Here is a 50,121-nt window from a genome sequence, read left to right as displayed (position 1 = left end):
CAGCCGGCGTCCACATGGCGGTCTCCAAGCAGGAAACCGCCCGCAACGCCGCCCAAGGGGTCAGGATCAGCCCGTCAGACGAGTGCCATCACCCCTTCGCAAACGGGGTCTAAGATAGCCCTGCAGGGCCTCGCGCAACCGGGGCGAGCCGCGTGGGTCGCCGTAGCGCAGCCGGGCGCCCTGGCGCATCAGTACGGCGTTTACCGCCTTTCGCCAGGCGAGCCGCGGGAAGTCGGCGGATGACAGGTCGCCATAGCGGAAATCGGCAACGCGCGGCGGGCGGTCAGGCATCGCGGGCAGGTCGAAGCCGGCCAGCACGCGGCCATAGGTCGAGAGGCGGGAGGGCGTGTCGGACATGGCGGGCACGCCGCCTGGAGACACCGCCAGTCCGCTTGCCACCCGTGTGCGCGCGCCCTGGCGGGCTTCCAGATAGCCCTCGGCGATGAGTTGTTCGTAGGCGGCGGTGACCGTGGTGCGGGAAACGCCCCATTCCTCCGCCAGGGCGCGGGTCGAGGGCAGGGATGCGCCGGGTGTCAGCACGCCCTCGGCAATCTGGCGCCTGATCGCCTCGCCGATGCGATGGGTGATGCGAGGTGTAGGCGACATACAGCGAACTGGCCCGGACTTTTTGTTAGAAACTGGATGTTTCACCTGGTCCGGCTGAATGGCAAGGTTGATGCTCCCATGTGGAGAGCGCGCGTGCCCGATCCATCTCAGTTCGCCCTTTTCCTCGCCGCCGCGCTTCTGCTGGCGGTGACGCCAGGTCCCGGCATCTTCTACGTCGCTGCACGAAGCCTCGCCGGCGGGCGCGAGGAGGGGATCGCCTCTTCGCTCGGCACTGGGCTCGGCGGCACCGTGCATGTGCTGGCCGGCGCTCTGGGCGTCTCCGCTATCGTGCTGGCAAGCGCAGAGCTGTTCACGCTGCTCAAGCTGGCCGGTGCGGCCTACCTCGTGTGGCTGGGCCTGTGCGCGATCCTGGCGGCGCGACGGGACGCGCTGGCACCGGAGCCCACGCCCGCGCTTGGCTCGCGGCGCGCCTTTCGCGAAGGGGTGGTTGTGGAAGCGCTGAACCCGAAGACCGCCGCCTTCTTCCTGGCCTTCGTACCGCAGTTCGTGGACCCGACTCAGGGCCAAGTGGCCGTGCAGTTCGCCGTGCTTGGGCTGCTTTCCGTCCTGCTGAACACCTTGGCCGATATCGTGGTGGCCATCGCTGGAGGCAGCATTCGTCAGGGTGCCTCGACGCGGCCGGGGCTGGTGCGGCGTCTGCGCGCGGCGTCAGGCGGGGCGATGATCGCGCTGGGGCTGGGCCTTGTCTTCGTGCGGCGGCCGGCCAGTTGAGGAGCACCCAGATGTCCATTTTTCACGGCCTGTCGGCTTTTCCCCTCACCCCGGCCGATGCGGCGGGTCGCGTGGATACCGGAGCCTTGTCGCGCTTGGTCCAGCGACTGGTGGAGGCTCGGGTGGGTTCTGTCGGCCTGCTCGGCAGCACCGGCACCTACGCCTACCTGTCGCGCACCGAGCGGCGCCGCGCGGTAGAGGCGGCGGCGGAGTGCACGGGCGGCCGCACTCCGCTGGTGGTTGGCGTCGGCGCGCTGCGCACCGATGCGGCGCAGCTCCTGGCGCGCGATGCCGAGGCAGCGGGCGCCGATGGGCTGCTGCTGGCGCCGGTATCCTACACCCCGCTGACCGAGGACGAGGTCTTCGCCCATGTCGCCGCCGTGGCCGGCGCCACGGGGCTGCCGCTGTGCCTCTACAACAACCCAGCGACCACGCATTTCACCATGACGGATGCGCTGGTCGCGCGGCTGGCGGCGCTGCCGCGCGTGGCGGCCGTGAAGAACCCCGCCCCGCCATCGGACGAGGCGGCGCGCCACGCCGCCCTGCGGGCGCTGGTGCCGGCGGATTTCGCTATCGGCTACAGCGGCGACTGGCGCGCGGGCGCGGCGCTGCTGGCGGGCGGGCAGGCCTGGTACAGCGTCATCGGCGGGCTGCTACCGGAACCCAGCCTGGCGCTGACCCATGCCGCGCTGGCCGGGGAGACGGCGCAGGTGGCGGCACTGGAGGCACGCTTCGCCCCGCTCTGGGCGCTGTTCCAGGAATGGAGCAGCCTGCGCGTGACCCATGCCGCCGCGCGGATCCTGGGCCTTTGCGACACGGCGCTGCCGCTGCCGATCCAGCCCCTGCCGCCCAGCCTGCACCCGCGCATCGAGGCGGCGCTGGACGCCCTGGCCTGACCGCGGCGCTGGATGGGTTCAAGGCCCAGCACTCCGGCCACACGTCGCCCAACCAAGGACTATTGCTATGAGCCCCACCCCCGCCTGGACCGGCCTGGTCGAGCACCTGCACATCACCGCCCGCGCCTTCCTGCCCATGCATGCACAGGAGAGCATTGCGCTGGTGGCCGGACGTGGCATCGAGGGCGACCGCTACATGCTGGGCATCGAGCAGGGCTTCTACTCCGAAAAGCCGGAGGAAGGCCGCCAGGTCACCCTATTCGAGGTGGAGGTGCTCGAAGCCATCCAGCGCGACTACGGGGTGGAACTCCTACCCGAGGAGCACCGCCGCAACATCACCACGCGCGGTGTGCCGCTGAACTGGCTGGTGGGCCGCCGCTTCCGCATCGGCCCCTGCCTGGTGGAGGCCACGCGCCTCTCCGTGCCCTGCCGCCACATCGAGGAGATCCTGGACAAGCAGGTCTTCGACCCGATGATCCATCGCTCCGGCCTCAACTGCCGCATCCTTGAAGGCGGGACGGTGCGAGTGGGCGACGCGGTCCGGCCGGAATAGTCCCATGGCGCGCCACATTGCCCTGGTGGTCGAGCAGGCGCTGGAGGACGGCCCCCTTACCCGTCGCCTGGTGCTGCGCGACCCCGATGGTTGGCCCCTGCCGCGCTGGAAACCAGGCGCTCACCTGGACCTGATGGTCCCCGGTATTGGCCCGCGCGCCTACAGCCTGTGCGGCGACCCGGCGGCGACCGATCGGTGGGAGGTGGCGGTCAAGCGCGAAGCTGCCTCGCGCGGGGGGAGCGCCTGGGTGCATGAGGCGCTGCGCCCCGGCGATGCGGTGGCTGCCACCATGCCCCGCTGCACCTTTCCTATCGCAGCGGGGGCCAACCGCCACGTGATGGTGGCTGGCGGCATCGGCGTGACGCCCTTTCTGGCCATGGCGCGAGCGCTGGAGCGGCAGGGTGCGGACTGGGCGCTGCACCTGCTGTGCCGCGGCGCACCACCCTGCGGCGACGTGGTGGCTGCGCTTGGCCCGAGGGCACAGGTGCATGACACTGCGCGCGCGCCACGTCCCGCCTGGAGCACGCTGCTTGGCACACCTGCGCCTGGGCTCCACGCCTATTGCTGCGGGCCGGAGGCGATGCTGGACGGCTTCGCCGCCGCCACCACGCATTGGCCCAAAGGCAGCGTGACGATGGAGCATTTCGTCCCGCCGCCGCTGCCGGCCGCCGAGAGCGCCGTGTCCTACACCCTGCGTCGCGCCGCAACCGGGGAGGAGGCGGTGGTCGAGGCCGGTGGCAGCATGCTCGCCGTGCTGCGGGGGTTGGGGGCGAAGGTGAACGCCTCCTGCGAGGGAGGCATCTGCGGCGCCTGCGAGGTGCGATGGGTGGAGGGGACGCCGATCCATCGCGACCGCGTGCTGTCGCCAGAGCGCCGGAAAACCCACCTGATGGCCTGCGTGGCGCAATGCGCCTCCAGTCATCTGGTGGTCGAAGGGTGACCACCGCCCCCTGGGGCCGCGGCGGCTGGCTTTGCGTGAATGCGCCGGACCGACAGTCGAGATGCTGGCCGTGGCCGCCGCTGTCAGCAATCCGGTCAGCCAAGACCTGGGGGCGCTTGATCGCTTTCGGGATGCCGACCGCGCAAGACAGATGACCGAGATGGGCGCCTTCCAGCCCGATCTGCCTACTTGGGATCTGACGCGGAATAACTGAATCGGATGTGATGGCGGCTCACTGGCTGAGGGCCGGAAGGGACTGACGATGGCTGGCCGCGCTGGCGCAATCGGCAAGGGTGATCGACCTCGACGACATCCGCACACGGTATCAGCAAGCCTGCAAGTTCCTGGATGAGCGCGGGCGACGGCTGTTCGCGGCCAACGAGGCCCTGGCGCTGGGCCACGGTGGGGTGACGGCTGCTTCGGCCGCGACCGGGCTGGCGCGCAGCACCATCCGGCGAGCCATCGTGGAGCTGCAGAGCGGGGCCAATCCAATCGGCCCGCGGGTCAGACGAAAGGGCGGCGGGCGCAAGCGCGCGGTCACCCTGCAACCGGAGCTGCCGGGCGCTCTGGAGACGCTAATCGAGGATGCCATCCGCGGTGGCCCGGAGACGCCGTTGCGCTGGGTGAGCTGCAGCCAACGTCAAATCGTCCAGGCTCTGGACGAGCGTGGCTTTACTGTGAGCCAGAAGCGGGTTGGCCTGTTGCTGCGCGATCTGGGCTACAGCTGCCAAGCCAACCGCAAGACCCGGGAGGGAACGAACCATCCCGACCGCGATGCTCAGTTCGCCCACATCAACACCTTCGTGCAGGCGGCAATGGCGGAAGGCCAGCCAGCCATCTCGGTGGATACCAAAAAGAAGGAGCTGGTCGGCGACTTCAAGAACCCCGGCCGCGAACTGCGTCCCAAGGGCCAACCCGAGCCGGTGCGGGTGCACGACTTCGAGCTTCCGGACCTGGGCAAGGTCGCGCTTTACGGCGTCTACGACCTGGCCGCCAATGCCGGCTGGGTCAACGTCGGGGTGGATGCCGACACGGCGGCCTTTGCGGTCGAGAGCATCCGACGCTGGTGGCAGCAGCTTGGCCGCCGTTGCTTTTTGGAGTGCAGACGCGCAGCAGGGGCTGTGGCCGGTATTCACCGGCGCGCAGCTCCTGCCGCAACTCTTCCAGCCATCGTTCTCGCCCATAGGCGGTGATCTGATCGAACGTCATCCTGTCGAAGCCCGCGGAGCCACCATTGCGGTGGCATGCCCGGTAGGCTTCTTCGAGGACGTCAACCCGGCAGACTTTGTCCTATAAGGTGTAGAAGCGGAAAGCTGGTTCAGCCTTAGCTTTCGCATGCAGCGAGATCTGTAACTTCCGAACCCTTTCGAGCGGAGTTGCTGGGCCTTGGGCCAATCCCCGGGGTCTCGTCACTTTGCTCGCCTGTCGCAGGTCAGGGCCCCTTTCCTCAGCCGGCATTACCCGACCTCATCGGTAGTACGGACCCATCCGCCATCTGCCCTGGCCGGCGCCTTCCCTCGCGGGTTCGCCGTTGTCCAGTCGGCTGCCAGCCGTGGTCGCCAGGACAGACTTCCCTTGTTGCGCACCGATATTCCGCCATGCGTGCTGCCATCTTTACCCCGGTGAAACCGTCTGACGCGTTTCTCGCTCGCTTGTCCGACGACGGCGGCCTCCCCATTCCACTGGTGGGTCGGCTCTCACGGCTGATCTTTTCGAGGCCGCGTCGATGTTCGCTGTTGCTGCGTGCCGGTACTGGCCAGCTGCAAGACCGATGTCGGGCGATGTTGGGTCTATGTCCGTGACGACCTACCATTCGGCGGCACAGCCGCCCCGGCGGCGACGTTCCGCTACTCGCGCGACCGCGGCGGGGTGCATCCGCAGGAGCATCTGGCCGGCTATGCCGGGTTGCTCCAGGCCGATGCCTACAGCGGCTACGGCAAGCTCTACGACGCCGCCTGCCAGCCCGGGCCGATCCTGGAGGCGGCCTGCTGGGTGCATGCGCGACGGCCGTTCTTTGTCCTGGCGGACGTGACGCAGAACGCGCGCCGCGTGGCCGAGGGCAAGAGCGCCGGGGTCATCTCGCCGATCGCACTGGGGGCAGTGCGGCGCATCGACGCACTGTTCGCGATCGAGCGCGGCATTAATGGCCATAGCGCCGAACAGCGGCGTGCCGTGCGCCAAGCCGTCAGCGCACCGCAGGTCGTCGAGTTTGAGGTATGGATGCGCGAGCAGCGTGCCAGGCTGTCCCGCACGCACGACCTGGCGCGCGCGATGGACTACATGCTGAAGCGCTGGCCGGCGTTTACCCGGTTCCTCGACGATGGCCGCGTCTGCCTCTCGAACAATGCCGCCGAACGCGCCCTGCGCGGCATCGCGCTGGGCAGGAAATCATGGCTGTTCGCGGGCTCCGACCGCGGCGGCCAGCGCGCCGCGGCGATGTATTCGCTGATCGTCACCGCCAAGCTGAACGACGTCGACCCGCAAGCCTGGTTGGCCGATGTGCTTGGCCGGATCGCCACGCATCCGGCCAGCAGGGTTGCCGAACTGCTGCCCTGGAACTGGCAGGCCTCGCGGCAGCCGAACAGCAAGGCCACCTGACCCGTGCCTGCCATCTCGGCCGTATTCACCATCAACCACATCGCCGCGCTGCTGGGCGAGGACAAGGAGTGGCTGCATGACCTCTCCATCGGCATGTTCCCCGAGGATGGTCGCCTGTACGTCAACGGCCTCGGCGAGGACGGCGTCACCGCTTTCACCCGGGACGGCATCGACAACTTGAAGCAGATCATCGACGACGAACGCGACGCAGGGCGGGCTCCGCCAAAAGCGGGGTCTGCTCCGTAGCCAGAAAGGGTGCGGGGTTCACCGGATGCTTACGCTTGCTCTGCGCCTGGCGCGCCACGCAGCGCTGCTCGGGCGATTGGCCCTTGATCACTGCCTCGATGGCATAGAGCTCGCCGATCCGCCGCAGGGCTTCCTCGGCGATCGGTGACTTGGTGCTGTCGTAGACCTTGAACAACTCGCGCCGCGCCTGGGCCATGCAGGTCACATGCGTGATCGCTGGCGGCTTGCCGCCCTTCGCCGCGGTCGGCGCGTCGTAACCGGCATAGGCATCGGCGTGCAGCCAGCCGGCATAGCCGCCCAGGTGTTCCCGCGGCCGCTCACCCTTGCGGTCCGGCGAGCGTCCTCTATCGCCGGAGGACCGGCGGCAGGCGGCGGCCCCGACCCACCTGGCGGCGTCGCTGCGGCCAGATCCGGCACGACCTGCAGCGGCATGAAACTCGGCGCCTCGGCCACCAGCCGGCCGCGTCGCTGCGCATACCGCCACTGCCAGAGCAAGCCGCGGCTGACGTCGTGCCGCCGGGCGATCTCGCTGAACTTGACCCCGGGCTCATTCAGCTCGGCCAGGATCTGCAGCTTCTCCTCGTCCCGCCACTGCCGGCGGCGCTCCACACCGGTGATGATCTCCATCGCCCACCCCGCTGCCTGCCCTTACCGGCGCTCGAAAGAACGCTCATAAGATCCAAGGCAGGTCCCGCACAGATCCGGTAGGCGGCCCTCCGCAGATGGGTACCCACATCGCGGCGCACGGCGGGCTTCACCACTTTCGGCGCAGCACGTCCTGCAGCATGGTCTTGTCCAGCGTCAGATCCGCCACCAGCCGCTTGAGCTTGGTGTTCTCTTCCTCGAGCTGCTTCAGCCGCCGGATCTCGACCACACCCACCCCGGCAAACTGCTTCTTCCATCTGTAGAAGGTTCTCTAACTGAGGGCGGGCGCACGGTGATCCTGATCCTCTTCCCTGGTCCGGCGCAAGGTTCTCTACGAAGTCGCCAGTGCGCTTCCGACGCGCGGCGCTTCATAATGGCGTCCAAGGCTTCGGCCTCCCAGCTTGTGGGCTACGCGGTCGCGCTTTGGCGCGCCGCACGTAATACCTCGGACTCGGCCGTCGCCTCCCGCCCGGACCGGGACGGAAGCTCAAAGATCCATTAGCACCCGCCTGCTTCGGAGTTTCCCTCCTCGCCTTTATGGCTGCTGCCGATCAGGCCGTGCGGAACTCGGTGCCGTCCACCCACATGCGGTGGAGGATGACACCGAGCTTGCGCGCGAATGCTACGCTGGCCTTTTTGTGGCCGACCTTGGCCCGCAGCCGCAGGCCCCATTCGCGCAGTGCGCCGCCGCCGCCCGCTCGGGTGATGAGGCTCGACGCCGCCTCGAACAGCAGGGTCCGCAACATGCCATCGCCCCGCCGGGTGATGCGCCCGCTGTAATCGACCTCGCCCGACTGATAGCGCTTCGAGGTCAGGCCGATATAGGCGCCCACGGATCTGGAATGAGCGAACCGGGTGGGGTCGTCGATGGTGGCCAGGAAGGCATAGGCGGTGATCGCGCCAACACCCGGCACGCCCATCAGCCTGCGGCACAGGTCAGAGCCCCGAGCTTCGGTAAGCAGCCGCCGGGTAAGCTCCGCAAGGGACCGTGCGAGGTCTTCTCGTAGGCGCAGCAATGGCCTCAGGGCTAGGGCGAGCGCCTCATTGGCCTCCAGCGCCAGCTCCACCCGGTCGGCCCAGCGACGGGGTCCCTTCGGCAGGCGCACGCCCATGCTCGTCAGCAGACCACGGATGGTGTTGTCGAGGTCCATGCGCTGGCGCAGGACCAGGGCGCGCGCCTTGAGCAGTGCCCGCATGCCCTGTGCCGCCTCGCTCTTGACCCGTACCGCCCGATAAAAGCCAGTTCGCGCCAACTCGGCCAGCATGGCTGCGTCGTTCGCATCGGTCTTATTCGGCATCTGGCTGAGCACAGCATGAGCCTGGCGAGCGTCGACGCAGACAGCCGGCAGGTCACGGGCGATCAGCTGTCGGTACAGCCAGTTCGCCATCCGCTCCGTCTCGAGCACCAACCGGGCGGGTCGACCGAAGCGGGCCAAGGCCGCCGCGATCGCGTCCGGGTCGGTCGCCGTCTTGCCCTGGCCTAGGATCCGCCCGTCGGCGTTTCGAGCACAGTAGGCGGTCTCCTCCATGGAGACATCGAGGCCAACGAAATAGCTCATCTCGCACTCCTCCGACTGACTGGGTGGCAGCCCATCATCGGCCACCAACCCCGGAGTGCGCCCGCCCTCAGTTACGCCATGTCGGCTCGGAGACGCCCATCTTGCGGCAGATCTCCTCCACTGCCGTCCCGCTCTCGGCCTGCCTCAGCGCAAAGGCGATTTGCTCGTCCGTGTACCGCTTCCGCTTCACGGCACCCTCCTCCAAGGGTCAGAGTGCCCGAAAGACTTGCGCTCCACCCGGACCAGTTTCGAGGGTCAGGACCATCGTGATCCGTCGGTAGACATAACGGCCGTGCTCGGTCGCCAGGGCCACGATCACCTCGGTCAGCACCGCTTCGTCAATCCGGACGCGGCACGCGCGGCGCCGCGTCGAGCGGAAATTTTCTGGTTTAAGCGCTACTGGATAAACTATTTGCCGGTGCCTGGCGGATTTTCCATACTTATTCCTCCCTAAATCGCGAATTCCAAAAAATTTCTTGTCTGTGTATGTTTGAGGCGGTGATGGTGATTGGGCCGTCGCACCTATGCGCTGGGTGTGATTCGGCAATTGCCTCACCGCATCGGCCATACAGATGCGTCGCTTAGCCCAATCTGCGCAGGGAGAATGTTTAGGTGAATGAGATCGTCTCAGGCCGGCGACTCGGGCCATTTATCCTCCTCACTGATGGTGAGGGCCTTCGTCATGCTGTCCGGGCAAATGCCATTGTGGCTCTGAGCGATGCGGACGACCAACTGGGCACAACGACGATCCAGTTACCAGGAGGGCGGGCGCTTTTGATCCTTGTGCCCTTTGAGGACGTGTTGGCATGGGTCAGCTGAACGTGCGAGCATGCGGCACCAACAAAGTTAGTCGTGTGTTGGGTTGGTGCACTCTGTTTTGTGGCGAGTGCATGATCAGTGCCGGGCGCCATGTCTGACCTCGGTTATTTTCCGTCGCTGCTTGACGGTGAACTCGTTTACTCCGGGGCTGCACGCTATTCCCGCCTTATCGGGATCGAAGATGCGCGAATTATTCTTCGGTTGGCATTTGGGAAGCGATCCGGAACCATAAATATGATGTTAACTGGTGGCCTGAACAAACTCGCGGCTGCTATTCCGCCGGAATACCGCCTCACGGCACAGGCACTGGCGATTGAGCATACAGTCCTTCCCTATTACTCGCCATTTATTACCACCAAGGGTCACGAAAGTCTCTGGTCCTCGCTGCTCGGGGGCTGGGCCCCAAGCGGATATGTATCAGTGTCGGCAACGCGAATGGCGCTGCCTCGCCACTCACATCTGAATTATTGCCCCGTTTGTGCCCGCGAAGATGGGATGCACGGCGAGGGCGCAGCATGGAGACGTGCGCACCAGTTGCCAGGCGTTTACGTATGCTCTGCGCATGACGTTCCCCTGATACAATCAGACGTTCGCTGCACTGGTCGCACACGCCTTCATACCTGTCCCGAGGACGCCGACGCTGGGTTTCCGCTTCGGTGCCCTTTCACCTCGGTGGCAGCGCGGGCAATCGCGCGAGCGACTAACGAAATTATGGCGGCCAACCAAAGCCCTATCCCATTTCGCGCGCTCTCAGCCGCAGTCAGGGCGGTGCTGACGGAGGCTGGCTGGAGAGGTCGCTCAGGGATCAAGACGACAGAGATGGCCGAAGCATTCGGCAAGTGGCTTATCCCGGCCGATGTAGAATCGGATCTGGGTTGGCTTAGTTTTGTAGGGCGCAACATGTGGTCTGAACTATGGTCTACCGCCCAACATATTCATGCACGGCACCCGGTCCGGTACATCATGCTGCTGGCATTTATTGGCGTGAGTCCTGGGGCATTCTTTGCACAGTGCCGGGATCTGCAGCGACATTCACCGGAAGTCGCACCGAAGGTGACAGTTTTCAGAAATGCTGGTGTCACTACCGAAGTCTACAAAGAGCGGCTTCGTGTGTTCCTGGCCGCCCATGCCGGATCCACTCGGACACAAACTTGGAGGCGCCTGGGTTACGCATGTTGCATCCTGAGGCATCGTGACCCCGAATGGCTCAGTGCGGCACTTCCGATGCCTGTGCGCCGTACCGCCTCGTCGCGACGGCGAGTCGATTGGGTAAATCGGGATTGCGAATACCTTGGACGCGCCCGCACAGCCATCGAAGCCATTCGTAACAAATCCGGCAAACCGAGGCGGCTCTCCGTTTACTCGATTTATGAGGAGATGGGCGTCTCCCGGAAAATGCAAAGATTTCGTGAGAGGCTGCCCCAGACGACATCTTGTATCTCTGGCGCCCTGGAAGGGAACAAGGATTGGTTTCGAAGATTGGGCAGGTGGAAATTCATTAATACGACGGTTAAATCGGGGCGGATGCCGACTCTTGTAGAATGGAAGAATCACTTAATACCTCAATACTCTTTGAAGCCCGATATTCGGCAGATGCTTGACGAGCTGTACGTCGCACTATCGGGTGAATGTGTGGAATTCTTCAGCTCCAGGCGCGCTACGGCTCCGACATCTGAACAGCAGGTATTCAAATGAGACGAGGTCTCACTCGGAGCGCAGTCGCGCGCCGACTTGCCGGAGGCCGGGGTTCAGGGCACGGGGCTTTGTACAAGGCTTTCTTGGGAGTTCGAGACGTGCCGTCCAGGGGCCTTACTACGCTCGTCCCTGGCAGGCTTACGGGCCGTCAGCACATTGTGTTTTCGACGCTCGAGCGCCACTGCCTTCTATTCCTGCAACGCCTTGATGACGTCATCGACATCCGGGAACAGTTTCCACTTCCGCTCGATCGGTCGACCCGTATCGCAGAAAAATTGGGTTTAAAGCACCCCAGATATTCGCGAGGGAGTGAGATGGTTATGACCGTTGACTTTCTAGTGACACGGCGGCGTGGCGATGGCCAGCGTTGGTTTCACGCTATTTCGGTCAAACCCAGCAAGGAACTCGCCATTATCAGGACCCGCGAGAAGCTGGAGATCGAGCGATTAGGCTGCATTTCACTCGGCTGGCGCTGGGCCCTCGTCACTGAGAAGGAACTTCCGCCGACCCTTTGCGGCAACCTCGACTGGCTGGACCAATGGCATAACATCCCAGAGGCGGAGCTCCGTGGTCGAGATGTCAACGCGATCGCGGCCTGCATCCTGGAAGCAATCTGCCAGGAGCCCGGGAATGCGCTTAATGAAGTCTGTGCCAGCGTAGACCGCCTGGTTGGACTCGACGCCGGGACCGGACTCACGGTCTTCGCCCATATGCTCGCCCGAAAACGCTGGACAACGGATCTCCTGTCACCACTCGACGTCAATCGGCCAGCGCCCATTCTGACGGTGGGTTGATGGCGCGCGACGAAAGCCGGCGGCGCGATGGCTTACCCCTTTTTTCGCAACCAGATCATCCGCCGTCTTCGGCCTGATGGCTTAGCACATCATGCGCGGATTCTTTGGTTTCAGCCTGGGCGTGAGCACGTCGCTCTGTTCCGCCTCGATGCGCTAAACGCCTTGCCCGAATGGGAATCTGCAGAGCGACTGTCCGCTGGGGTGGCAGGCGGCGAAATCGAGCCGCTTTCCGATGATCCATATGCGGTGGACGTGCTCCCTGAAAGCACTCTGAACAGCGCCGAGAAGTCGCTGCGCGACACCCGGCTGGCTGTCCTCGCGCCATTTTTCGCAGATCCGCTAGCGGCTCTGGACCCACATGGCAGGGCACGTCTGATCGCTGAAAGTCATGACCTGGCGGGCGCTTCGCGGGCTACCGTGTACCGCTTGCTTCGCCTCTATTGGCGCCACGGCCAAGTCCCGAACGCGCTCGTGCCTGTCTACCGCCATTGCGGGGCGCCAGGCCGCGAGCGGGCCGACAACGACCCAGATCGGAAGAAGGTGGGTAGGCGCCCTCGCGGCTTCCCCGAGTGGCGGGATGAGGGGGTGCGCGTCACCACCACTGTCCGCGACAAACTACAGGACGGATACCGTTACCTGGCTAAGGGAATGAACTGGATCGAAGCGCACCGCGAGGTGCTGCGCTTGCACTTCAGTCACGAAATCCTGGTTGACGGTCGCCCCAAGCGGGTGACGCTACCAGATCACCTCCTGCCAACGCTCAACCAGTTTAAATACTGGATCAGGAAGAAGCACCGACCGAGCGAACTCATCATCGCCGCAAAGGGCGAGACGGCCTACGCCACCGGACACCGGCCGAAGATCAACACCTCGGCCGACATGGCGCATGGGCCAGGAGCGATTTACCAAATCGACTCAACAGTGTGCGATATTTATCTCCGGAGTAGGTATAATCCGGAGTGGCTGGTGGGCCGTCCGATCCTATACTTGGTTTTCGACCATTGGTCGCAACTCATCGTCGGCTTCCATGTGACGCTGGATTCGGCAAGCTACCAGGGTGCAATGTTCGCGCTTGAGAACGCATTTTGTTACAAGGTGCCGTTCTGTAAAGCATTCGGCGTGGAAATCGGCGACGCCGATTGGCCAGCGAGGCATTACGCGCATGGATTGCTGACCGACCGCGGGCCGGACTTCACGAGCAAGATGATCGCGGAGGGTGCCGGAACTCTGGATATGCGGGTTGCGTGGACTTCGCCAATGCGTCCCGACCTCAAGGGCATCGTCGAGGGCGGCATTGGGCTGATCAGCGTTGAAGGATTTAGGTGGGCACCGGGAGCAATTCGCAAACGCGAAAAAAACGAGCGTAAGCACGAGCTCGATGCCAAGCTCGACATGAATGATTTTACCGCCTTGGTCATCAGATGGATTCTGAAGTACAATAAGAGTCACCGGATCAAGAACCCCCCGATAGCCTGGACGTCCACTGATGGGGCCGATCCTGTTCCTCTGCAGCTATGGCATGAGGGACGTAGGCTGCGGGGCGCCATGGCGCCCGCCGACCCGAACCGCGTACGCCTTGCGCTCATGGAGCGGGTCGAAGCCGTCGCTACGGACGAGGGGCTGCGAACGGCCGACAACAATCTCCACTATTGCTCAGCGGGAGCCGACGAGCTGGTGGACCTATCGCGACTCCCGGGCCACCGTGCACGGAGGTTTACGGTTTGCCGCGACCGACGTGACATCACCCACGCCTTGCTCCTGACACCGAAGGGAAAGGTCGCGGGACAGCTCGTGATGACCCCCAAGGACCGGAGGCGTTTCGACGGCTGGTCCCATGAGGAGGTGCTCGAGTTCTGTGAAATGCGTAAGATCCAGTCGGCCAAAGCGGGTGCAGACCAGTACAGGGCTTGGTACGAATTTAAGGACCACACCGACGCAATCGAGGCCGAAGCACGCGTTAGGGGCGGCAGCATCAAACCGACGAGGGGCCCGGGCGGCATCCCCGCGCAACGCGCGGCGGATCGCCGAGAGGCGGCGCGCGAAGCGCAACCCTGGACGACCGGTTCGGTCCCGAAAAGCCACGGCGCTGGAGAGCCGTTGGCTGTGGGATCTGGATTGCCGAATCCGCCGGAAGCGACTGCCACGGTCCCACCACCTTCTGCGTCCGCTCACACGACGAGCACGGGCGTTCGCGAAGCGCGAATTGCTCTCCTCCGGGGGCTTGAGGACGGCGAAGGAGCTAGCTGATGGCGCGTCCTGCGATGTTCGACGCGGTCTACCGGGACCAGGCTGTTCCTCACTATCGAGGGAACCCGCTGAACGAGGCGCTGCCGGACATTTTGACGGTGGACGAGGCGGTCAATGCAATGATGCGTCGGGTGAGGCCGACGGAACAGGAGCGCGCCCTGCCGCCGCACCTCAGACGGCACGCGACGAATCGGCTCCGAGATTTCCTGTTCCCGCTCACGATGCATTTGGATCTGTCGGCTAGGCTCGGGGAACTCATCCGCGACGGGTATTCAAGACGAAACCCGCACACGGCCGATTGGCGGAGCGTGCTCCAGGTTTCTGACAATGCAGGCAACGCAGACCTGGCCTATGTCGGAAGGCCGGGGCTGCCGGGCCTTTTGATGGCGCTCATCGGGCCGAGCGGCATCGGCAAGACGTCCGCCGTCGACGCGGTTCTCGCCACCTACCCGCAGGTTATCCGGCATCTTTCCTACAAGGGCCAGCGCCCGCGAATCGCGAGGCAGATCGTCTGGCTGAAGCTGACGTGCCCGCCCCAGGGCTCCACGCGCGAGCTCTGCTGCGCCTTCCTAGACGAAGTGGACAGGCTCGCCGGCACGAGCTACGGGCGCGATTTCGTGGGTAGGGGCACGACCGCGGAAGCCATGCGCCGCCTCATGGCGAAGGTGGCGCTGCTGCATGGCGTCGGCCTCCTTGTCGTGGATGAGGTGCAATGCCTGTCGGAGGCTAGCTCCGGCGGGTCAAGAGTGATGCTCAATTTCTGGCTCGCACTGACGAACGGGCTGGGCATACCGATTGTCTCCATTGGAACGCCAAAGAGTAAGCGGATTCTCGGCGCCGAGTGGCAGCACGCACGACGCGGGGTCGGCCAAGGCGATTTCATCCTCGAGCGCCTGAGCAACAACGACGAGTTCGAGATTTTCTGTTCGACGCTCTGGAAAGAACAGTTTCTTCAGCAGCCCGCACCGCTGACGAGGGCAACAATCGACCTGCTCTACGATCGCAGCCAAGGCGTGCTCGACCTAGTGGTGAAGCTCTTCATGATGGCCCAGCGCAGGGCCATTGACGCGGGCCACGAGACGCTCGAGCACAGGCATTTGACAGAAGTTTACGACGAGTCCTTCAAGCTGGTGCACGGGTTTCTCGAGATCATGCGGCAGGGCGGAAACGCCGACGATGACCGCTGGGATCAGGCGCTGGACCATCTTGACCGGACGCTCGCCGCGCAGACCGACCGGGAGAGGGCGATGGCCGCGCTCCACCGTGCTCGGCAAGCGGAGGACGTCGGTTCCGCTGGCCAGCCGAGTGAGCCGAAGCGGAAGAGGCAGCGAAAGCGGCCAGCAGAAAGTGCGCCGTCAGGTGTCGCTGACAGCTCTCACACGGCCCAGGCTTGGACGCCGCCCGACGACTCGGTGCTGGCGCAGAAGGGCGGGCATGAGCCACTGCGCGAGGCTGGCCACATCTACGACATCTCGGCCGACCTCATGGGAGGGAAGCCTACGTCCGGCAGTTGAACCTCGGGTGTTGCTGGCACCGGGTCAAGAGCCTGAGGTATTGCGCGATTGGCAGCTAGCACTACTTCGGCAGATTTCTGGCGATCCGAGAGTCAGACTGGTAGGCTGATGGACAGTTCGATTGGGTTGCGGCCTGGCGAGGTGGCGCATGATCGAAGCGGCGGCGGTCGATTGGGAGCCAATCTTTGCCGAGTGGCTGAAGCCATTCTTGGAGGCCCTCGGTCATAAGGTGCGGCAGCGCTGGGCGCCGGTCTATGTGCGAGGTCTGCTGGGTCCTGGGGACCGCAAGAGCGTACAGCCGATGGCGGCGCGAGTTGCGCCGGCGGACTGCGACCAACTGCACCACTTCATCAACAGCCCAGCCTGGCAGACTGCCCCGCTTGATGTGGTGCTGGCGCGCGAGGCGGACCGCCTCGTGGGCGGGCCGGAGGCGGTGCTGATCATTGATGATACCGCGCTGCCCAAGAAGGTCGAGCACTCGGTCGGGGTCGCTCAGCAGTATGCCGGTGTGCTGGGGAAGACGGCGAACTGCCAGGCCCTGGTCTCGCTTACCCTGGCCCGCGGCGAGGTGCCGGTGCCCGTGGCGCTGTTGCTCTATCTGCCGAAGACCTGGTGCCAGGACCGACGGCGCTGCGATAAGGCGGGGGTGCCAGTGGAGTGCCGCGCCTTCCGCAGCAAGGGCGCCATCGCGCTCGAAGAGATCGATCGGCTCCGGGCTGCCGGCGTCCGCTTTGGTTGCGCCCTGGCCGACAGCGGATACGGCCGCAGTGCCGCCTTCCGGCGCGGCCTCGCCAGCCGTGCTCCGCTCTGGGCGGTGGGCATGCCGAAAACGCAGACGGTCTACTCCGCCGCGGTGAAGCTGTGCTGGCCCGCCCCGCAGGGCAAGGGACGTCCACGCCGGCATGGAGTGCCGAACCAGCGGCCGGTAACGGCCGCCGCCGCCCTGAAGTCCGCGCCTTGGCGCTCGGTCCAATGGCGACAAGGCACCAAGGGCCCGCTGATCGCCAGCTTCGCCGCCCGACGTGTCCGGAAGGCCGAGGGGGGGCAGTCGGAGATCGGACATCGCCTGCCCGGCGATGAGTTGTGGCTGGTGGGCGAGCGGCGCAGCAGCGGCGAGCGGCGGTACTACCTGGCCAATCACCCCGCTGAGACGTCCTTGCAGACCCTCGCGGCGGCGATCAAGGCGCGCTGGGTTTGCGAGCAGGCGCACCAACAGATGAAGGAAGAACTCGGTCTCGACCACTTCGAGGGGCGATCCTGGGCCGGCCTGCACCACCATGCCTCAATGGTGCTGATCGCCTTTGCCTTCCTGCAGCACCTCCGGCTAGGGCAGAGTGGCCAGCGGGGGGAAAATCTGCACCACCGGTCCGCCACCCCAACCCACCTTGCCTGCCATTCGTCGCGCGCTGCTGGCTCACCTCGCCGCCGTCGTGCGGCTGCGGTGTCCCAAATGCCGCGAGTTCATCGTCCTGCACAGGCTCGAATAAAAGTGCCGAAGTAGTGCTAGTCGCCCGTGAACTACGGGTTTTTCAGACGGCTGAGTGCCTGGGCAGGCGTCTCTCTGAGCTGGTGAGCGGAGGTCAGCCGGCTGAGCAGGCAGGCCAAGAGGCAGGCCAGCCAGGCGCGGAGCAGGCGGAGGTTGTGGCCCACGGCGGCGAGGACGACGTTGATCGTATCGCCTTCTGTGCCGCGCAGGAAGTTGCGACCGAGATGGCCTTCGCTCTTCAGGTGGCCGATGACGGGCTCGATGGCGCTGCGGCGCCGCCGCTCGCGGCGAATGGTGGGCGTGATGCTGCGCTTCTGGCCGGAGATGAACACGCGGGACTTGTCGGCATCATGGCCGCGGTAGCCGCGGTCGACATAGGCGCGCTCGATCTCGATGCCGGTGATGCGCTCGGTCTGGGCGATCTGCTCGGCCAGGGTGTGGCCATCATAGGGGTTGCCCGGCAGGGCGCGGGCGCCGAGGACGAACTGCCCGCCGGGCGCTGCGGCATTGGTGGTGGCGAGCGAGACCTTCACGCCGAACTCGTAGCGGGCTTGCGCCTTGCCTTTGCCGATGCACTCCACCTCCGGCGCGTGCAGGGAGTAGAGCTTGTCGCGGCCGCGGTCCTCGCGCCGTTGCCGCAACAGCCGAGCGACAAGGCCGAGCGGACCGGCGAGGGCGGCCTGAATGGCGGCGCTGCCCACGATCTTGCGGCCGATGTCGCGGGCCAGGCGCCCGAGCCAGGTCCGCAACTGCCGGACCTGGCGCTCCGCTTGGCGCGGGCGGCCCGAATGGATCAGCTTCGCGGCCTCGCGCCGGGCACGCCTTGCCACCCGCAGGTAGGATTGGCGCAGCTGGATCCCGTGCCGCCGGGCAAGGCGCGCCAGGATCTCGATGCCGCGGTGGAGCAGCTTGCTGTCGGTGGGGTGGGTCACCGCCTTGGGCTGCACCGTGGTGTCGATGGTGACGCGCTGCAGGTGCTTGTCCTCGACGGCGCCGCTGCGCCGTGTCGCGGCCAGGCTCTCGGCCAGCAGCACCCCCAGCCGCTCCGCGCCAATGCGCTGGCGCCAGCGTGTCAGCGATGAGCGTTCCAGCGGCAGGGCATCCTGGAAGAAGGTCTCGCCGCAGAACAGCTGCACATACGGGCTGTCGAGATAGCGCGCGCAGACCGCCTCGTCGGAGAGCCTGTCCATGTGCTTGAGCAGGTGCAGGCCAACCATCAGCCGCGTCGGCAACCCCGGGCGACCGCAGTCGGTGTAGAGCGCCCCGAACTCCGCCTCGAACCGGCGCCAGTCGATCAGCCCGGCCAGGCGCACCAGCGCATGCCGCGGGTCCACCAGGTTCTGCAGCCGGGCGCGGAAGAGATCCTCCTGCGGCCCGGCGGTAGGTTGCTTGGGACGCATCAGCGAGCTCCCTGCCAGGGTGCCGCCGATCGAATCACGCCCCGTCCGGTCCCGCAGCGCACAGCCTTGTTTGCAAGGTTCTGGCTCTTGTTCGAGGCTAAACCGGCAAAAGCGGATACTTCCCCAATGCCGGAAAACCGCAGATCGCCGCCAGCTTCAGCCTATTTCACGGCTGACCAGCTACTGACATCGTAGTTGCGCCGGTGCGGTCCACGACTAGACCCCTTGAGTCGACCGAGCCGCCGCAGTCGGAGAAAGCAGCGCAAACGCGATCTTGAGGCGGATTGGCAAGCGGTTGTCAGAGGCGGTAGCGCCTCTCCGAGCGCACAGTTTCGAACTCTATTTCCGCGCTTAGCTAACCGGGTGTTCCTCCGAGTTTCAGAGTTTGATCTCTGCCCTTCCTGAAAAGGCCAACTGCCTCGATGAGGCTTAGTCTCAGACTCTATTGTCTGTCCCCAGGCTGGCAGGCGGTCGCCGCGCCGCGCGCCGCGAAAAAGGCCTCGGCCGGGGAGGGCGGCTCGTCCGGCGGCGGCGCCGGCGCTGCGGCCGGGGGCGCCGGCGCATAGGACGGCACGGGCGCCGGCCCCTGCACCGGGCGGCCCGCGCCGGCATCGAGGATGCGCTGCAGGATGTCCTGCTGCGTCCCGGTCGGCAGGCTCGGCAGCGGCAGGCCGCCGGGCAGGGTGGAGGGCAGCGCGGGCGGCGAGAGATACCCCCCGCCTGCCCCGGCCTGCGTCTGCGATCGGGCCGGCATCGGCAGGGCGAGCTGCACCGCCAGCAGCGCCGCCAGCATGCGGTGCATCGGGGAAGGGCCGGCGCGGCGATGCAGCGGGACGTCCTCTCGCGGGCTTGGGCGCAAATGCAACTATTCCTTGCAACGTAAATAGCCGAATTCCACCCTGATTTGGCAATGATTCGAATATTTAGCCTTCCTAGGCGAGGCGATGCGGCGGCACGACTGGGCCTGCGTCCGGTGCTGCTGGCCGCTTGGCATCGCGGCCCCGGGCGCGTGCTGGCACGCCGCCGGTTGCAGGATGCGGCGGTGCCGCCGGGACCTTTCCTGCCGGCCGGCGGGATCGCCGCGCCGGCGGTGCCCGGATGGCACCGGGACGCCGTGCTGGCCCGCGCCGCGGCGGCGGCGCCGGCCGATTGGCACGGCCCCTTCGCGGCCGCGCCGCACGCGCTCGACCTCGACCTCTTCGCCCCGGGCGACGTTCGCCCGGTCTGGGAGCGCAACCGCTGGGCCGAGCTGCCGCTGCTGGCCCAGGCCGCGCGGCTCGACCCCGCGGCCGGCCACTTGGCGCGGGCCGAGGCGCTGCTGGCCGGTTGGGCTGCGCGCAACCCCGCCTTCCGCGGCCCGAACTGGGCCTGCGGGCAGGAAGCCGCGCTGCGCGCCCTGCATCTCGGCCTGGCGCTCGCCCTGCTGGGCGCCGAGCGCGCGCCGCCGCCGGGCGCCCGGGCGCTGCTGGCGCTGCATGGCCGGCGCATCGCCGCGACCCCGGCCTATGCGCTGGCGCAGGACAACAACCATGCGGTCTCGGAAGCCGCCGGGCTGCTGGCCTGCGGGCTGCTGCTGGGCGAGGCCGGCTGGACCCGGCGCGGCGCGGCGCGGCTGGATGCGGCCTTGCTGCGGCTGGTCGCGCCCGACGGCTCCTTCGCCCAGGTCTCGACCGGCTACCACCGGCTGCTGCTCGACGTGCTCGCGGTGACCGAGGTCCTGCGCCGCCGGCTGGGCGGGCCGCTTCCGGCCGCCGCCGACCGCGCCGCGGCCGCGACCCGCTGGCTGCACCGCCTGGCGGAGCCCGCGACCGGGGCGATGCCGCGGCTCGGCCACCAGGACGGCTCGGCCTTCGCCGACCTCGCCTTGGCCGGGCCGGACGACGCGCGGCCGAGCCTGGAGCGGGCGGCGCGGCTGTTCGGCGGCGGCTCGGTCGGGCTGGCGGCGGAGCCGGGCTGCGCCTGGCTAGGCCTGGCGCCCGGCCGCGTGCTTCCCCCGCCGCCCGCGGCCTGGGTAGGGGAGGGCCTGCGCGGCTGGCATTCCGGCGGCGCCCGCGCCCTGCTCCGCACCGGCCCGCTCCGCTTCCGCCCGGGCCAGGCCGACCTGCTGCACCTCGAGCTCTGGGACGGGCCGCTCGCCCTGCTGCGGGACGGCGGCAGCGGCGCCTACAACCCGCCGCCCACCGAGGCCTGGTGGCACGCCCATTTCACCGGCACCGCCGCCCACAACACCATCGCCTTCGACGGCGAGGACCAGATGCCGCGGGTCACCCGCTTCCTGTTCTCCCATTGGCCGGCCATGGGGGTGCTGCCCGACGGCGCCTTGCTGCGCGACCGGCGCGGCCGCCGCCACGCCCGCCGGGTCCGCGCCGAGGGCCGCCGCTGGGTGGTCGAGGACCGGATCGGCGGCCCGTTCCGGGAGGCGGCGCTGCGTTGGCGGCTCGCACCCGGCCCATGGCGCGCGCGGCCGGACGGCGTGGCAGGTCCCGCGGCGCGGCTGCGCGTCACCGCCGACGCGCCGATCCAGTGCGCGCTGGAGCCGGGCTGGGAGAGCCCCGGCTATGGCGAGGTCCGGCCGGCCCCGGTGCTGGTCGTGCGAGTGAGGCGCCCGGTCACGAATCTCACAACTGTGATCGAATTGCCTTTCTCAACCCTGGATTGAGCGCGCGCCGATTGTCTACAGATCGGAGTCGCAAGATCCACAGGGGAATGCATGCCGCTGGACCTGCTGCTGCGGGGTGTCTGGGACCGGCGCTGGCGCGTGGCCCTGGCCACCCTGCTGCTCTATGCCGCGCTGGCCGGCATCGTGTTCCAGCTGCCGCGGCGGCATGTCGCCCAGGCCGTGGTCGCCCCGGCCGAGACCACCAGCATCGCCACCTCCACCCTGCTCTCCCCCGTGCCGCTCTTCGGGGCGGGGCTGCTGGACGACAGGCCGACGGGGAATTTCGCCGTCTACCTCGATGCCCTCCGCTCGCCCGAGGCCGCGGCGATGCTGGCGCGCGACACCGGGCTGCCGGCGCACCTGGCCGAACGCCGCGCCGCGCCGCCCCTCGGCTGGCTGCGCCGGCAGCTCGGCCTGCGGATGGAGCCCGACCTCGACGACGTGCAGGACTGGCTCGAGCGCAACTTCGCCGCCACCCAGAACATCGCCACCGTCACCGTGACGCTGACGCTCGCGCATGCCGGCCGCGCCGCGGCGCTGGATGCGCTGCAGCGCCTGCATGCCCTGGCGGAGGCGAAGGTGCGCGGCGACCTCGCCGACCTCGCCCGGCGGCGGATCGCCGCGATCGAGGCGCGGCTGGCCGTCGAGCGCGACCTTTATCTCCGCAACGCGCTCTACGAACTGCTCGGCCAGCAGCAGCGCAGCGCGCTGGTGGTCGCGGCGGATGAGGCGGTGGCGGCCCGGCTGGTCTCGGCGCCGATGGTCGAGCAGCGGCCATCCCTGCCGAACCGGCCGCTGCTGCTGCTGCTGCTGGCCGTGGCGGCGCCGCTGGCGGTGCTGGCGGCGACCCTGGCGCTGGTGGTCGTCCGCGCCCTCGCCGCCGGCCGGCCGCGGCCCTTGCCGCTCGGCCTGGCGATGCCGCCGATGGGGCCGGCGGAGTGACCCGGGCCGCCCGGCCCGAGGCCGCCTTTCCCGCGGTCCGGTTCGATGCCGCGAGCCTCGCGGCGGGGACCGGGCTGCTGGCGGCGGCGCTGCAATTCGCCGGCGCGCTGAAGTCGCTGCCCGGCATCGCCGCGCTGCCGGTCGACCTGACCCTGCTGGCGGCGCTGCTGCTGCTGCCCTCGCTCGGCCTGCTGCTGCTGGTGCGGGACTGGGTGGTCGCGCCGGCAGTGGCGGGACCGCTGCTGGCGGCGGCGCTGCTGCTGGTCTGGCTGGTGCTGGCCGGCGGCTGGACCGCCTCCCGCCTCGTGCTGGCGGAGAAGCTGCCGCAACTGGTCCTGCTGGCGCCGACCATGCTGCTGGCGGGGATGCTGGCCGGGGCGGATGGCCCGACGCTGCGGCGGCTCTCGGCCGCGGTGGTGGCGGTCGGGGTGGCGGTGGGCGCGGCGACCGCCTGGGGCGTGCTGGCCGGCCATGTCGTGCTGGGCGGCGCCGTGGGGCAGGATCCGGCGAAGCTGCGGGTGCAGTACCAGCTCGCCGGCCTCGCCATCGCCTGCGCCGCCGGGCTGGCAGCCTTGCGGGTGGTGGAAGCGCGCGGCCCGCGCCGGCTGGGCTGGGCCGTGGCGACGCTCGGCCTCGTTGTGGCGGTGCTGGTGCCGGGCGGGCGGGCGGCGCTGCTCGGCCTGCTGCTGGGCGTCGCCGGGGCGCCGGCGGTGCTGCTGTGGCTGTCGGCCCGGCGCGGCGCGGCGCTCGGCTGGGTGGCGATGATCGGCGCGGCGGGGCTGGCCGGGCTGGCGGGGCTGCTGGCCATGCCGGGCGCGGAGCTCGGGCTGCGGACGCTGGAACGGCTCTTCGGCGACCCGGCCACCGCCACGCCCGCCCGCCTGATCCTTTGGGGGGAGGCGCTGCGCTGGGCGGGCGAGGCGGCGCCCTGGGGCATCGGCACCGGCGGCTTCACCCTGGCCGCGGGCAGCGGCGACGACCGCGCGCTGCACCCGCACAACCATGCGCTCGAGGTGCTGGCGGAAGCCGGGCTGCCCGGCCTGGCGCTCTGGCTCGCGGCCTTCGGCGGCGGGGTGGCGCTGGCGGTCCGCCGGGCGCCGCGCGTCGCGCCGGGCCGGGCGGCGCGGATCGCCGCGCTGACCCTGCCGCTGGGACTGACCGCGATGGTCTCGACCGATCTCGGCAACCGCATGGTCTGGTTCGGGCTCGGCCTGCTGCTGTCGCTCGGCCTGGAGGCGCGGCGCCGCGTGCTGCCGGGGGAGGACCAGCATGTATGAGCGCCGGGGCAAGCGGGCCTTCGATGTCGCCGCGGCGGCGGTGCTGCTGCTGCTCGCCCTGCCGCTGCTGGCCGCGGCGGCGCTCGGCGTGCTGCTGGTGCTCGGGCGTCCGGTGCTGTTCCGCCAGCGGCGGACCGGGCGCGGCGGGGTGCCTTTCACGCTGGTGAAGCTGCGCAGCCTGGCCGAGGGGCCGGGGCCGGACGCGGCGCGGCTGGGCCGCTTCGGGCGCTGGCTGCGGGCCAGCGCGGTGGACGAGCTGCCGCAGCTGGTCAACGTGCTGCGCGGCGAGATGAGCCTGGTCGGGCCGCGGCCGCTGCTGCCGGAATACGAGGCGCGCTTCACCCCGGCCCAGGCGGCGCGGCTGCGGGTGCGGCCGGGGCTCTGCGGCCTGGCCCAGGCGGCGGGGCGCAACGCGGTGCCCTGGCAACGCCGGCTGGCGCTGGATGCGCGCTATGCCGGCGCGGCGCCGACCCTGCGCGGCGACCTGGCGATCCTGCTGCGCTGCGCGCGGGTGCTGCTGCGCGGGCAGGGCGCCAGCGCGCCGGGGCACGCGACGATGCCGGCCTTCCGGCCGGGGGCCTAGAGGGGGCCTGCCCTGGCCGTGTCGGGACACCATCGCTCCGGGCTTCGTCGAGCCGGGGCTCCACGTCCTGCGCGTTTCCACCCGGGACGACCGCCGGCGAGCGCCCGCTTCCTTCCCGGGCGGACGGGCACGACCGGGCCACGCGGTGCTCTCCCCAGGGCCGATCATCCATGTCCGCGGGTTCGCTTTGGATTTGAGCGGGTTGAACCCACAATTCCGCTCAATCCGCCTCAAGATTCTTGAAGGTGCCGCCTCGGCCGGCAGGCGGAAAGCCAAGCCAAAGGCCAAGGTGAGGTGAAATGGCTTGACTTTTTGTAGGAATAAAAACTTAAATCGCGCCTCGGCCATCCCGGCCGGCGGAGCGAGGCATGATCATCCGGGTATCCCCGCAATGGCAGGTGACGATCCCCAAGTCGCTGCGCGCCCGGCTCGGCCGGCCGCGGCAGATGGAGGCGCGGCTGGAACGCGCATCGCTGGTGCTGACGCCGATCCTGATGGAATCGGTGGAAACGGCCGAACGCACGCTGCGGCCCGAGGGCATCACCGCGGAGGTGCTGGTGGCGGCGATGGACCTGGTCGCGGCGCGCCGGCGGAAGGCCGCGGCGGCCGCCGTGGCGGCGGGCGCCGCGGTCAGGGCGCAGGACGCGGTCTGACCATATTCCTATAAAGCCGGGGACGGCCCGGGGGCAAGGCAAATCCCCCCGGGTCGCCCGGCCGTCAGCCCGCCGGGCGCCGCGCCAGGGCAAGGCCGATGCCGAGCGCGACCATCGCGCCGCCCGAGGCCTGGCGCAGCCGGCGGACCAGGCCGGGGCGCGCCGCGGCGCCCTCCCGCAGGCGGCTCGCCGCGAAGGCCACCGCGATGTCGGCCAGGGTGTTCAGCGCCACCGAGACGGCGCCGAGCAGCGCGAATTGCAGCGCGACGCGGCCGGCCGCGGGGTCGAGGAATTGCGGAACGAAGGCGAGGAAGAAGGCCGCGGTCTTCGGGTTCAGCGCCTCGACCAGCACGCCTTCGCGGAAGGCCCGGCCCGGCCCGGCCGGCGGGGCGGCGGGGCTGGCCGGCGCCGGCGCGCCGGCGGCCCGGAAGGTCCGCCAGCCCAGCCAGACCAGGTAGGCGGCCCCGGCCAGCTTCAGCGCGGCGAAGAGGTCGGCGCTGGCCAGCACGATGGCGGCGACGCCGAGGCTGCCGGCGAGGACATGCACCAGCCCGCCGAGGCCGGTGCCGAGGCTGGAGGCGATGCCCTCCGCCCGGCCGCCGGCGAGCGTCCGCGCGGCGACGTAGACGAGCCCCGGCCCCGGCGTGACGGCGAGCAGCAGCGCCGCGGCGAGGTAGGGGGCGAACTGGGTCAGGTCCGGCATGGCCGAAGTCTGATGGATCGTGGCCGCACCCTCAACCCGAGGTGTCCAGAGGCCTTTCGGCCTTCGGTGGGGGGCAGGGGGGCAAGGCCCCCTTGGCCCTATCCTCTCGCCGCGATCTCCCGCAGCGCCTCCACCCGCACCTTTCCCAGCGCCGTCCGCGGCAGCGCCGGCACCGCGACCACCGCGCGCGGCTGCTTGAAGCGGGCGATCCGCCCCTCGAAGTGCCGCAGCACGGCCTCCCGCTCGAAGCCCGGCCCGGGAACCACGACGGCCACCGGCACCTCCCCCCAGCGCGGGTCGGGCCGGCCGCAGACCGCGCCCTCCAGCACGCCGGGGGCGGTGCGGAGGATGCGCTCCACCTCGGCGGGGTAGATGTTCTCGCCGCCCGAGATGATCAGGTGCTTCAGCCGGTCGGTGAACCAGAAGCGGCCCGCGGCGTCGCGGAGGCCGACGTCGCCCGAGCGGAACCAGCCGTCGCGGAAGTTCGCCGCGGTCGCGGCCGGAGCATTCCAGTAGCCGCGCGCGACATGCGGGCCGCGCAGCTGGATCTCGCCCGGGGTGCCAGGCGGCGCCTCGCGCCCGCGCGGGTCGACCACCCGCGCCTCCCCGTGCAGCGCCGGCGCGCCGAGGCTGCCGGGCGCGGCTAGCGCCGCCTCCCGCGTCTGGACGATGGCGATGGGGCCGGTCTCGGTCGCGCCATAGACCTGCTGGACCGGGATCCCCCGCGCGTGGAAGGCCTCGATCAGCGGCAGCGGCACTTCGGAGGAGCCGGCGCCGACGGCCCGCAGCGAGGAAAGGTCGGCCGCGGCCCAGCCGGGATGGGCGACGAGGGCCTGCATCACCGCCGGCACCAGCAGGGTGAGGCTCGGGCGGTGCGCTGCGATGGCGGCGAAGGTGGCCTCGGGGTCGAAGCGCGGCAGCAGCACGACCTCGGCCCCGGCCAGCAGCGCCGGGGTGGTCTGGATGTTGAGGCCGCCGACATGGAACATCGGCAGCAGGGTCAGCACCCGGTCGGCGGCGGTCAGCGCGAAGGCGTGCCGGGCATTCGCCGCATTGGCCAGGAGGGCGCGCTGGTCGAGCACCGCGCCCTTCGGCTGGCCGGTGGTGCCGGAGGTATAGACCAGCAGCAGGGGGTCGTCCGGCGCGCCGGCGGCGGGCGGGGCGGCGGCGGGCCAATCGGCCTCGGCGTCCAGCAGGGCGCAGCCGGGGGGCGCGGCGGCGCCGGCGGCGGCGGCCATCTCCCGCGTCGCGGCCAGCAGGCGGGCGCCGCTGTCGTCCAGGATGAAGCGCAGCTCGGGCGCGGCCAGGCGCCAGTTCAGCGGGACGAGGATGGCGCCGAGCCGGGCGCAGGCGAAGAGCAGCACGAGCTGCGCCGGGTGGTTCTGGCCGAGGAAGGCGAGGCGGTCGCCGCGGCCGAGGCCCTGCGCGGCGAGCGCGGCGGCGGCGGCGGCGACGCGGCCGTGCAGCGCGGCGTAGGTCAGGCGGCCGGCCGGGCCGCTGAGGGCAACGGCGTCCGGCGGGGAGGCAGGGTTGGGGAGGGAGAAGTGTTCCTTCCCCAAGCCCCACCCTTCCTTTCTGTGGGCCGGGTGCCGCGGCGCGGAGGGTACCGACCCAGAGAAACAGGTGAGGGGGCCCGGGGGAGAATACCTTCTCCCCCGGCCTTCCCTTCCCCTACTCATCCGTCTCCCCCGCCTCGTAGAGCGCCGCGCGGCCGATGCGGTCGATGCAGAGCTCCGCGGTCCAGGGCAGCATGAGCGAGCCGCAGCGGGCATCGCGGTAGAGTCGCTCGAGCGGCAGGGACTTCAGCATGGCCTGGCCGCCGCAGGTGCGGACGGCCTTGGCCGCCAGCGCCGCGGCATTCTCCATCACCGTGTGCTGCGCCGCCCAGGCGCGCAGCAGCTGGTCCTTCGAGGGATCGGGCCCGGCCTCCGTCACCGCCTGGAACCAGAGCGCCTTGGTCTGCTCCAGCATGACCCGCATCTCGGCGACGGCGACCTGCTTGGTCGGGTACATCCGGCGCTTCACCGGCGGCGTGCCGGGCCATTCGCCGCGGAGGTATTTCACGGTGAAGTCGTAGGCGGCCTGGGCGATGCCCATGTAGGCGGGCGAGAGGGTCATGAACATGTGCGGCCAGCGCGTCGCCGCCTGGAAATAAAGGCCGGGCGGCATCAGCGCCGCGTCTTCGCCGACGAAGACGTCGCGGAAGACGAGGTTGCGGGAGACCGTGCCGCGCATCCCGAGCGGGTCCCAGCCGCCCTCGACGGCGACGCCCTCCGCGTCGCGCGGGATGGCGAGGTAGAGCGTGTCGCGGCGGGAGGGCTTCGCCTCGCCGTCGCGCAACTCGGTGCAGAGCACGCCGTAGAAGTCGGCATGGCCGGACAGGCTTGCGAAGATCTTCCTGCCGCTGATCAGGTAGCCGCCGGGGACGCGCTTCGCCGTGGTGCCGAAGGCGACCCCGCCGGCCGCCGCCGCGCCGCCCTCGCTGAAGGGCTGCGCGTAGATCGCGCCGTCGCGCAGGATGCGGTCGTAGTGCAGCCGGCGGCGGCGGCGATGCTCGGCGCGGATATCGGCCGGCAGGTCGAGGTCCTCGGTCAGCGCGCCGGTCCAGAGCGTGGAGCAGACATGCATGTTCCAGGTCAGCGCGGTCGCGCCGCAATAGCGGCCCATCTCGGCGGCGGTCAGGCAATAGGTGCGGAAGCCGGCGCCGCGCCCGCCCTCGGCGTCCGGGATGCAGATGCCGAGCAGCCCGTTGGCGTGCATGTCGCGGTAGTTGTCGGTCGGGAAGCTCGCCTCCCGGTCCCAGCGGGCGGCGCGCGGGGCCAGCACGGCCTGGCCGAATTCGCGGGCATCGGCGGTCAGCGCCGCCTCCTGCGCGGTCAGGCGGAAGGCGGCGGGGTCGAAGATCGGGGCGTCCACCCTCAGCCCTCCCGCAGGGCTTGCAGGAAGCCGCGCACCGCGGCGTTGAAGCCGGCCGGGTCCTCCAGATGCGCGAGATGCCCGCAGCCCGGCAGCACCGCGAGCCGGGCATTGCGGATGGCGTCCCTCATCCGCTCCATGGTCTTCGGCGGCGCCAGCGGGTCGGTCTCGCCGGCGACCAGCAGGGTGGGCGCGGCGAGCCGGCCGAGGTCGTCGCGCCGGTTGAAGGTGGTCAGGCAGCGGACGGCGGCGCGATAGGCCGCCTCCGGGGCCGCGGCCATGGCATCCACCGCGAGGTGGACCAGTGGCGCCGGCGTGCCGGGGCGGAGCATCGGCCGGATGCTGGACTCGGCCAGCGCGGCCATGTCCTGCCCGGCCTCGAGCGGCGCCAGCCGCTCGGCCAGGAAGGCCTCGGCGAAGGCGGGGTCGCGGCCGCCGAAGGCCGGGGTGGTGGCATAGAGCACCAGGCCGCGGACGCGTTCGGGGAAGCGCAGCGCGAAGTCGAGCGCCAGCATGCCGCCGATCGAATGGCCGATCAGGTCGATGCGGGGGATGCCCTCGGCGTCCAGCCGGTCGCGCAGCAGGCCGGCCCAGCCGGCGAAGCTGGTCTCGGCCGGCATCGGCGTGCCGGCGAAGCCGGGCAGCGGCCAGTCCAGCACCCGGGCGGGGGCGAGCGCGGGCAGCACCGGCGCCCAGCTGGCGCCGCCGATGCCGTGCAGCAGCACGATGGTGGTCATGGCACGAGCCTCCCTTCGACCACCACCGGCCTGCCGTCCAGCGCGATGGTGCAGTTGCGGACGGGGATGTCGAAATGCCCCTCGGTGAAGCGCCCGGCGAATTCGTTGGCGCCGGTCGAGAACAGGAAATTGCCGGCGAAGGCGCGCAGTTCGGTGCCGTTGGTGTCGCGGCGGTCGTACATCGCCAGCGCCTCGTAGCGCGCCCGGGGGTTCAGCCCCCAGCCGACATGGGAGACCGCATAGGCGGCGCGGTCGCCCCAGGCGGCAAGGTAGCGCCGCATCAATTCGGCATCGGTCCCGTCTCCCGATATCGAAACGATATGATCGTCCCGCAACTCCAGGTGGACGGATCGTTCCAGGTAGCGTTTAAAAGTCAGGTTCGCGTCCCCGGCATCCAGCACCAGGGTGCCCTGCACGCTGCCGGCCCGGGGGAAGGAGACGACGACGCCGCCCGGCCAGTGCGCCACGGTGCCCGGCCGGTCGGTCCAGCCCCAGACCCCCGCGGTGACCGCATCCTCCAGCGCAATCGTGAGATCGGTTCCGGCGGCTGAGACGACCGTCATGCGTTTCGTTCCCCGGGCAAGCTTCACCGCGGCGCGGACCGGGGCTTCGTCCTCCGGTCGCGGCACCAGCCGGGCGAGGGCTTCCGGGTGCTCGTTCGAGACCATGAGGACCCGGCTGCCGGCGCGCAGGATCCCGCCGAGTTCCGGGGCGTGCAAAAGGCCTTCGAGGGTGAGATCGAGGATGAGCGGAGAGGCTTTCAGCGCGGCGAGCGCGGCCGGATGCGCCTGCAGGGCGCGCGAGGCGCCGGTCGAGCGGACCGGCACCGGCGCGGTCTGCGGCGGGGTCGGCAGCACCAGGCGGAAGGGCCGGCAGCCCAGCCGCAGCGCGGCCAATTCCGCGAGATCGATGTTCACCGCCCGGGACTGGCTCTCCGCCAGGAGACAGACGGGCAGGCCCGCTTCCGCCCGGCAGAGCCGCAGGACGGTCTCGAAAGCCTCGATCCAGGGTGCCTCGATGCGGTCGGTGAGCATGCGGTGAGCCTCCTCGACGACCCTGACGGCGGGCCGATTAGCATGAAAATGCATTCATCGCCTGAACGTACTATTTTGACAGCATTTGAGTCGGAATGGGCCTATCATACCGCAAAGCGCAACGTCATCGGATCGCTATCGTTATGTCCCAGCCTCCCGCGAATCCGCCCGGCAGCCGGTTTGTCGACGACTACCTGCTCTACCTGCTGGCTCGCGCCTCCCACCTCATCTCCGCCGAGTTCCACGACCAACTCCGCCGCCGCGGCATCAGCGTCCCGGTCTGGCGGGTGCTGGCCAGCCTGGTCGGCAGCAGCGGGGAAACGGTGACCGGCCTGGCCGAGACCTGCCTGCTGCAGCAGCCGACCATGACCAAGCTGCTGGACCGCATGGTGCGCGACGGCTTCGTCAAGCGCACCCAGGACGCCAAGGACCGCCGGGTGGTCCGGGTGGCGCTGACCACGCGCGGAGAGGTGACGGCGGCCGACCTGGTCCAGGCCGCCAAGCAGCACGAGGCCGAGGTGATGGCCCGCCACCCGGAGGCCGAGGCCCTGGCGATCAAGACCCTGCTGCGCGCCATCATCGCCCGGCAGACCCGGCCGCGGCGCGGCTGAGGCCGGCCCCGGCGGTCGCCTCCGCCTGCGGGGACGGATCCCGGCGGGGCCTGCACGGCCGGGCGCGACGATCCGCGCGGAAAACCGCGGAGGGCGGCGGATTGGCGTTCTGGCACGGCCGCAATCCGGGATAGCCTGCCGCCCGGCACCGCGGCCGCAGGCCGGCGCGCGGGACCGCACGGCCATCCCAGTCCGGGGCAGCACCCATGCCTTCGCCCGCCAGGCTGCAACGCATCATCCTCCTGCTACTGGCGGTATCGCTGGTGGTCCAGGTCGCCCGGCTGGTATTCCGCTGAGACGCTGCCTTGCACGCCCGGCCGTCGGCTCGTAGGGCCGCCGGGAAGGAACCAGATCACATGCCCGAGACACCTCCCCTCGCCAACGGCGCCGCGGTGGCTGCCGCCGCCCCGGCCCTGCCGCCGCTCTACGGCGCGCTCGATCCGCTGACGCCGGAACGGCATGCCGGGCTCCGCGTCCGCGATGCCGGCTTCGGCTTCGCCGCCCAGGCCAGCGCCATCCCCCTGGTGGCCGAGGAATTCGCCATCGCGGCGCGCACCCTGCCGATCGTCTTCGGCGCCCAGGCGCCGCACCTGCCGGTGGCGCTCACCGGCCTGGCGCCCGGCAGCAACCTCTACGTGAACGAGCAGGGCGCCTGGAGGCCCGGCGCCTATGTCCCGGCCTACCTGCGCCGGGTGCCCTTCTTCCTGGTCCGCACCGCCCCGGGCTCGGACCAGCTCGTGCTCTGCATCGATCCCGGCGCCCCGCAGGTGAGCCGGACCGAGGGCGAGCCGCTGTTCGACGCGGCGGGCAAGGCGACCCCGCTGCTCGACCGGGTGCTGGCCTTCACCCGGTCGGTGGAGGAAGGCATGCTGCGGACCCGCGGCATCACCGAGCGGCTGCACCAGCTTGGCCTGCTGAAGCCGGCGGTGGTGCAGTTCCCGCACCATGGCAAGCCGCTGCGGGTGGACGGCTTCTTCGCCGTGGACCGCCCCGCGCTGGCCGCCCTGCCGGCCGAGCAGTTCCTCGAGCTGCGCGACAAGGGCTGGCTGGAGCCGATCCATGCCCACCTGCTGTCGATCGGCGGGCTGCCGGACCTGGCGCGGGACCTGGCGACGCCGGGCTAGGGCGGGTCCCGATCTGGCGGACTCGCCTGATCGGGCAAAGATGCCCGCAAGAACAAGCGGCAAGGGCGGTTGCCGTGGGCCAAGGCGAACGGAAGCCGCTCCAGGTCGGGAAGGCAAAGCCACCCCCGTCCCGGACCCCGCCCTTCGATCCGCGCGACGGCGGGAATGGCGGGCAGGCGGAAGGAGGCCGCCTGCGGCGACCCTGAGGACCGTACCGGGGCGGCCCTACTCCGCGGCCAGGCGCGGCTGCCAGTCCCCGCGCGTGGCGCGTGCCAGGCCAAGGTGGTCGCGCAGCGTCCGCCCCGCATAGTCCTTGCGGAACAGCCCGCGCCGCTGCAGCTCCGGCACCACGTGCTGGACGAAGTCGGCATAGCTGCCGGGGACGACGCAGGCGCCGATGACGAAGCCGTCGCAGGCGCCGCCCGTGAACCATTCCTCCAGCTTGTCGGCCACCTGCTTCGGCCCGCCGACCATGTTCATCGGCGGCTTGCCGCGGCCGCTGCCGACCATGAAGTCGCGCACCGTCGGGTTCTTCTTGCCGGTGTTCTTCACCACCCGGTCGCGGATCGCCTGCAGGCCCTGGATGCCGGCCATCTCGGCATCGGTGAAGGGCTCGTCCATGCCCTTGCTGGCGAAGTCGAAGTTCAGCGCCTCCGACAGCAGCGACAGCGCGTCGATCTCGAGCGGCAGGCTGGCGATCAGCGCCGCCTTGTCCTCCGCCTCCGCCTGCGTCGCGGCGCAGATCGGGTAGGCGAGCGTCGCCACCTTCACCGCATCGGGGTCGCGGCCTTCCGCCGCGACCATGGCCTTGAACTCCTCGTATTCGAGCTTGCCCGAGGCGACGTCGTGATAGGCGACGAAGACCAGCTCGGCCCAGCGCGCCGAGAAGCGCTTGCCGCGGCCGCTGCTGCCGGCCTGGATCATCACCGGGCGGCCCTGGCGGCTGCGCGGCACGGTGAAGGGGCCGCGGGAGTGGAGGAAGCGCCCCTTGTAGTCGAGCCGGTGCACCTTCTGCCCGTCGCCGAAGCGGCCCGTGGCCTTGTCGACGATCAGCGCGTCGTCCTCCCAGGCGTCCCAGTGGCCGAGCACGACCTCGACGAACTCGTCGGCGCGGTCGTAGCGCGCGTCATGCGCCATCATCTCGGCATGGCCCATGTTCGCCGCCTCGCCGTCGTTCAGCGAGGTCACCACGTTCCAGGCGGCGCGGCCCTCGCTCATCAGATCCAGCGTCTGGAAGACGCGGGCGACGTGGAAGGGCTCGAAATAGGTGGTGGACGCCGTCGAGCCGAGGCCGAGCCGCGAGGTCACCGCGCCCATCATGGTCAGCGTGACGATCGGGTCGAGCTTCACGCAGCGGATGCCGTGCTCGATCGTGTGGTGGTGGTCGGAGCCGAAGCGGTCGGGCATCGACAGCCGGTCGTCGAAGAAGCCGAGGTCGAACTTCCCGGCTTCCAGGATGCGGGCGATCTCCTGGAAGTAGCCGGCCGAGAGGAAGTCGGTGCGGCTGTCCGGGTGGCGCCAGGAGGAAGCCAGCGTGGTGCAGTTCTGCGCCTGCAGGAAGCCGACCAGGTGCATCTGTCGCATGGATCTTTCCCCTACTCCGTTGCCGCGGAGCTTCCGCCCCGCCCTGGCTCGCGTCAACGCTGGCCCCGGACGCCGGCGGTGCTAGCATCCGGGCTGCCGGCCCGCAGAGGCCGCCCCGGGAAGGAGACACCATGCAGGTTCCAAGGCGCGCGGTGCTGGGCGCCGCCATGCTCGCAGCCCCCGCCGTCGCCCATGCCCAGGCGCCCTGGCCGGAGCGGCCGATGCGCTTCGTCATCGGCGGCTCGGCCGGCGGCGTCTCCGACATCCTGGTCCGCATCCTGGAGAACCGGCTGCGGGAGAAGCTGGGCCAGCCCCTGGTGCTGGACCCGCGGCCGGGCGCGGGCGGCATGGTCGGCGCCGAGGTGGTCGCGCGCGCCCCGGGCGACGGCTACAATTTCTACATCAACCACATCGCCTCGCACGGCATCGGCCCGAGCCTCTACAAGCGGCTGGCCTTCGACCCGCTGAAGGACCTGCCGGGCGTCGCGCGCCTCGCCTCGATGCCCAACGTGCTGATCGTCAAGGGCGACAGCCCGCACCGCACGGTGCAGGAGCTCGTTGCCTTCTGCCGCGCCAATCCGGAGAAGGCGGTCTTCTCCTCGGCCGGCACCGGCACCTCCTCGCACCTCTCGGGCGTGCTCTTCGGCCTGCGCGTCGGCGTCGAGACGACGCACGTGCCCTATCGCGGCACCGCGCCCAGCATGGCCGCGGTGCTGAACGGGGAGGTGCTCTTCGCGATCGACAACGCGCCGGCCTCGCGCCAGCAGGTGCTGGCCGGGATGCTGCGGGCGCTCGCCGTCTCCACCGCCGAGCGCGCCTCCACCATGCCGGAGCTGCCGAGCCTCGAGGAGCAGGGCGTCAAGGATTTCGACGTGGCGTCCTGGTACGGCATCGTGGCGCCTGCCGCGACGCCGCGGCCGATCATCGAGCGCATGGGGAAGGAGCTGGTCGAAGCGCTGGGCGATCCCGGCCTGGCGCAGCGCTACCGCGACTTCGGCGCCGAGCCGAAGCCGCTCGGCCCGGCCGAATACGATGCCTACATGCGGGCCGAGGCGGCGAAATGGGCGCCCATCGTGCGCGCCTCGGGCGCCTCGGTTGACTAGCCGCCGGGCGCTGCTGGCGCTGCCCCTGCTGGCGGGGCTGGCGCGCGCCCAGCCATCCTGGCCCGACCGGCCGCTGCGCTTCATCGTCAGCGCCCAGGTCGGCGGCGTCTCCGACATCCTGGTCCGGATCTTCGAGAGCCGGCTGCGGGAGAGGCTCGGCCAGCCGCTCTATGTCGATCCGCGGCCGGGCGGCGGCGGGCTGATCGCGGCCGAGACGGCGATGCGCGCCAACGACGCGCACAGCTTCACCGTGAACCACATCGCGTCGCACGGGATCGGGCCCTCGCTCTACCGCAACCGCGGCGGCTTCGACCCGCTGCGCGACATGCCCGGCGTCTGCCGGGTCTGCGCCATGCCGAACGTGCTGATCGTCCGCAGCGAGCTGCCGATCCGCAGCGTCGCCGACCTCGTCGCGCATATCCGCGCCCATCCGGACCGGGCGAATTTCAGCTCGGCGGGGTCCGGCACCTCCTCGCACCTTTCCGGCATCCTGTTCGGCCAGATCATGGGCGTGGAGGTGACGCACGTGCCCTATCGCGGCACCGCGCCCTCCATGCTCGCGGTGCTGAACGGGGAGGTGCTGTTCAACATCGACAATGCGCCGACCTCCCGCCCGCATGTGCAGTCCGGCGCGCTGCGGGCGATCGGCGTCAGCACCTCGAAGCGCGCGGCGATGATGCCGGAGCTGCCGAGCTTGGCGGAGCAGGGGGTCGCGGGCTTCGACGTGGCATCCTGGTACGGCTTCGCCGCGCCGGCCGCGACGCCGGCGCCGGTGGTGGCGAAGCTGGCCGCCGTGCTGCTGGACGCGGTGGCCGATCCCGGCATCGTCGCGCGCCTCGCCGAGATCGGCGCCGAGCCCTGGCCGCTGGACACGGCGGGCTACAACGCCTTCATGCGGGCGGAGGTGGCGCGCTGGGCGCCGGTGGTGGCGGCTTCAGGGGCGACGGTGGATTGAAGGAAGGCCGGGGAGGAAAACGGGTATTCCCTCCCCGAACCCCTCCCTGCCCTTTTGGGAGTCCGGTGTTGCCGCGCGGCGGCTGCCGGACTCCCAAGAATAGCTGAGGGGCCCGGGGAGAATACCTTCTCCCCGGCCTTTCCTGATGAGGATGGACCTTTGACGACAGGACCGGGCAAGCGCGCCAACCTTGCCCTCGTCGTGCTGGCGCAGGTGCTGGCCCTGGCGCTGTGGTTCTCCGGCACCGCCGCCGGCCCCGCCATGGCGCGCGAGGCGCCGCTGCCGCCCGGCTTCCTCGCCTGGCTGACCGGGGGCGTGCAGCTCGGCTTCGTGCTGGGGACGCTGGCGAGCGCGGCCCTCGCGCTGCCCGACCGGCTCGACCCGCGGCGGCTCATCGCCGCGGCCTCGCTGCTCGGCGCCGCGGCCAATGCGGCGGTCCTGGCGCTGCCGGTGGGCAGTCCCGGCGTCATCGCGCTGCGGGTCGTCACCGGGCTGGCGCTGGCCTGCATCTACCCCGTCGGGATGAAGCTGGCGACGGGCTGGGCGACGCGGGCGGATGCCGGGCTGGTGGTGGGGATGCTGGTCGGCGGGCTGACGCTCGGCTCGGCCTCCCCGCACCTGGTCAACGCCTTCGGCGGCGTCGGCTGGCGGGTCACGGTGGGCGCCGCCTCGGCCGCGGCGCTGCTGGCGGCGGGGCTGATCCTCGGCACGCGGCTCGGCCCCGCGCATGCGCCGGCGCCGCCCTTCCGGCCGGGCCTGGCGCTGCTGCTGTTCCGGACGCGCGGCACCCGGCTGGCGACGCTCGGCTACCTCGGGCACATGTGGGAGCTCTACGCCATGTGGGCCTGGATCGGCGCTTACCTCGCGGCGAGCTTCGCCGCCGCGGGGCGGGCGGGGGCGCCGGGCCAGGCGGCGCTGGCGACCTTCGCGGTGATGGCGGCGGGGGCGGTGGGCTGCGTCGCCGGCGGGCGGCTCGCCGACCGGATCGGGCGCGCGCGGCTGACCATCTGGGCCATGGCGATCAGCGGCGCCTGCTGCCTGCTGGCGGGCCCGGCCTTCGGCGCGGCGCCCTGGGTGACGGTGCTGCTCTGCCTGGTCTGGGGCGCGACGGTGGTGGCGGATTCCGCGCAGTTCTCGGCGAGCGTCGCCGAGGCCGCGCCGCCCGGCCTCGCCGGGACCATGCTGACGGTGCAGACCAGCCTCGGTTTCGCGCTGACCCTGCCGGCGATCCACCTGCTGCCGCTGCTGGCGGAGCGGTGGGGCTGGGGCCCGGCCTTCGCCACGCTGGCGATCGGCCCGGCGCTGGGCTGCCTGGCCATGGCGCGGCTGCTGCCGCGCGAGGGGTAGGCCGGCAGGCCGGGCCCTCGTGCCTCCGCAGGATGCCCGGCGCAGGGCGCCCCGCCCTGCGGCGCGCAGGGCCTGGATGCGCCCGCCGCCGCTGCGGCGAAGCCCGGCCGGGCGCAGGCGCGGCGCCCGGGGCGCAGGAAGGTGGAACCTTCCCGCGGCTGGTATCAGGCCTTCGGCTTGGCCGAATAGGCGCCGCCGGCCGCCCGCACCTCGGCGGCCGTCCTGGCAGCGCGCAGCCGCGCCAGGTGCTCGGCCTCGCCGGCCAGCATCCGGTCGGCATTCTCCAGCACCTCCGCGGCGCGGTCGGCGGGGAATTTGACCGCGCCGTTCTCGTCCATGTGGATCAGCTCGCCCGGCGCGACATCCATCCCGCCGACCGAGACCGGCACGTTCACCGCCTGCACCGCCATCTCGCCATGCCCGGCGGTGACGCCGCCCAGCAGCAACTGGAAGCCGAGCTTGCGGATCTCGTCGACGTCGCGTGACGGCCCGTTCGAGAGCATGCCGATGCAGCCGACCGACATCATGGACGTCACCATGATCTCGCCGGCCAGCCCGGCCTTCGCCATCAGCTCGTTCGGCCATTTCTGCTGGATGACCAGGATGGTCGGCTTCGGCATGGCGTCGAGCGCGTCGATCACGTCCATGAAGCTGAGCCGGCCGCTGTAGTTGGGGTCCGGCAGGCCGTAGACGCAGGTGACGGCGTGGCCGACGACCGGGCCCATCTCCGGGTAGATGCAGCGGATCGAGGTGTCGGTGTACCAGTTCTCCGTCCAGGGATTGTACAGCCCGAGGCAGAGCGGGTTCTTCGGATAGGTCGCCACGACGTTGGTGACGGTGGGCGTGTCGATCCTGCGAAGCCCTGCGAAGATCTCGTCCTTGGTGGCCGTCATGCCGGCGCTCTCCCTGGTTGGCGGGCGCATGGTCGCGGGCCGGGCGCCCGCCGTCCAGGCCCCCGCAGCGGGTCGTTCCGCCGGTGGGCGCATCGCGGCGGCGGGACCAGCCGGCCGCGCCGCCACCGGCCGCCCCTCAGGCCGCCGCCTTCGCCCCGGCGCGGGCGCCGGCCTTGATCATCTCGGCCGCGCGTTCCGCCGTCATCAGCACCGCCGGGTGGATGTTCGACGACGGCACCAGCGGGAAGACCGAGGCATCGACCACCCGCAGCCCCTCCACGCCGCGCACCCGCAATTCCGTGTCCACCACCGCGCGGTCGTCGGCGCCCATGCGGTTGGTGCCGCAGGGGTGGTAGACCGTGGTGCCGGAGGTGCGGAGGTAGTCGAGGAAGTCGTCGTCCGTCTGCGTCGCCGGGCCGGGCGACAGCTCCTCGACCACCAGGTCGGCGAAGGGCTTGGTCACCGCGATCCTGCGCGCCAGCTTCGCCGCTTCCAGCATCACCCGCACGTCGGCCGGCGCGGTCAGGTAGTTGGCCTGGATGCGCGGCTTGTCCGCGACATCGGGGCTGCGCAGCGCCAGCTCGCCGCGGCTGTCCGGCCGGCACTGGCAGAAGTTGAAGGTGAAGCCCGGGTGCTTCGCCAGCTTGCTCGCCGAGATCCCCTGGTTCTGCGTGTCGAGGCTGAAGTTGACGAACTGGTACTGCACCTCGGCTTCCTCGGACCCCGGCAGCACGCGGGCGAAGAGGCTCGCCTCCGAGGCGCCGATCGTCATGTGCCCGCGCCGCCGGAGCGCCCAGTCGAGCCCCATCTTCGCGGTCTTCAGCGGGTTCGCCATGCTCTCGTTCAGCGTGTCCGCCGGCTTCGTCCGGAAGGCGAAGCGGACCATGAAGTGGTCCTGCAGGTTCTTGCCGACCTCCGGCGCATGCACCCGGCTCTCGATCCCCATGCCCTGCAGCGCCGAGCCGTCGCCGATGCCCGACAGCATCAGCAGCTTCGGGCTTTCGATCGCGCCGGCCGAGAGCAGCACCTCGCGCCGCGCGGTCCAGGTCTCCTCCGTGCCGTCGGACTTGCGGACGACGACGCCGGTGCAGCGGCGGCCCTCGAAGGTCAGCCGCAGGCCGAGCCGCTCGGTCTCGACCCGCAGGTTCGGCCGCTTCATCGCCGGCCGCAGGTAGCCGACCGCGGGGCTCCAGCGCCGGCCCTTGTGGACGTTGAGCTGGTTCGGCGCGACGCCCTCGAACCATTCGCCGTTGTTGTCGCGGTTGCGGGCGAAGCCGAGGCTCTCGCAGGCCGCGACGAAGGCCTGGCAGCCGATGGTCGGCGCCGGGACTTCCGCGATCTGCATCGGCCCCTCCTTGCCGCGGAACTCGCTGTCGGCGCCGTGGAAGGTTTCGAGCTTGCGGAAGGCCGGCAGGCAGTCGTCATAGGACCAGCCGCGCGCGCCGGACTGCGCCCAGCGGTCGTAGTCGCGCGGGCTGCCGCGCAGGAAGACCAGCCCGTTGACGCTGCCCGAGCCGCCGACCACCCGGCCGCGCGGCCAGTAGACGCTGCGGCCGTGCAGCTCCGGCTCGCTCTCGGTCTGGTAGTTCCAGTCGAACTTGCGGGTCACGTAGAGCCGGGCGAAGCCCATCGGGATGTGGATCCAGGGATTGGTGTCCCAGGGCCCGGCCTCGAGCACCGCGACGTTGACCGACGGATCCTCCGACAGCCTTGCCGCCAGCACGCAGCCGGCCGAGCCGCCGCCGATGATGACGTAGTCCGCTTCCGGCATCGCCCTGCTTCCCCCTTCGTCTTGTCCGCATCAGGCCATGCGCCGGCAGCAGGGGCAAGGCGGCACGCGGCTTGCGGGGCCGCGGCGGACCCTGCTGGGAATCCCGCCCCTGCACCGCCGCCCGGCCGCTGCGCGATGCCCGCGCCAGCCCGCGATCGTCACCCGCGCCAGGGCCTGACCTTCCACAACGCCTGCAGCTGCGCGTCCACCCGCGCCGCCTCGGCCCTGTACTCGGCGCCGACCAGCGGCCGCATCGGCATGAACTGCCGCGCCATCTCCGCCTTGAAGGCGGGGTCGGCCAGCGCCTCGCGGAAGGCGGATTCCAGCCGCGCGGCGATGGCCGGCGGCAGGCCGGGCGGGGCGATGATGCCGCGCTGGGCCGAGGCCACGACGTCGTAGCCCTGCTCGCGGAAGGTCGGCAGCTCCGGCAGGTCGGCCGCCCGCGCCGTCGCGGCGATCGCCAGGCCGCGCAGCTTGCCCTCGCGCGACAGGGTGACCAGCTCCGTGGTGTTGCCGACGCCCGCGGCGATATGCCCGCCCAGCAGCTGCGGGATCAGCGGCGCCGACCCGGCGAAGGGCACGTGGGTCAGCGGCGGCAGCTTCGCCGCGGCCTCGAATTCCAGCATCAGGATGTGGTCGTCGCTGCCGATGCCGGTGGTGCCGTAGTCGAGGCTGCCCGGCTTCGCCTTCGCCTGGGCGATGAGGTCCGCCAGCGTCCGGATCGGGCTGTCGGTGCGGACGTAGATGCAGTTCGGGTCCTCGACGATATTGGCGAGGAAGGTGAAGTCGAGCGGCCGGTAGCGCGCCGGCCGCTCCAGCGGGATGCCGCTATGCGCCGGCATGGTGGTGGCGCCCAGCGTGTAGCCGTCCGGCGCGGCGTTGAAGATGACCTCGAGCCCGATCTGCCCGGCGGCGCCGGCGCGGTTGGTGACGACGGTCCGCATGCCCGGGATGCGCTCGGCCACCGCCGGCATGACCAGCCGGGCCAGGATGTCGACGCCGCCGCCGGGCGGGTAGGGGACGATGATCTCGACCGGCCGGTCGTTCGGCCAGGCCGCCTGGGCCCGGGCGAGGGCGGGCGCGGCCAGGCCGGCGGCCAGAAGGGCGCGGCGATGCATGGTGATCCTCCCGTGTTTTGCCGCATCCTGGCACGGGATCGGCACGCGCGCAGCACCGCTGGCGACGCGGCGCCAAGGGGGGGCGCCTTCGGGCCGATCCGCCCCGCTGCGCAATTTCGCCACGCGCCGCGGCTAGGATCGGGGCGTGACCGACCTGCCCCTCGCGCCGCGGCGCCTGACCTTCGCCCTGCTCGGCCTTTCGCTCACCGCCCTGCTGCTCTGGCTGGCGGTGCGGGTGCTGGCGCCCGGCGGCTGGACCCCGTGGGAGGTCCTGCTGCTGGCCTGCTTCGCCGGCACCGCGCCCTGGACCGCGCTCTGCGCCGCCAATGCGCTGGTCGGCGGGGCGATCCTGCTGGCGGCGCCGGACCCGCCCGCGGCCGTCCTGCCGGCGCTGCGCCGGGCCCGCCCCGGGGCGCCCTCGCTGCACACCGCCATCGCCGTCTGCATCCGCGCGGAGGAGATGGGCGCGGTGCTGCCGCCGCTGGCCCGGCTGCTGGATGGGCTGGAGGCGGCGGGGGCGGCCGGCCGCTTCACGCTCTGGTTCCTCTCCGACACCGCCGACCCGCTGGCCGCGGCGGCGGAGGAACGCGCGATCTCGGCCTTCCGCCAGGGGAGGGTCGAGGGCGGCATCGCCGTGCGCTACCGCCGCCGGGTCGAGAACATCGGCTTCAAGGCCGGCAACGTGATGGACTTCCTCGACCGCCATGCCGGCCAGGCCGAGCTGATGCTCTGCCTCGACGCCGACAGCGAGATGACGGCGCCGGCGGTGCTGCGCCTCGTCGCCTGCATGGAGGCCGACCCGCGCATGGCGATCCTGCAGCAGCTGATCGTCGGCCGCCCGGCGACGGCGGCCTTCCCGCGGCTCTTCCAGTTCGGCATGCGGGCGGGCATGCGCGCCTGGGCCACCGGCCAGGCCTGGTGGCAGGGGCCGGAGGGGCCATACTGGGGCCACAACGCCGTCATCCGCGCCGAGCCCTTCCGCCGCCATTGCCGGCTGGAGCCGCTGCCCGGCGGCCGCCCCATCCTGTCGCACGACCAGGTGGAGGCGGTGCGGCTGCATGCCGCGGGCTGGAAGGTCTGCTGCCTGCCCGTCGAGGCGGGCAGCATGGAGGGCAACCCGCCGGCCCTGCCGGAATTCATGGCGCGCGACCTGCGCTGGGCCGCCGGCAACATGCAGTACTGGGACCTGCTGTGGCTGCCGGGGCAGACCTGGATGGGCCGCTGGCAGCTGGCGCAGGCGATCCTGCTCTTCGTCGGCGCGCCGCTCTGGTGCGGGGTGCTGGCCTTCGCCGCGCTCAACGCCGCGGCCGGCGGCGGCGCGGCGACGCCGGATGGCTGGCTGCTGGCGCTGCTGCTGGCGACCTGGGGCATGCTGCATGCGCCGAAGCTCGTCGGCTATGCCGAGGTGCTGGCGAAGCCCCGGCTCGCCGCGAGCTATGGCGGGCGCGGCGCCTTCCTGCGCGGCGCGGCGGCGGAACTCGGCTTCACCACGCTGCTCGACCCCGTCAGCACCTGCAACAAGGCGCTCTTCCTGCTGGCGCTGCCCTTCGGCGGGCGGGGTGCGGGCTGGGCGCCGCAGAACCGGTCGGATCGCGGCGTCGGCTGGGGCGACGCGGCCCGGCTGCTCTGGCCGCATACGGCCTTCGGGGTCGTGGTGTTCGGCCTGTTGCTGGCGACGGCGCCCGGCGCCGCGGCCTGGGCCCTGCCATGGGCCGGCGGGCTGCTGGCGGCCGTCCCCTTCTGCGTGCTGACGGCCTCCCCCGGCCTTTCGGCCGCGCTGCGGGCGCGATGCCTTGCCGCGACGCCGGAGGAACTCGCGCCGGGAGGCGCCGGCGCGCCGTCCGACGGGATGCCCCGCCTGGCCTGACACGATCGCCGCGCCTGGCGTGCCGGGCGTCACGTGGTGCCATCGTGATTGTTGTCGCGATTTTTTGATATGGCGGATCGGGGCGCGACGCGAACGGCAACCCCGGGTTCCATCCCCCGGCGGTCACATTTCGGTCTTCTGCCAGAACATATGCCCCTGCCGGCTTCCCTGAGGTAACCGTTTGCGGCGTCACGACTATCGCCGTGCCGCGGCCCTGTCCGGTCAGGCGCATAGCCGGGACAGGCGTATACGAACCTCCGGCTAGTCCGCAGAAATGTCTAACGAATACAATCTTCTATCGCTATTCATTGCAAATTTCGTATGGTGTTTTCGTTTCAAAAAACATAAAATTTGCGGCGGCAGGGCACGACCGCATGCCTCAAAAATGATCATACCCTTGAGAGAGCAGACCCATGACGTTCTATTACGGCTCCGGTAACGACATCATCGACGTCCATGCCAGCGCCACGCCGGTCCAGATCCACACCGGTGCCGGCAACGACAAGGTGACCGGCAGCAACGGCAACGACACGGTCAACGGCGGCGAAGGCAACGATTCGATCGACGCCGGCGCCGGCAACGACGTGATCCGCGGCGGCGCCGGCGCGGACCGCGTGAAGGGCGGCGCCGGCAACGACACCTTCATCTTCGCCCGCGGCGACCTGGTCTCGGCCGACTACCCGGACCACATCGTCGACTTCGCCGGCGCGGGCGGCTACGGCCCGGTCGAGAACGACATGATCCATCTGGTCGGCTTCAACGGTGCGGTCGCGCTGAGCTTCGTGAAGAACGTCGGCGGCAACCCGGCCCTGCAGCTCTATGGCGTCACCGATGCCGACGGCTTCCAGGGCAGCATCCTGGTCCAGATGAAGCACGGCGACACCCACCACATCACCAACCGCGACTACATGTACTACTGAGACGCCAGCGGCCCCCCTCGGCGCGGGGGCCGGTCCGCCCGGTGCGGCGCCGATGGGGCGCTGGCGGGAGCGACGCGGCCGGCCCGGGCCGCTCGCGCGGACCTGACCCGAAACGGAAGCCACCGGCCGCGCCGCGCCGGCGTTGCCGCTGCCATGAATCGAACCGCAACGAGCCGACGGAACGTTCTGGCATTGGCGGCCGGCCTGCCCGCGCTGGCCGCCTGCGCCAGCATCCCCGTGCTGCCGGACGGTCCCGCCGACCCGATGGAGCGCCTGGCGCTGCTGACCGAGGCGCTCGACGGCGCGCCGCTCTACGACGGCAACAAGGTCGACGTGCTGGACGGCGGCGGCGCCGCCTTCGCCTCGCTGTTCCGCGACCTGCGCGCGGCGCGCGACCACATCCACCTGGAATACTTCATCCTCGAGGATGTCAGCGTGCCCGGCACCGCGGGGCAGAGCCTGTTCGAACTGCTGGAAGCGAAGCTGCGGGACGGCGTCGCCGTCACGCTGATCCACGACGCCTTCGGCTCCTCCCCGACGCCGGCCGCGGCCTTCGAGCGGTTGCGGGCGGCCGGCGCCCGGACGCTCGCCTTCAACCCGCTCGACCCGCTGGAAGCGCGCACCGGATGGGCGCCGAACGACCGCGACCACCGCAAGATCATGGTCGTGGACGGCCGCATCGGCATGACCGGCGGCGTCAACCTCGACCGGGTCTACGAGAATCCCTGCGAGGTCGCCTCGGCCGCCGAGCGGGATCCGGCGGATGCCTGCTGGCGCGACGTCGCGCTGCGGCTGGAGGGGCCGGCAGTGGCCGGGCTGCAGAAGCTCTTCCTCGAGACCTGGGAGAAGCAGCGCGGACCGCCGCTGCCGCCGCGCGACTGGTTCCCGAAGCTCGATGCGCGCGGCCCGGCGCGCGTCCGCGTCCTCGGCAGCGTGCCGGGGGAGAAGCGGCCGCGCTTCTATGTCACGCTGATGGCCGCGATCGCCGCGGCGCGGCAGCGGCTCTGGCTCACGACCGGCTATTTCGTCCCGACGCTGCAGCAGCGCCGGGCGCTGCGCGCCGCCGCGCGCCGCGGCGTGCAGGTGCGGCTGCTGCTGCCGAGCATCAGCGATTCCGCCGATGCGCTGGCGGCGCAGCGCGCCGCCTATGACGACATGCTGGAAGCGGGGATCGAGATCCGCGAGGTGCAGGGCGCCGTGCTGCACGCCAAGCTGGTGACGGTGGACGGCGTCTGGTCGGCCGTCGGGTCGTCGAATTTCGACCGCCGCAGCGTCGCCTGGAACAACGAGGTGGATGCGATCGTGCTCGGCGCCGGTACCGCCGCGCGGCTGGAGGCGCTGCTGGGGCGCGACTGGGAGCGGGCGAAGCCGGTGACGCTCGAGGCATGGGAGCGGCGCGGGCTCGGCGAGCGCATCCGCGAGCAGACCTCGCGGCTGATCATCGACCTGCTCTAGCCCGCGTTCGTCCCGAGCGGAAACATGCGGGACGTGAAGCGCCGGCTCGACCTGGCCTGGACCGATCCTGGCCCGGCACGGACAGAACAAGGCCGGTCGGGCGGCGACTGACCTTCGCGTGACCGGGCGGGCCGCGGTGCCCCGCGTCACATCGCGTCGGCGCGGCGGGACGCAGCCTGTCTCCGCCGGTGCAGCCCGTGCCGGCCTGCCCGAGGAGACGACGATGCCCGATGGACCCTGCCTCACCCTTGCAGACGGCACCGAGCTCTGCATCCCGTTCTACGTGCTGGTCGAGCCCATCCGCTGGCGCGGCCCGGACCCGGACCCGCCGCTGATCGGCGGCATCAGGCCGGAACTCGCGCGCGACGTGCAGACGCTGACCGCGATCTCGGTGCTGACGGAGCGTCTCGGCGGCGACATGCGGAAGCAGGCCGAGGCCGGCATGGCACGCGCGGCCGAGATCCTGCGCCAGCAACTGCCGAAGGGCATGACCTTCGGGAAGCAGCGGACCCAGCGCTGAACGCGGCGGCCGGGCGGATCGTGCGGGATCCGCCCGGCGCTCACGCCGCGCCGCGGCCTGCGGCGGGCCAGCGGGCGGGCGGCATCGCCACCATCGCCGCAAAGTCGGGCTCCGCCGCCGCGCCGAGGCCCGGCACCGCGAGGGAGCCGAGCTCCAGCACGCCGCCGGCGATCCGCAACCGCGGCCCGCGCGGCGTGTCGGCGTAGAGGTCCGGGTGCGCCTCCAGGAAGCGCACCGCCTCGGATTTCGGCCGGCCGGCGAAGCCGTCGATGAAGTGGTGGCCGTTGCGCTCGACGTGGGAGAGGCCGAGTAGCGCGACCAGCGCCAGGTCCTGCTGCACGCAGACGCCGGCCAGCGTGGTCAGGTCCTCGCCCGAGAGGAAGTAGCGGCCGCCCGCCGCGTTCCAGGCGCGGCAGCGCGCCAGGTTGATCAGCGATCGCCAGACGCCCTTGCAGGACTTGCTCGACACGCCGGCATAGCCGAGCGCCCTGGCCTGCACGAAGGCATCGAGGGCGCCGTCGCTCTCGTCGATGATGACCGGGCGCGCCGCGGCCAGCGCCGCCATGCCGGTCTCGAGCGCGCGGGCGCGCTTCACCGGCTGCTCGATGTAGAGGATGGAAGCGCAGAGCTGCGCGAGCCGCGGCTCCGCCTGCATCGCCGCCCAGAGCGCGGCGGCGCCCTCGGCATCGGCATATTGCTCGTTGCCGTCGAGCGAGGCGTGGTAGCCCTGCTGCCGGTCGAGCACCGCGGCGATGCGGCAGAGCCGGTCGATGTCGGCCGCGACGTCGCCGGCGACCTTCAGCTTCCAGTAGCGGTGGCCGTAGACCCGGGCCACCTCCTCCAGCGTCTCCGGCAGGCCGTCGCCGACGCGCTCCGCCTGGTCGGCGGCGGTGATGGGGTCGACCAGTCCGACCGTGTGCCGCGCATGGATGCGGCGCGCCGGCGACAGGCCATCCAGCATCGCGGCGAAGCCGAAGCCCGCGAGGTCGGGCGCCACCGCGTGCGGCGCCATGCCGCCGATATTGGCCCGCATGCCCGCGAAGAAGGAGACGCCCCGCAGCTTCAGCAGCGCGTCGAGCGCGGCGCGGTCGACCAGCGCGCGGCCGTAGCTCGCCACCAGCGGGTTCAGCGCCTCCCGCCCGCAGGCGGCGACGTGCGCGGCATAGCCGTCGGCGAAGTGGCCGAAGGCGGTGTTCATCCCGGCCGCCAGGGCGGCCTCGCCCGCCAATTCGAGGGAGCGGCGCAACTGGTCCTCGTTCTCGGCGTCGGACAGGCCTGGGTCCTTGTCGAACCACTTGGCCGCCAGGCTTTCGGCCGCGACGCCCCAGGCCTCGCGCCCCGCCTCGTCGCGGATGCGCGCGCGCAGCACCGCCTGCCGCCCCTGGGTCACGGTGATGACGCCGAAGCGGAAGGGCAGGCGGAGGGTGAAGGGCCATTCGCGCCGCTCGACCGCGGTGACGGCGAAGCGCGGCGCGCTCATGCCGCCACCTCGCGCAGCAGGCCCTGCAGGTAGCCGGCGGCGAAGGCGGCGCTGCCCGGCCCGTCCGGGACGTAGTCGAAGGGCTCGACGCCGCACCAGCCGGCGTAGCGGTGGCGTGCCAGCGCCGCGAGGATCGGCGCGAAGCGGTCCTCGCCCTGGCCCGGGGCGCGGCGGTTGCGGTCGTTCAGGTGGACGTGGTGCAGCGCGCCGGTCGGCAGGAAGCGGTCGAGGACGGCGGCCACCGGCTCGGCCTCGCCCTGGCCGGCGGCGCAGGTGTCCAGCATGGTGCGGAGCGCGGGATTGCCGATCCGATCGACGATCGCCACGGCTTCGGCGACCGTCGTCGCCCAGTTGGTCTCGCGCGGCGAGAGCGGCTCGAGGCAATAGGTCACGCCGGCTTCGGCCGCCCAGTCGCCGGCCCGGGCCAGCGCCGCCTCGGCCCGCTGCGCGTCGTCCGGCGTCTCGACCCGGCGCTGCTGCGGCGAGCCGTGCACCAGGTAGCTGCCGCCGAGATCGGCGCAGAGGCCGATCAGCCGCTGCATCACGTCGAGGGTGCGCGTCCGCACCGCCGGGTCGGCGCTGGTGATCGACAGGCCGGCGGGCGCCACCAGCAGCCAGTGCAGGCCGGTGATGGCGATGCCCTCCTCGGCCGCCGCAGCGCGCAGGCGCTGCCGCCAGGTCGCGCCCAGCAGATGCGGCGCCTCGGCATCCAGGGTGAAGGGGGCGACTTCCAGCCCGGCATAGCCGAGCCCCGCGGCCAGCGCGCATTGCTGCGAGAAGAGCAGGCCGCGCAGGACCTCGTTGCACAGCGTCAGGCGCATCGGCGTTCCCCCATGATGCGGGGGATTACCGCCTTTGGGCGGGGTGCTGTCCAGCCGTGGGCAAGGTCCGGGAGGGAAGCAGATATTCCCTCCCCGAACCCCTCCCTTCCTTTCCGTAGGTCGGGCATCTGCCGCGCGGAAGGTGCCGACCCGGAGAAATGGATGAGGGGGGCCTGGGGGAGAGTACCTTCTCCCCCGGCCTTTTCAGGCCGCCGCTTCGGCGCCCTCGGCGAACAGCCCGGCGAAGACCGCCTGCTGCCGCCGCAGCTCCTGCGCCAGCGGCGCGTGCACCGGCCGCCGGCCATGCTTCGGGTCCATCTCCAGCAGCCCGTTCGGGCAGTAGCGGTCGTTGTCCCAGCCGGGATGGCTCAGCACGGGATAAAGGCAGATGCCCTCGACCGGCGTGCCCGCGCGGATCGCGCCCATCACCTCGTCGGCGACGTAGCGCAGCCAGAGCGCGCGGCGGTCGCCCTCGATGCTGCTCTCGGCGACGAAGATCGGGCGGCCGTAGCGGGAATGGACGCGGGCCAGCAGGTCGCGCAGCGGCACCCAGCGCTCGTCGAAGACCGAGAGCGGCGCGGCGTCGCGGCCCTCGTGCAGCCACCACTGGTTGTTCCAGTAGAAGTTCACCCCGATGGCGTCGAGGATGTCCTCGGAGCCGCCGAGTTCCGGCGCCTGGCGGCCGAGCAGCATGTCCCAGGCCTCCCACATCCCGGCATTGCGGCGCTCGGCGGGCTCGATGTCGGCCGCGACACCGGGGCGGCCGACGGTGTTGATCAGCGGCTCCACCGCGAAGGCCCGGGTGCCCGGTACCGCGGCGCGCATCGCCTTCACCGCGGCCAGCGTCGCGGCGACGGCCTGGCGCTTCACCTCCGGCCCGCGGCCATGGGTGCAGGGGTTGAAGTGGCCGGTCTCGCCGCCGGCCCAGGCGAGGAAGGAGATCTCGTTCAGCGGGCAAAGCGTCGGCGCCTCGCCGGTCTCGGCGCGGCAGAGCTCGGCGAAGGCAACGGCGTAGTCGGCGAAGCGGGCGGGGAAGTCGGCCGAGAAGAAGTCCAGCCAGTCCGGCCAGCCATAATGGCAAAGGTCCCAGACCACCTGGGTGCCGGTGCGCTGTGCCGCCCGCAGCAGCGGCAGCACCGGGGACCAGTCGTAGCGGCCGGGGCCGGCCTGCTGCACCAGGTGCCAGCGTACCCCGTCGCGCACCGCCCGGATGCCGTGCTCGGCGAGCTGGCGGTAATCCTCCTCGGCCAGCAGGTCGTGATGGGTGGCGGCGATCAGGTCGAGCCGGCGGCCGTCCTTGCGGACATGGGTCGAGCATTCGAAGCCGCCGAGGAAGAAGCTGCGGAACAGGCTGGGTCGGAAGGTCACGCCGGATGTCCGTGATTGGGGGATGCGGGCGGCCCAAATCTTTGCGCGAAGCATTGCCGGCTTCTTCACCGAAGAGGCGAAATGCGCGGGCCGCTCCCCGCCGCGGGGGGCGTTGTGTCAAAGCATCCCGCGGCCCCGCGTTCCCGCCGGGCGGCGATCAAGCCGCCTCAAGCACCTCGGCAACCGGCCCGTCGGCGACGATCCGCCCGGCCTCCAGGCGGATGGCGCGGGTGCACCATTCGCGGACGATCGTCATGTCGTGCGTCGCCAGCACCAGGATCTCGGCATCGGTGACCAGCCGGGTCAGCCTGGCCCGCGCCTTGGCCATGAAGGCGGCGTCGCCGGCCAGGAACCACTCGTCCATCAGCAGGATCTGCGGCTCCATGGTGGTCGCCATGGCAAAGGACAGCCGCACCTGCATCCCCGCCGAATAGGTCCGCACCGGCGCGTCGATGAACTCGTTGAGGCCGGAGAAGGCGGCGACCTCGTCGGCCATGGTCTCGCTCTCGGCCTGCGACAGGCCGCGGAACAGACCGCGCAGGACGATGTTCTCCCGCCCGGTGGAGGACGGGTCCATGCCGGCCGAGGGGTCGATGAGGGAGCCGATCAGCCCCGCCATCGACAGCCGCCCGCCGACCGGCTGGTAGACGCCGGCGAGGGTCCGCAGCAGCGTGGTCTTGCCGGCGCCGTTGCCGCCGACGAGCGCCACCCGCTCGCCCCGGCCGATCCGGAAGCTGAGGTCCCGCAGGGCCGAAACCACGACGCGGTTCGAATCGTCCTCGCGCAGCCGCAGCGGCGTCCTGGCCAGCACCTGCTTCTTCAGCGAGCGGGAATCGAAATGATACAGTGGAAATTCGATGGTGAGTTGGTTGGCGAGGATATGGGGCATGGGTGAGGGCCTCAGACCCAGAAGGCGATGCGGCCGCGGAAGCGGATGAAGAAGGCCAGGG

General features: G+C 70.6%; 46 protein-coding genes and 5 pseudogenes. 29 read left to right on the top strand and 22 right to left on the bottom strand.

Going from position 1 to position 50,121, the window contains the following annotated elements; genetic code table 11:
- Positions 1 to 66: 66 nt before the first annotated feature.
- Complete coding sequence (locus tag E2C06_RS23280; RefSeq protein ID WP_133290992.1) at positions 67 to 606, bottom strand: GntR family transcriptional regulator; 540 nt, start codon at positions 604 to 606, stop codon at positions 67 to 69.
- Positions 607 to 699: 93 nt separating this feature from the next.
- Between E2C06_RS23280 and E2C06_RS23275 the strand changes: the two genes are divergently transcribed.
- The 8 genes and pseudogenes from E2C06_RS23275 (at position 700) to E2C06_RS23240 (ending at position 6,571) form a co-directional block, all read left to right on the top strand.
- Positions 700 to 1,338 carry a LysE family translocator gene (locus E2C06_RS23275; RefSeq protein ID WP_165982607.1) on the top strand — a complete coding sequence of 213 codons (639 nt, stop codon included), beginning with the start codon at positions 700 to 702 and terminating at the stop codon, positions 1,336 to 1,338.
- An 11-nt stretch (positions 1,339 to 1,349) separates the two neighbouring features.
- Entirely contained in the window at positions 1,350 to 2,234 is an 885-nt protein-coding gene (locus E2C06_RS23270; RefSeq protein WP_133290991.1) for a dihydrodipicolinate synthase family protein, read from the top strand.
- Between the two features lie 67 nt (positions 2,235 to 2,301).
- Positions 2,302 to 2,787, top strand: a complete 486-nt coding sequence (locus E2C06_RS23265; protein ID WP_133290990.1) for an MOSC domain-containing protein — start codon at positions 2,302 to 2,304, stop codon at positions 2,785 to 2,787.
- Positions 2,788 to 2,791: 4 nt separating this feature from the next.
- A complete protein-coding gene (locus E2C06_RS23260; protein WP_133290989.1) occupies positions 2,792 to 3,727 on the top strand; it encodes a PDR/VanB family oxidoreductase in 936 nt (311 codons plus the stop codon).
- Positions 3,728 to 3,788: 61 nt separating this feature from the next.
- Entirely contained in the window at positions 3,789 to 3,941 is a 153-nt protein-coding gene (locus E2C06_RS37825) for a hypothetical protein (protein ID WP_165982606.1), read from the top strand.
- An 82-nt stretch (positions 3,942 to 4,023) separates the two neighbouring features.
- Positions 4,024 to 4,836, top strand: a pseudogene (locus tag E2C06_RS23255) (ISAzo13 family transposase); the annotation flags it as partial.
- 634 nt (positions 4,837 to 5,470) lie between these two features.
- Positions 5,471 to 6,325, top strand: a pseudogene (tnpC, locus tag E2C06_RS23245) (IS66 family transposase); the annotation flags it as partial.
- Positions 6,326 to 6,328: 3 nt separating this feature from the next.
- Entirely contained in the window at positions 6,329 to 6,571 is a 243-nt protein-coding gene (locus E2C06_RS23240) for a hypothetical protein (protein WP_133290987.1), read from the top strand.
- On the opposite strand, the gene E2C06_RS38835 is transcribed toward E2C06_RS23240, so the two are convergent.
- The 6 genes and pseudogenes from E2C06_RS38835 to E2C06_RS41085 all read right to left on the bottom strand — a co-directional run bounded on the left by E2C06_RS38835 (position 6,513) and on the right by E2C06_RS41085 (position 9,343).
- Positions 6,513 to 6,851, bottom strand: a complete 339-nt coding sequence (locus E2C06_RS38835) for an IS66 family transposase (RefSeq protein ID WP_241671431.1) — start codon at positions 6,849 to 6,851, stop codon at positions 6,513 to 6,515. The genes E2C06_RS23240 and E2C06_RS38835 overlap by 59 nt on opposite strands.
- Positions 6,773 to 7,198 (bottom strand): transposase, encoded by a 426-nt coding sequence (locus E2C06_RS38830; RefSeq protein WP_206664661.1) that lies wholly within the window; start codon positions 7,196 to 7,198, stop codon positions 6,773 to 6,775. Before E2C06_RS38830 ends, E2C06_RS38835 begins: the two co-directional genes overlap by 79 nt.
- A gap of 109 nt (positions 7,199 to 7,307) precedes the next feature.
- Positions 7,308 to 7,484: pseudogene (locus E2C06_RS23225) on the bottom strand (transposase); the annotation flags it as partial.
- Between the two features lie 283 nt (positions 7,485 to 7,767).
- Positions 7,768 to 8,775 (bottom strand): IS110 family RNA-guided transposase, encoded by a 1,008-nt coding sequence (locus E2C06_RS23220; protein WP_133290985.1) that lies wholly within the window; start codon positions 8,773 to 8,775, stop codon positions 7,768 to 7,770.
- Positions 8,776 to 8,851: 76 nt separating this feature from the next.
- Positions 8,852 to 8,965: pseudogene (locus tag E2C06_RS23215) on the bottom strand (transposase); the annotation flags it as partial.
- An 18-nt stretch (positions 8,966 to 8,983) separates the two neighbouring features.
- A complete protein-coding gene (locus tag E2C06_RS41085; protein ID WP_133290984.1) occupies positions 8,984 to 9,343 on the bottom strand; it encodes a hypothetical protein in 360 nt (119 codons plus the stop codon).
- Positions 9,344 to 9,387: 44 nt separating this feature from the next.
- Between E2C06_RS41085 and E2C06_RS23205 the strand changes: the two genes are divergently transcribed.
- From E2C06_RS23205 to E2C06_RS23180, 7 genes and pseudogenes are all read left to right on the top strand, one after another.
- The gene (locus tag E2C06_RS23205) at positions 9,388 to 9,594 is read left to right on the top strand and encodes a hypothetical protein (protein ID WP_133290983.1); all 207 of its coding nucleotides are present in this window, start codon (positions 9,388 to 9,390) and stop codon (positions 9,592 to 9,594) included.
- A gap of 90 nt (positions 9,595 to 9,684) precedes the next feature.
- A pseudogene (locus E2C06_RS40855) lies at positions 9,685 to 10,158 on the top strand (TniQ family protein); the annotation flags it as partial.
- A 255-nt stretch (positions 10,159 to 10,413) separates the two neighbouring features.
- Positions 10,414 to 11,289 carry a TnsD family Tn7-like transposition protein gene (locus E2C06_RS39660; protein WP_241671429.1) on the top strand — a complete coding sequence of 292 codons (876 nt, stop codon included), beginning with the start codon at positions 10,414 to 10,416 and terminating at the stop codon, positions 11,287 to 11,289.
- Positions 11,286 to 12,083, top strand: a complete 798-nt coding sequence (locus tag E2C06_RS23195; protein WP_133290981.1) for a TnsA endonuclease N-terminal domain-containing protein — start codon at positions 11,286 to 11,288, stop codon at positions 12,081 to 12,083. The genes E2C06_RS39660 and E2C06_RS23195 overlap by 4 nt, the downstream gene beginning before the upstream one ends.
- A gap of 27 nt (positions 12,084 to 12,110) precedes the next feature.
- On the top strand, positions 12,111 to 14,330 hold the full coding sequence (locus E2C06_RS23190) for a DDE-type integrase/transposase/recombinase (RefSeq protein ID WP_133290980.1): 2,220 nt from the start codon (positions 12,111 to 12,113) through the stop codon (positions 14,328 to 14,330).
- A complete protein-coding gene (locus E2C06_RS23185) occupies positions 14,330 to 15,844 on the top strand; it encodes an ATP-binding protein (protein ID WP_133290979.1) in 1,515 nt (504 codons plus the stop codon). The genes E2C06_RS23190 and E2C06_RS23185 overlap by 1 nt, the downstream gene beginning before the upstream one ends.
- Before the next feature lie 148 nt (positions 15,845 to 15,992).
- The gene (locus tag E2C06_RS23180; RefSeq protein WP_165982602.1) at positions 15,993 to 17,345 is read left to right on the top strand and encodes an IS701 family transposase; all 1,353 of its coding nucleotides are present in this window, start codon (positions 15,993 to 15,995) and stop codon (positions 17,343 to 17,345) included.
- A 17-nt stretch (positions 17,346 to 17,362) separates the two neighbouring features.
- Here the strand turns inward: E2C06_RS23180 and E2C06_RS23175 are convergent, their stop codons facing one another.
- Both E2C06_RS23175 and E2C06_RS23170 read right to left on the bottom strand, forming a co-directional pair.
- Positions 17,363 to 18,730, bottom strand: coding sequence for an IS5 family transposase (locus tag E2C06_RS23175; protein WP_133290978.1), 1,368 nt, complete (start codon positions 18,728 to 18,730; stop codon positions 17,363 to 17,365).
- A 442-nt stretch (positions 18,731 to 19,172) separates the two neighbouring features.
- A complete protein-coding gene (locus E2C06_RS23170; protein WP_133290977.1) occupies positions 19,173 to 19,532 on the bottom strand; it encodes a hypothetical protein in 360 nt (119 codons plus the stop codon).
- Positions 19,533 to 19,772: 240 nt separating this feature from the next.
- Between E2C06_RS23170 and E2C06_RS23165 the strand changes: the two genes are divergently transcribed.
- The 5 genes from E2C06_RS23165 to E2C06_RS23145 all read left to right on the top strand — a co-directional run bounded on the left by E2C06_RS23165 (position 19,773) and on the right by E2C06_RS23145 (position 24,844).
- Positions 19,773 to 21,389: a heparinase II/III domain-containing protein gene (locus E2C06_RS23165; protein WP_241671428.1), complete on the top strand. Its 1,617-nt coding sequence runs from the start codon at positions 19,773 to 19,775 to the stop codon at positions 21,387 to 21,389.
- Between the two features lie 51 nt (positions 21,390 to 21,440).
- A complete protein-coding gene (locus E2C06_RS23160) occupies positions 21,441 to 22,331 on the top strand; it encodes a hypothetical protein (RefSeq protein ID WP_133290975.1) in 891 nt (296 codons plus the stop codon).
- Positions 22,328 to 23,608: an O-antigen ligase family protein gene (locus tag E2C06_RS23155; protein ID WP_133290974.1), complete on the top strand. Its 1,281-nt coding sequence runs from the start codon at positions 22,328 to 22,330 to the stop codon at positions 23,606 to 23,608. Before E2C06_RS23160 ends, E2C06_RS23155 begins: the two co-directional genes overlap by 4 nt.
- Positions 23,601 to 24,191 carry a sugar transferase gene (locus tag E2C06_RS23150; protein WP_133290973.1) on the top strand — a complete coding sequence of 197 codons (591 nt, stop codon included), beginning with the start codon at positions 23,601 to 23,603 and terminating at the stop codon, positions 24,189 to 24,191. The genes E2C06_RS23155 and E2C06_RS23150 overlap by 8 nt, the downstream gene beginning before the upstream one ends.
- Positions 24,192 to 24,559: 368 nt before the next feature.
- Entirely contained in the window at positions 24,560 to 24,844 is a 285-nt protein-coding gene (locus E2C06_RS23145) for a hypothetical protein (RefSeq protein ID WP_133290972.1), read from the top strand.
- Between the two features lie 64 nt (positions 24,845 to 24,908).
- On the opposite strand, the gene E2C06_RS23140 is transcribed toward E2C06_RS23145, so the two are convergent.
- From E2C06_RS23140 to E2C06_RS23120, 5 genes are all read right to left on the bottom strand, one after another.
- Positions 24,909 to 25,547 carry a LysE family translocator gene (locus tag E2C06_RS23140; protein ID WP_133290971.1) on the bottom strand — a complete coding sequence of 213 codons (639 nt, stop codon included), beginning with the start codon at positions 25,545 to 25,547 and terminating at the stop codon, positions 24,909 to 24,911.
- Between the two features lie 98 nt (positions 25,548 to 25,645).
- Positions 25,646 to 27,106, bottom strand: a complete 1,461-nt coding sequence (locus E2C06_RS23135) for a class I adenylate-forming enzyme family protein (protein ID WP_165982601.1) — start codon at positions 27,104 to 27,106, stop codon at positions 25,646 to 25,648.
- Positions 27,107 to 27,218: 112 nt separating this feature from the next.
- On the bottom strand, positions 27,219 to 28,463 hold the full coding sequence (locus tag E2C06_RS23130) for an acyl-CoA dehydrogenase family protein (RefSeq protein WP_206664660.1): 1,245 nt from the start codon (positions 28,461 to 28,463) through the stop codon (positions 27,219 to 27,221).
- 2 nt (positions 28,464 to 28,465) lie between these two features.
- Complete coding sequence (locus E2C06_RS23125; protein WP_133290969.1) at positions 28,466 to 29,200, bottom strand: alpha/beta fold hydrolase; 735 nt, start codon at positions 29,198 to 29,200, stop codon at positions 28,466 to 28,468.
- Complete coding sequence (locus tag E2C06_RS23120; RefSeq protein ID WP_133290968.1) at positions 29,197 to 30,234, bottom strand: peptidase M29; 1,038 nt, start codon at positions 30,232 to 30,234, stop codon at positions 29,197 to 29,199. Before E2C06_RS23120 ends, E2C06_RS23125 begins: the two co-directional genes overlap by 4 nt.
- 143 nt (positions 30,235 to 30,377) lie before the next feature.
- Between E2C06_RS23120 and E2C06_RS23115 the strand changes: the two genes are divergently transcribed.
- Both E2C06_RS23115 and E2C06_RS23110 read left to right on the top strand, forming a co-directional pair.
- A complete protein-coding gene (locus E2C06_RS23115) occupies positions 30,378 to 30,845 on the top strand; it encodes a MarR family winged helix-turn-helix transcriptional regulator (protein WP_165982600.1) in 468 nt (155 codons plus the stop codon).
- A gap of 356 nt (positions 30,846 to 31,201) precedes the next feature.
- A complete protein-coding gene (locus E2C06_RS23110) occupies positions 31,202 to 31,969 on the top strand; it encodes a SapC family protein (RefSeq protein WP_133290966.1) in 768 nt (255 codons plus the stop codon).
- A gap of 225 nt (positions 31,970 to 32,194) precedes the next feature.
- On the opposite strand, the gene E2C06_RS23105 is transcribed toward E2C06_RS23110, so the two are convergent.
- A complete protein-coding gene (locus E2C06_RS23105) occupies positions 32,195 to 33,553 on the bottom strand; it encodes an LLM class flavin-dependent oxidoreductase (protein ID WP_206664659.1) in 1,359 nt (452 codons plus the stop codon).
- Between the two features lie 131 nt (positions 33,554 to 33,684).
- On the opposite strand from E2C06_RS23105, the gene E2C06_RS23100 reads away from it, so the two are divergent.
- The 3 genes from E2C06_RS23100 (at position 33,685) to E2C06_RS23090 (ending at position 36,958) form a co-directional block, all read left to right on the top strand.
- A complete protein-coding gene (locus tag E2C06_RS23100; protein WP_133290965.1) occupies positions 33,685 to 34,656 on the top strand; it encodes a Bug family tripartite tricarboxylate transporter substrate binding protein in 972 nt (323 codons plus the stop codon).
- Entirely contained in the window at positions 34,649 to 35,611 is a 963-nt protein-coding gene (locus E2C06_RS23095; protein WP_165982599.1) for a Bug family tripartite tricarboxylate transporter substrate binding protein, read from the top strand. The genes E2C06_RS23100 and E2C06_RS23095 overlap by 8 nt, the downstream gene beginning before the upstream one ends.
- 159 nt (positions 35,612 to 35,770) lie before the next feature.
- Positions 35,771 to 36,958 (top strand): MFS transporter, encoded by a 1,188-nt coding sequence (locus E2C06_RS23090; RefSeq protein ID WP_133290963.1) that lies wholly within the window; start codon positions 35,771 to 35,773, stop codon positions 36,956 to 36,958.
- A gap of 164 nt (positions 36,959 to 37,122) precedes the next feature.
- Here the strand turns inward: E2C06_RS23090 and E2C06_RS23085 are convergent, their stop codons facing one another.
- The 3 genes from E2C06_RS23085 to E2C06_RS23075 all read right to left on the bottom strand — a co-directional run bounded on the left by E2C06_RS23085 (position 37,123) and on the right by E2C06_RS23075 (position 40,740).
- Positions 37,123 to 37,851 carry an RraA family protein gene (locus E2C06_RS23085; protein WP_165982598.1) on the bottom strand — a complete coding sequence of 243 codons (729 nt, stop codon included), beginning with the start codon at positions 37,849 to 37,851 and terminating at the stop codon, positions 37,123 to 37,125.
- Positions 37,852 to 37,987: 136 nt separating this feature from the next.
- Entirely contained in the window at positions 37,988 to 39,622 is a 1,635-nt protein-coding gene (locus E2C06_RS23080) for a GMC family oxidoreductase (protein WP_133290961.1), read from the bottom strand.
- 158 nt (positions 39,623 to 39,780) lie between these two features.
- On the bottom strand, positions 39,781 to 40,740 hold the full coding sequence (locus tag E2C06_RS23075) for a tripartite tricarboxylate transporter substrate binding protein (RefSeq protein ID WP_133290960.1): 960 nt from the start codon (positions 40,738 to 40,740) through the stop codon (positions 39,781 to 39,783).
- Between the two features lie 145 nt (positions 40,741 to 40,885).
- Here E2C06_RS23075 and mdoH point away from each other — a divergent pair, with 145 nt between their 5' ends.
- The 4 genes from mdoH to E2C06_RS23055 all read left to right on the top strand — a co-directional run bounded on the left by mdoH (position 40,886) and on the right by E2C06_RS23055 (position 45,502).
- The gene (gene mdoH / locus E2C06_RS23070) at positions 40,886 to 42,607 is read left to right on the top strand and encodes a glucans biosynthesis glucosyltransferase MdoH (protein ID WP_133290959.1); all 1,722 of its coding nucleotides are present in this window, start codon (positions 40,886 to 40,888) and stop codon (positions 42,605 to 42,607) included.
- Between the two features lie 413 nt (positions 42,608 to 43,020).
- Positions 43,021 to 43,527 (top strand): calcium-binding protein, encoded by a 507-nt coding sequence (locus E2C06_RS23065; protein ID WP_133290958.1) that lies wholly within the window; start codon positions 43,021 to 43,023, stop codon positions 43,525 to 43,527.
- 192 nt (positions 43,528 to 43,719) lie between these two features.
- The gene (locus tag E2C06_RS40370) at positions 43,720 to 44,982 is read left to right on the top strand and encodes a phospholipase D-like domain-containing protein (RefSeq protein WP_165982597.1); all 1,263 of its coding nucleotides are present in this window, start codon (positions 43,720 to 43,722) and stop codon (positions 44,980 to 44,982) included.
- 223 nt (positions 44,983 to 45,205) lie between these two features.
- Positions 45,206 to 45,502 (top strand): hypothetical protein, encoded by a 297-nt coding sequence (locus E2C06_RS23055; protein WP_133290956.1) that lies wholly within the window; start codon positions 45,206 to 45,208, stop codon positions 45,500 to 45,502.
- 40 nt (positions 45,503 to 45,542) lie between these two features.
- On the opposite strand, the gene E2C06_RS23050 is transcribed toward E2C06_RS23055, so the two are convergent.
- From E2C06_RS23050 to E2C06_RS23035, 4 genes are all read right to left on the bottom strand, one after another.
- Positions 45,543 to 46,982 carry an enolase-like domain-containing protein gene (locus E2C06_RS23050; RefSeq protein WP_133290955.1) on the bottom strand — a complete coding sequence of 480 codons (1,440 nt, stop codon included), beginning with the start codon at positions 46,980 to 46,982 and terminating at the stop codon, positions 45,543 to 45,545.
- The gene (locus E2C06_RS23045) at positions 46,979 to 47,803 is read right to left on the bottom strand and encodes a sugar phosphate isomerase/epimerase family protein (RefSeq protein ID WP_133290954.1); all 825 of its coding nucleotides are present in this window, start codon (positions 47,801 to 47,803) and stop codon (positions 46,979 to 46,981) included. The genes E2C06_RS23050 and E2C06_RS23045 overlap by 4 nt, the downstream gene beginning before the upstream one ends.
- Positions 47,804 to 48,007: 204 nt before the next feature.
- Entirely contained in the window at positions 48,008 to 49,171 is a 1,164-nt protein-coding gene (locus tag E2C06_RS23040) for a glycoside hydrolase family 1 protein (protein WP_133290953.1), read from the bottom strand.
- Between the two features lie 157 nt (positions 49,172 to 49,328).
- The gene (locus tag E2C06_RS23035; protein ID WP_133290952.1) at positions 49,329 to 50,060 is read right to left on the bottom strand and encodes an ABC transporter ATP-binding protein; all 732 of its coding nucleotides are present in this window, start codon (positions 50,058 to 50,060) and stop codon (positions 49,329 to 49,331) included.
- Positions 50,061 to 50,121: the final 61 nt, after the last annotated feature.

It is taken from the genome of Dankookia rubra (genome assembly GCF_004355005.1).
Lineage (GTDB): Bacteria > Pseudomonadota > Alphaproteobacteria > Acetobacterales > Acetobacteraceae > Paracraurococcus > Paracraurococcus ruber_A.
The sequence above is the reverse complement of the archived record's forward strand: the minus strand, read 5'-3'. Positions and strand labels throughout refer to the sequence as shown.

Bases quoted from the DNA above. Each gene is read 5' to 3' on its own strand.
- E2C06_RS23105 (WP_206664659.1), bottom strand. From the start codon at position 33,553: ATGCGACAGATGCACCTGGTCGGCTTCCTGCAGGCGCAGAACTGCACC.
- E2C06_RS23050 (WP_133290955.1), bottom strand. From the start codon at position 46,982: ATGAGCGCGCCGCGCTTCGCCGTCACCGCGGTCGAGCGGCGCGAATGG.
- E2C06_RS23185 (WP_133290979.1), top strand. From the start codon at position 14,330: ATGGCGCGTCCTGCGATGTTCGACGCGGTCTACCGGGACCAGGCTGTT.
- E2C06_RS23065 (WP_133290958.1), top strand. From the start codon at position 43,021: ATGACGTTCTATTACGGCTCCGGTAACGACATCATCGACGTCCATGCC.
- E2C06_RS23220 (WP_133290985.1), bottom strand. From the start codon at position 8,775: ATGAGCTATTTCGTTGGCCTCGATGTCTCCATGGAGGAGACCGCCTAC.
- E2C06_RS39660 (WP_241671429.1), top strand. From the start codon at position 10,414: ATGGCCGAAGCATTCGGCAAGTGGCTTATCCCGGCCGATGTAGAATCG.
- E2C06_RS23125 (WP_133290969.1), bottom strand. From the start codon at position 29,200: ATGACCACCATCGTGCTGCTGCACGGCATCGGCGGCGCCAGCTGGGCG.
- E2C06_RS23100 (WP_133290965.1), top strand. From the start codon at position 33,685: ATGCAGGTTCCAAGGCGCGCGGTGCTGGGCGCCGCCATGCTCGCAGCC.
- E2C06_RS23190 (WP_133290980.1), top strand. From the start codon at position 12,111: ATGGCTTACCCCTTTTTTCGCAACCAGATCATCCGCCGTCTTCGGCCT.
- E2C06_RS23260 (WP_133290989.1), top strand. From the start codon at position 2,792: ATGGCGCGCCACATTGCCCTGGTGGTCGAGCAGGCGCTGGAGGACGGC.
- E2C06_RS23170 (WP_133290977.1), bottom strand. From the start codon at position 19,532: ATGCACCGCATGCTGGCGGCGCTGCTGGCGGTGCAGCTCGCCCTGCCG.
- E2C06_RS23110 (WP_133290966.1), top strand. From the start codon at position 31,202: ATGCCCGAGACACCTCCCCTCGCCAACGGCGCCGCGGTGGCTGCCGCC.
- E2C06_RS23120 (WP_133290968.1), bottom strand. From the start codon at position 30,234: ATGCTCACCGACCGCATCGAGGCACCCTGGATCGAGGCTTTCGAGACC.
- E2C06_RS23075 (WP_133290960.1), bottom strand. From the start codon at position 40,740: ATGCATCGCCGCGCCCTTCTGGCCGCCGGCCTGGCCGCGCCCGCCCTC.
- E2C06_RS23265 (WP_133290990.1), top strand. From the start codon at position 2,302: ATGAGCCCCACCCCCGCCTGGACCGGCCTGGTCGAGCACCTGCACATC.
- E2C06_RS23195 (WP_133290981.1), top strand. From the start codon at position 11,286: ATGAGACGAGGTCTCACTCGGAGCGCAGTCGCGCGCCGACTTGCCGGA.
- E2C06_RS23150 (WP_133290973.1), top strand. From the start codon at position 23,601: ATGTATGAGCGCCGGGGCAAGCGGGCCTTCGATGTCGCCGCGGCGGCG.
- E2C06_RS41085 (WP_133290984.1), bottom strand. From the start codon at position 9,343: ATGGCCGATGCGGTGAGGCAATTGCCGAATCACACCCAGCGCATAGGT.
- E2C06_RS23160 (WP_133290975.1), top strand. From the start codon at position 21,441: ATGCCGCTGGACCTGCTGCTGCGGGGTGTCTGGGACCGGCGCTGGCGC.
- E2C06_RS23115 (WP_165982600.1), top strand. From the start codon at position 30,378: ATGTCCCAGCCTCCCGCGAATCCGCCCGGCAGCCGGTTTGTCGACGAC.
- E2C06_RS23140 (WP_133290971.1), bottom strand. From the start codon at position 25,547: ATGCCGGACCTGACCCAGTTCGCCCCCTACCTCGCCGCGGCGCTGCTG.
- E2C06_RS23175 (WP_133290978.1), bottom strand. From the start codon at position 18,730: ATGCGTCCCAAGCAACCTACCGCCGGGCCGCAGGAGGATCTCTTCCGC.
- E2C06_RS23180 (WP_165982602.1), top strand. From the start codon at position 15,993: ATGATCGAAGCGGCGGCGGTCGATTGGGAGCCAATCTTTGCCGAGTGG.
- E2C06_RS23045 (WP_133290954.1), bottom strand. From the start codon at position 47,803: ATGCGCCTGACGCTGTGCAACGAGGTCCTGCGCGGCCTGCTCTTCTCG.
- E2C06_RS23085 (WP_165982598.1), bottom strand. From the start codon at position 37,851: ATGACGGCCACCAAGGACGAGATCTTCGCAGGGCTTCGCAGGATCGAC.
- E2C06_RS37825 (WP_165982606.1), top strand. From the start codon at position 3,789: ATGCTGGCCGTGGCCGCCGCTGTCAGCAATCCGGTCAGCCAAGACCTG.
- E2C06_RS23270 (WP_133290991.1), top strand. From the start codon at position 1,350: ATGTCCATTTTTCACGGCCTGTCGGCTTTTCCCCTCACCCCGGCCGAT.
- E2C06_RS23280 (WP_133290992.1), bottom strand. From the start codon at position 606: ATGTCGCCTACACCTCGCATCACCCATCGCATCGGCGAGGCGATCAGG.
- E2C06_RS23080 (WP_133290961.1), bottom strand. From the start codon at position 39,622: ATGCCGGAAGCGGACTACGTCATCATCGGCGGCGGCTCGGCCGGCTGC.
- E2C06_RS23055 (WP_133290956.1), top strand. From the start codon at position 45,206: ATGCCCGATGGACCCTGCCTCACCCTTGCAGACGGCACCGAGCTCTGC.
- E2C06_RS38830 (WP_206664661.1), bottom strand. From the start codon at position 7,198: ATGGAGATCATCACCGGTGTGGAGCGCCGCCGGCAGTGGCGGGACGAG.
- E2C06_RS23145 (WP_133290972.1), top strand. From the start codon at position 24,560: ATGATCATCCGGGTATCCCCGCAATGGCAGGTGACGATCCCCAAGTCG.
- E2C06_RS23035 (WP_133290952.1), bottom strand. From the start codon at position 50,060: ATGCCCCATATCCTCGCCAACCAACTCACCATCGAATTTCCACTGTAT.